At 41.2% G+C, this 45,492-nt stretch carries 43 protein-coding genes (1 of these 43 only partly in view); 17 read left to right on the top strand and 26 right to left on the bottom strand.

Features of this window, described 5'->3' with window-relative positions; all coding sequences use genetic code 11:
• The 6 genes from G457_RS0108050 to G457_RS0108075 all read left to right on the top strand — a co-directional run.
• Nucleotides 1-661, top strand: the 3' portion of a protein-coding gene (locus G457_RS0108050) for an SDR family oxidoreductase (protein ID WP_035483417.1). The gene continues 158 nt to the left of window position 1, outside the view; the window shows 661 of its 819 coding nt (coding positions 159-819); its start codon lies beyond the left edge, outside the window; its stop codon occupies nt 659-661.
• Between the two features lie 30 nt (nt 662-691).
• Nucleotides 692-1,867: a mannonate dehydratase gene (gene uxuA / locus G457_RS0108055; protein WP_026946016.1), complete on the top strand. Its 1,176-nt coding sequence runs from the start codon at nt 692-694 to the stop codon at nt 1,865-1,867.
• Nucleotides 1,864-2,424: a sugar O-acetyltransferase gene (locus G457_RS0108060; protein WP_026946017.1), complete on the top strand. Its 561-nt coding sequence runs from the start codon at nt 1,864-1,866 to the stop codon at nt 2,422-2,424. Before uxuA ends, G457_RS0108060 begins: the two co-directional genes overlap by 4 nt.
• A gap of 3 nt (nt 2,425-2,427) precedes the next feature.
• Nucleotides 2,428-4,203, top strand: coding sequence for an acyl-CoA dehydrogenase (locus tag G457_RS0108065; protein ID WP_035483419.1), 1,776 nt, complete (start codon nt 2,428-2,430; stop codon nt 4,201-4,203).
• A 68-nt stretch (nt 4,204-4,271) separates the two neighbouring features.
• The gene (locus G457_RS0108070; protein WP_026946019.1) at nt 4,272-5,204 is read left to right on the top strand and encodes a UDP-glucuronic acid decarboxylase family protein; all 933 of its coding nucleotides are present in this window, start codon (nt 4,272-4,274) and stop codon (nt 5,202-5,204) included.
• A gap of 101 nt (nt 5,205-5,305) precedes the next feature.
• Nucleotides 5,306-6,826, top strand: a complete 1,521-nt coding sequence (locus G457_RS0108075; RefSeq protein ID WP_026946020.1) for a M20/M25/M40 family metallo-hydrolase — start codon at nt 5,306-5,308, stop codon at nt 6,824-6,826.
• On the opposite strand, the gene G457_RS0108080 is transcribed toward G457_RS0108075, so the two are convergent.
• The gene (locus tag G457_RS0108080; protein ID WP_026946021.1) at nt 6,827-7,528 is read right to left on the bottom strand and encodes an NUDIX hydrolase; all 702 of its coding nucleotides are present in this window, start codon (nt 7,526-7,528) and stop codon (nt 6,827-6,829) included.
• 88 nt (nt 7,529-7,616) lie between these two features.
• Between G457_RS0108080 and G457_RS0108085 the strand changes: the two genes are divergently transcribed.
• Nucleotides 7,617-9,254 carry a carboxylesterase/lipase family protein gene (locus G457_RS0108085; protein WP_026946022.1) on the top strand — a complete coding sequence of 546 codons (1,638 nt, stop codon included), beginning with the start codon at nt 7,617-7,619 and terminating at the stop codon, nt 9,252-9,254.
• A gap of 12 nt (nt 9,255-9,266) precedes the next feature.
• Here the strand turns inward: G457_RS0108085 and G457_RS0108090 are convergent, their stop codons facing one another.
• A complete protein-coding gene (locus G457_RS0108090) occupies nt 9,267-11,525 on the bottom strand; it encodes a helix-turn-helix domain-containing protein (protein ID WP_026946023.1) in 2,259 nt (752 codons plus the stop codon).
• 194 nt (nt 11,526-11,719) lie between these two features.
• Here G457_RS0108090 and G457_RS21220 point away from each other — a divergent pair, with 194 nt between their 5' ends.
• Nucleotides 11,720-12,004 (top strand): sll1863 family stress response protein, encoded by a 285-nt coding sequence (locus G457_RS21220; RefSeq protein WP_035483422.1) that lies wholly within the window; start codon nt 11,720-11,722, stop codon nt 12,002-12,004.
• A gap of 3 nt (nt 12,005-12,007) precedes the next feature.
• On the opposite strand, the gene G457_RS0108100 is transcribed toward G457_RS21220, so the two are convergent.
• Nucleotides 12,008-13,636: a hypothetical protein gene (locus G457_RS0108100; protein WP_035483424.1), complete on the bottom strand. Its 1,629-nt coding sequence runs from the start codon at nt 13,634-13,636 to the stop codon at nt 12,008-12,010.
• A gap of 47 nt (nt 13,637-13,683) precedes the next feature.
• Here G457_RS0108100 and G457_RS0108105 point away from each other — a divergent pair, with 47 nt between their 5' ends.
• Both G457_RS0108105 and G457_RS0108110 read left to right on the top strand, forming a co-directional pair.
• Complete coding sequence (locus tag G457_RS0108105; RefSeq protein WP_026946025.1) at nt 13,684-14,487, top strand: endonuclease/exonuclease/phosphatase family protein; 804 nt, start codon at nt 13,684-13,686, stop codon at nt 14,485-14,487.
• A gap of 2 nt (nt 14,488-14,489) precedes the next feature.
• Nucleotides 14,490-15,344 carry a 3-keto-disaccharide hydrolase gene (locus G457_RS0108110; protein WP_026946026.1) on the top strand — a complete coding sequence of 285 codons (855 nt, stop codon included), beginning with the start codon at nt 14,490-14,492 and terminating at the stop codon, nt 15,342-15,344.
• Here the strand turns inward: G457_RS0108110 and G457_RS0108115 are convergent.
• From G457_RS0108115 to G457_RS0108190, 16 genes are all read right to left on the bottom strand, one after another.
• Nucleotides 15,341-16,747: a Gfo/Idh/MocA family protein gene (locus G457_RS0108115; RefSeq protein WP_026946027.1), complete on the bottom strand. Its 1,407-nt coding sequence runs from the start codon at nt 16,745-16,747 to the stop codon at nt 15,341-15,343. The two genes, G457_RS0108110 and G457_RS0108115, sit on opposite strands and share 4 nt — an antisense overlap.
• Nucleotides 16,748-16,986: 239 nt before the next feature.
• On the bottom strand, nt 16,987-17,196 hold the full coding sequence (locus G457_RS0108120; RefSeq protein ID WP_026946028.1) for a YgaP family membrane protein: 210 nt from the start codon (nt 17,194-17,196) through the stop codon (nt 16,987-16,989).
• 97 nt (nt 17,197-17,293) lie between these two features.
• Nucleotides 17,294-18,334, bottom strand: coding sequence for a glycoside hydrolase family 113 (locus G457_RS0108125; RefSeq protein ID WP_248602834.1), 1,041 nt, complete (start codon nt 18,332-18,334; stop codon nt 17,294-17,296).
• Nucleotides 18,331-19,548, bottom strand: coding sequence for a bifunctional alpha/beta hydrolase/OsmC family protein (locus tag G457_RS0108130; RefSeq protein WP_026946030.1), 1,218 nt, complete (start codon nt 19,546-19,548; stop codon nt 18,331-18,333). Before G457_RS0108130 ends, G457_RS0108125 begins: the two co-directional genes overlap by 4 nt.
• A 6-nt stretch (nt 19,549-19,554) precedes the next feature.
• On the bottom strand, nt 19,555-20,298 hold the full coding sequence (locus tag G457_RS0108135) for a DUF6503 family protein (protein WP_026946031.1): 744 nt from the start codon (nt 20,296-20,298) through the stop codon (nt 19,555-19,557).
• A gap of 2 nt (nt 20,299-20,300) precedes the next feature.
• On the bottom strand, nt 20,301-22,355 hold the full coding sequence (locus G457_RS0108140; RefSeq protein WP_155847107.1) for a glycosyltransferase family 87 protein: 2,055 nt from the start codon (nt 22,353-22,355) through the stop codon (nt 20,301-20,303).
• A 20-nt stretch (nt 22,356-22,375) separates the two neighbouring features.
• Nucleotides 22,376-23,257, bottom strand: coding sequence for a hypothetical protein (locus tag G457_RS0108145; protein ID WP_035483426.1), 882 nt, complete (start codon nt 23,255-23,257; stop codon nt 22,376-22,378).
• A gap of 10 nt (nt 23,258-23,267) precedes the next feature.
• A complete protein-coding gene (locus G457_RS0108150) occupies nt 23,268-23,969 on the bottom strand; it encodes a glycosyltransferase family 2 protein (RefSeq protein WP_035483429.1) in 702 nt (233 codons plus the stop codon).
• Between the two features lie 3 nt (nt 23,970-23,972).
• Entirely contained in the window at nt 23,973-25,442 is a 1,470-nt protein-coding gene (locus G457_RS0108155) for a cellulose synthase family protein (RefSeq protein ID WP_035483431.1), read from the bottom strand.
• Nucleotides 25,435-26,979, bottom strand: a complete 1,545-nt coding sequence (locus G457_RS0108160) for a 4Fe-4S binding protein (protein WP_026946036.1) — start codon at nt 26,977-26,979, stop codon at nt 25,435-25,437. The genes G457_RS0108155 and G457_RS0108160 overlap by 8 nt, the downstream gene beginning before the upstream one ends.
• The gene (locus tag G457_RS0108165) at nt 26,976-28,331 is read right to left on the bottom strand and encodes an NAD(P)/FAD-dependent oxidoreductase (RefSeq protein WP_026946037.1); all 1,356 of its coding nucleotides are present in this window, start codon (nt 28,329-28,331) and stop codon (nt 26,976-26,978) included. The genes G457_RS0108160 and G457_RS0108165 overlap by 4 nt, the downstream gene beginning before the upstream one ends.
• 27 nt (nt 28,332-28,358) lie before the next feature.
• Nucleotides 28,359-29,111: a DUF547 domain-containing protein gene (locus G457_RS0108170; protein WP_026946038.1), complete on the bottom strand. Its 753-nt coding sequence runs from the start codon at nt 29,109-29,111 to the stop codon at nt 28,359-28,361.
• Between the two features lie 78 nt (nt 29,112-29,189).
• Nucleotides 29,190-29,696 (bottom strand): rhodanese-like domain-containing protein, encoded by a 507-nt coding sequence (locus tag G457_RS0108175; RefSeq protein WP_051260756.1) that lies wholly within the window; start codon nt 29,694-29,696, stop codon nt 29,190-29,192.
• A 35-nt stretch (nt 29,697-29,731) separates the two neighbouring features.
• On the bottom strand, nt 29,732-30,445 hold the full coding sequence (locus G457_RS0108180) for a Crp/Fnr family transcriptional regulator (protein WP_026946040.1): 714 nt from the start codon (nt 30,443-30,445) through the stop codon (nt 29,732-29,734).
• Between the two features lie 56 nt (nt 30,446-30,501).
• Entirely contained in the window at nt 30,502-30,981 is a 480-nt protein-coding gene (locus G457_RS0108185) for a type I restriction enzyme HsdR N-terminal domain-containing protein (protein ID WP_026946041.1), read from the bottom strand.
• 28 nt (nt 30,982-31,009) lie between these two features.
• Complete coding sequence (locus G457_RS0108190) at nt 31,010-31,675, bottom strand: ComEA family DNA-binding protein (protein ID WP_026946042.1); 666 nt, start codon at nt 31,673-31,675, stop codon at nt 31,010-31,012.
• A gap of 172 nt (nt 31,676-31,847) precedes the next feature.
• On the opposite strand from G457_RS0108190, the gene hemA reads away from it, so the two are divergent.
• Both hemA and G457_RS0108200 read left to right on the top strand, forming a co-directional pair.
• Nucleotides 31,848-33,116, top strand: a complete 1,269-nt coding sequence (gene hemA / locus G457_RS0108195; RefSeq protein WP_026946043.1) for a glutamyl-tRNA reductase — start codon at nt 31,848-31,850, stop codon at nt 33,114-33,116.
• Between the two features lie 65 nt (nt 33,117-33,181).
• Nucleotides 33,182-34,747 carry a WG repeat-containing protein gene (locus G457_RS0108200; protein ID WP_026946044.1) on the top strand — a complete coding sequence of 522 codons (1,566 nt, stop codon included), beginning with the start codon at nt 33,182-33,184 and terminating at the stop codon, nt 34,745-34,747.
• A 9-nt stretch (nt 34,748-34,756) separates the two neighbouring features.
• Here G457_RS0108200 and floA read toward each other — a convergent pair whose 3' ends face one another.
• From floA to proS, 3 genes are all read right to left on the bottom strand, one after another.
• Nucleotides 34,757-35,749, bottom strand: a complete 993-nt coding sequence (gene floA / locus G457_RS0108205) for a flotillin-like protein FloA (RefSeq protein ID WP_394373325.1) — start codon at nt 35,747-35,749, stop codon at nt 34,757-34,759.
• Nucleotides 35,750-35,769: 20 nt separating this feature from the next.
• Nucleotides 35,770-36,228 (bottom strand): NfeD family protein, encoded by a 459-nt coding sequence (locus tag G457_RS0108210; protein WP_026946046.1) that lies wholly within the window; start codon nt 36,226-36,228, stop codon nt 35,770-35,772.
• A 124-nt stretch (nt 36,229-36,352) separates the two neighbouring features.
• On the bottom strand, nt 36,353-37,834 hold the full coding sequence (gene proS / locus G457_RS0108215; RefSeq protein WP_026946047.1) for a proline--tRNA ligase: 1,482 nt from the start codon (nt 37,832-37,834) through the stop codon (nt 36,353-36,355).
• 120 nt (nt 37,835-37,954) lie between these two features.
• Here proS and G457_RS0108220 point away from each other — a divergent pair, with 120 nt between their 5' ends.
• Nucleotides 37,955-39,286 (top strand): DUF5320 domain-containing protein, encoded by a 1,332-nt coding sequence (locus tag G457_RS0108220; RefSeq protein ID WP_026946048.1) that lies wholly within the window; start codon nt 37,955-37,957, stop codon nt 39,284-39,286.
• Nucleotides 39,287-39,363: 77 nt separating this feature from the next.
• Nucleotides 39,364-40,869, top strand: coding sequence for an OmpP1/FadL family transporter (locus G457_RS0108225; protein WP_026946049.1), 1,506 nt, complete (start codon nt 39,364-39,366; stop codon nt 40,867-40,869).
• On the opposite strand, the gene G457_RS0108230 is transcribed toward G457_RS0108225, so the two are convergent.
• From G457_RS0108230 to G457_RS0108240, 3 genes are read right to left on the bottom strand one after another with little or no spacing between them, the layout of a single operon-like run.
• On the bottom strand, nt 40,846-41,388 hold the full coding sequence (locus G457_RS0108230) for a shikimate kinase (protein WP_035483433.1): 543 nt from the start codon (nt 41,386-41,388) through the stop codon (nt 40,846-40,848). The genes G457_RS0108225 and G457_RS0108230 overlap by 24 nt on opposite strands.
• A complete protein-coding gene (locus G457_RS0108235; RefSeq protein WP_026946051.1) occupies nt 41,385-42,485 on the bottom strand; it encodes a BT_3928 family protein in 1,101 nt (366 codons plus the stop codon). Before G457_RS0108235 ends, G457_RS0108230 begins: the two co-directional genes overlap by 4 nt.
• Entirely contained in the window at nt 42,475-43,026 is a 552-nt protein-coding gene (locus tag G457_RS0108240) for a DUF1599 domain-containing protein (RefSeq protein ID WP_026946052.1), read from the bottom strand. Before G457_RS0108240 ends, G457_RS0108235 begins: the two co-directional genes overlap by 11 nt.
• Before the next feature lie 15 nt (nt 43,027-43,041).
• Between G457_RS0108240 and folP the strand changes: the two genes are divergently transcribed.
• Both folP and cdaA read left to right on the top strand, forming a co-directional pair.
• The gene (folP, locus tag G457_RS0108245; protein ID WP_035483435.1) at nt 43,042-43,923 is read left to right on the top strand and encodes a dihydropteroate synthase; all 882 of its coding nucleotides are present in this window, start codon (nt 43,042-43,044) and stop codon (nt 43,921-43,923) included.
• A complete protein-coding gene (gene cdaA, locus G457_RS0108250) occupies nt 43,920-44,795 on the top strand; it encodes a diadenylate cyclase CdaA (protein WP_026946054.1) in 876 nt (291 codons plus the stop codon). The genes folP and cdaA overlap by 4 nt, the downstream gene beginning before the upstream one ends.
• Here cdaA and G457_RS0108255 read toward each other — a convergent pair whose 3' ends face one another.
• Nucleotides 44,796-45,158 (bottom strand): DUF4870 domain-containing protein, encoded by a 363-nt coding sequence (locus G457_RS0108255; RefSeq protein ID WP_155847108.1) that lies wholly within the window; start codon nt 45,156-45,158, stop codon nt 44,796-44,798.
• A 126-nt stretch (nt 45,159-45,284) separates the two neighbouring features.
• On the opposite strand from G457_RS0108255, the gene G457_RS0108260 reads away from it, so the two are divergent.
• Nucleotides 45,285-45,492, top strand: a 208-nt coding sequence (locus tag G457_RS0108260; protein WP_026946056.1) for a transposase, incomplete at its 3' end; no start/stop codon positions are given.

A 45,492-nucleotide genomic window follows, 5' to 3' on the forward strand; every position in this document is an offset into this window, starting at 1 on the left:
AATCGAAAATAACGGAGGGAAAGCAAAGGCCTACACCTGTAATGTCATGGATTGGGAAAGTGTCGAAAGTGCTGCGAAAGAGATTGAGAATGAGTATGAGTCCTTGGATATTCTCATCAATGCCGCTGGAGGAAATATGCCTGGAGCAGTAGTAACACCAGATCAGAACTTCTTAGACCTAGACCTTCCTTCCCTTCGAAAGGTAATGGATCTCAACTACTTGGGGACAGTACTCCCTATCAAAGCTCTCCTTCCATTAATGCTCAAAAATAACAGAGGCAACATATTGAATATCAGCTCCATGGCAGCTTCTCGCCCGATGACCCGTGTCATGGGCTATGCTTCAGCAAAGGCTGCAATTAACAACTTAACCAAATGGCTATCAGTAGAATTAGCAACTAAGCATGGCCCCCAGTTTCGGGTGAATGCCATTGCACCGGGTTTTTTCCTAACAGAACAAAACAGCACGCTTCTGACTGAAAAGGATGGGTCTTTGACTAGCCGGGGCAATCAAATTATCACTCACACTCCGATGAATCGGTTTGGTGAACCGGATGATTTGTTAGGCACCTTGCAATGGCTTTGTTCGGATGCATCTGCATTTGTGACCGGCACCATTGTACCAGTTGATGGTGGATTTAGTGCTTACTCGGGAGTGTAAACTCAATCTTAAACCCAAAACAATCAAACTATGATTCCTAGAATGGAACAAACCATGCGATGGTATGGTCCGAATGACCCTGTAAGCCTTCGCGATATTAGACAGGCCGGAGCAACTGGCATTGTCACGGCTCTCCATCACATTCCAAACGGAGAAGTTTGGTCGATTGAGGAAATCAAGAAGCGAAAAAGAATCATTGAGGATGCAGGCTTGACTTGGTCAGTAGTCGAATCCGTGCCTGTGCATGAACGGATTAAAACCCGAACTGAAAATTATCTCCAGTTGGTCGAGAATTACCAGCAGACGCTGCGAAATTTGGCATCAGAGGGGATTTACACGGTTTGCTACAACTTCATGCCAATCCTGGATTGGACTCGCACGGAGCTTTACAAAGAGCTACCAAATGGTGCAAAGGCTTTATACTATGAAAAAAAGGCAGTTCAAGCATTTGATCTTTTTATCCTAGAGCGGAAGGAAGCCTTCAATGAATATTCAGCAGCAGAAATTGAAGAGCTGAAGCAATATTATCAATCCCTTTCCCCGGAAAAGCATCAGCTTATCATTGATAATATTCTAAAAGGTCTGCCAGGTTCAGAGATTGGCTATACCTTGGATGAATTTAGAGACATGCTGAAGACCTATGATGGAATTGATGAGAAAAAACTTCAGGAGCATTTACGATTGTTTTTGGACGCAATTGTCCCTGTAGCTGAGGAAGTGGGAATATACCTGACGATTCATCCCGATGACCCTCCATTCAGCCTATATGGACTCCCACGGATAGTTTCCACAGCCGCTGATGCCCGGAGGATTGTCAAAGACAACCCAAGTCCACATAATGGCTTTTGTTTTTGCACGGGTAGCTATGGTGTGCGACCTGACAATGATTTGATTGCGATGATCCGTGAATTTGGCGATCATATCAATTTTATTCATTTGCGAAGTACCAAACGCGATGCAGAGGGAAACTTCATGGAAGACAATCATCTCACCGGGGATGTACCCATGGCCGCAGTCGTAGACGAACTCCTACAAGTACAAGAAAAAAGACAAAAGAGCATCCCCATGCGACCGGATCACGGTCATCAGATGCTCGATGATTTGGAAAAAAAGACTAATCCAGGCTATTCTGCAATTGGAAGATTGAAAGGTTTGGCTGAAATTAGGGGATTAGAGGAAGCTCTGATTTACCAAAAAAGCAAATGACTGAAAAAGAAAAAATGATCGCCGGCCAACTCTACCAAGCCGGCGATCCTGATTTAGAGGCGGAAAGACTACATGCACGAAAACTTTTAAAAGAATTCAACGATTCAGACCCTGAGAATAAGGACAAGCGCCAAAAGCTACTTGAAAATCTGCTTGGTGAGATTGGAGAAGGACTTTGGATTGAGCCTCCATTTTTTTGCGATTATGGGTATAATATCAAAGTTGGAAATCAGGTCTTTTTCAATTTCAATTGTGTGATCCTAGACGTGGTTCCCGTAGTCTTCGGAGATCGTGTCCTCGTAGGTCCCAATGTTCAATTTTACCCGGCTACCCATCCTTTGGATGCCAAAACCAGAGGCGAACTTTGGGAATATGGAACAGAAATCCATGTCGGTTCGGATGTCTGGATTGGAGGAGGGAGTATCATTTGCCCTGGCGTAAAAATTGGTGATCGTGCGGTAGTCGCTGCAGGAGCCGTAGTGACCAAGGATGTAGCCCCCGATACCCTCGTAGGAGGAAATCCAGCAAGAATCATCAAGGAATTAAAACAAGATTAAATCATGGCAGACTTTTACTCAAAAAAAGACCTAAACTTTCAGCTTTTTGATCACTTGCAGGTAGAGAACCTGAGCCAGCTAGCTTACTTCCAAGACCACAGCAAGGAGACCTTTGAAATGATTCTGGATGCCGCTGACCAAATCGCCTCCAAATCACTTCGGCCATTACTGACGGAGATGGATCGTCAAGAGCCACAGCTTGAAAATGGATCCATTAAAATACACCCCGGAATGAGACCGATCCTGAAACAATTTGGTCAAGATGGATGGATCAATGCGACTTTCAGCTATGAAGAAGGTGGACAACAACTTCCTTGGACCCTTCATCTGGCTGCTGGGTATATTTTGCAAGCCGCCAATTATTCCGCTTCTGTTTTCCCATTCTTAACCACAGGAGCGGCCAATTTGATTCGCACTTTTGGATCAAGTGCTTTAGTAGAACGCTTCACCCCAAAGATGTACGCCGGAGAGTGGCAAGGCACAATGGCCTTGACTGAGCCAGACGCGGGTAGTTCACTTTCTGATATTTCCACTACCGCCTACCCTACCGAGAACCCAGGAGAGTATCGGATTAAAGGTCAGAAAATCTACATTTCCTGCGGTGATCATGACGCCTGCGAAAACATCATTCATCTAATGCTAGCGAGAGTAGAAGGTGCTCCTGCCGGCACTAAAGGGATTTCTTTGTTTGTGGTACCCAAGTTCATTCCAGAAACAGGTGAATCAAATGATGTGCTCACCGAAGGTCTTTACCACAAAATGGGCTACAAAGGTGCACCGATTGCCCATCTCATGATCGGGTCCAATGAAAAGACCATCGGTTATTTGGTTGGGGAGGAAAATATGGGACTCAAGTATATGTTCCAAATGATGAATGAGGCAAGAATAGGCGTTGGGATGAACGCAGTGGCAATTGCTCAAGCTGCTTATCAAGCTTCTTTGGCCTATGCAAAGGAGCGTCCACAAGGAAGAAAAATCACAGAAAAAGATCTCTCCAAACCTCAAGTTCCGATCATTGAGCATGCCGACGTGAAGCGGATGCTTTTATTCCAAAAGAGCATTTCGGAAGGTTCTTTGGCACTCTTGCTATATGCATCTAGACTGATGGACGAAACGATCCACGAACCTATTCCAGATCGAAAAAAGGAAAAGCATTTGCTCCTAGAATTGCTAACCCCTATCGCAAAAAGCTACCCTTCCGAAATGGGGGTTTTAAGTACTTCAGCAGCAGTGCAGGTACTGGGAGGGGCAGGGTATACACAAGACTTTCCGGTGGAACAATATTACCGAGAGGCTCGAATCCACCCCATTCATGAGGGTACGACAGGTATTCATGGATTGGATCTTTTGGGAAGAAAAATTTTCCTTGAAGATGGGTTAGGTTGGAAAATGCTATACCAGGCCATCGAAAAAGACATCAAATCCTACCAAGGCCCTGAAGATATCTTGTTACTCTTTGATCAGTCTTGGAAAAAATCACAGGATACTGCCGGGACAATACTGCAAAAAGCCCAGGAAGGACCAGAGATTTTTCTGGCAGATGCAAGTCTCTTTTTGGAGCTTTGTGGAGTATTGTGTGTAGGATGGATGTGGCTGAGACAGACTCATGTCGCAAGTCAAATGATAGATAAAGAAAATGCTGATACTGCATTTCTACATGGTAAAATAGAGACGGCTCGCTATTTCATGGAATATGAACTACCAAAAATCCATTCCATCGCCAAGCGGCTTCATTCCAGTGCATACCCTACCGTAAACATGCGTTCCTATTGGTTTTGATTGAATTTTGGATTTCTCTCATAGACTTTAGAAACAATTCTTTATTTTCACCCAAATTTTGAATATAAATGAAACGAGTTTTAGTAAGTGGTGGTGGAGGATTTCTCGGTAGCCACCTTTGTGAGCGTTTGCTCAAAGAAGGAAATGAGGTGTTGTGCGTTGACAATTTTTTCACCGGAAACAGAAGAAATATCCATCACCTCCTCGATGATAAAAATTTTGAACTTCTTAGACATGATGTCACTCACCCGCTCTATGTAGAGGTTGATGAAATTTACAATTTGGCATGTCCTGCTTCTCCCATTCATTATCAATTTGATCCGGTACAGACTACCAAAACATCTGTGATTGGAGCGATGAATATGCTTGGATTAGCAAAAAGATTGAAAATCAAAATCTTACAAGCTTCAACCTCTGAGGTTTACGGAGATCCAGAAGTTCACCCACAACCAGAGTCTTACAGAGGGAATGTTAACACGCTTGGACCACGAGCTTGCTACGATGAAGGAAAACGATGTGCGGAGACACTATTTTTTGACTATCACCGCCAGCATGGAGTCGATATCAAGGTCATGCGTATTTTCAATACCTACGGACCAAGAATGCATCCGAATGACGGACGAGTAGTCAGTAATTTCATCGTACAGGCATTGAAAGGTCAGGATATAACCATCTACGGAGATGGAAAGCAAACTCGTTCATTTTGCTATGTGGATGATAATATCGAAGGGATGTATCGTCTGATGAATTCGAGAGATGGATTCACAGGTCCTGTGAATATTGGAAACCCTGGAGAATTCACGATGCTAGAGTTGGCAAATTTGGTACTGGAACTTACAGAAAGCAAAAGTAAGCTAGTCTTTATGCCTCTTCCCCAAGACGATCCCATGCAACGAAAGCCGGTCATTGAACTAGCTAAAAAAGAACTGGGATGGGAACCAACCGTACCACTCAGAGAAGGACTCGTAAAAACCATTGATTATTTCAGACAGATCATTTGACACTTTCAAAATCCCGCTTTTAATGGCGGGATTTTTTTTGATTTAGCGGCAAGATTTGATCCTAATCAGACAATCTTTATTTTTCAAAAAAATATCACCCCATGCAAAGACTATTTACGCTAATATTTCTTTTTGTTTGTGCTCAAAGCTTCGGACAATCACCTCAGCAATCTCAACTGGAATCATGGACAGAAGAGTATTGGCAACACGGTTTGAATTTGCTCACTGAAATAGTAAAAATGCCCAATGATGCAGTCTATACGGAGCAAATCGAAACAAATATTCAATGGTGTGAAAAGCAATTTGAAGCAAGAGATTGGTCCTATGAGCGGCTTTCAACGGGAGGAATCCCAATTCTTTTAGCTCAAAAAATAAATCCCAACGCAAATACTACCATCCTTTTTTATTTTCACATTGATGGACAAGCAGTAGACAGAAGCCAATGGGATCAACCGGATCCTTATATCCCGGTCTTAAAGGAAAAAGACGAAAGTGGTTATTGGAAAACGATAGATTTTCAAAGACTGCAATCGGAATACAATCCAGATTGGAGAGTTTTTGCTCGATCCACTTCAGATGACAAGGGACCTTTTGCTATGTTTTTGACAGCATGGGATGTTTTGAGAGAAAAAGAAAACTTACCCGATTATTCTGTCAAAGTGATTTTGGACTTTGAAGAAGAGCAAGGATCGCCAAATCTTCCGGATGCTGTCCTGAAATACAAAGACAAGCTTGCTGCCGATCTAATGTTAATCATGGATGGTCCTAGACATAGCTCAAATCTTCCCACTTTAACTTTTGGGGCGAGAGGAATAGCCCAGATGACCTTGACAACATTCGGCCCGAAATTACCTCAACATAGCGGTCATTATGGAAACTATGCTCCCAACCCTGCCCTTCTACTTTCTCAATTATTGGCAAGTATGAAGGATGAGGATGGATGGGTCAGTATTCCAGGATATTATGATGGCATTGAACTGAGCGAACAAGAAAAAGTAATCCTTGCGGCAGTTCCTGATAATGATGAAGCGATTCAAAAGCGCCTAGGAATTGGAAGAACTGATCAAGTAGGAAATACTTATCAGGAAAGTATTCAGTATCCATCCCTTAATATTAGAGGGATGCGATCTGCTTGGGTAGGCCCTGAAGCTAGAACTATCGTCCCTGCTACTGCATTAGCTGAAGTTGACATACGCTTAGTTCCAGAGTCAGACCCAGAGCGACTTTTTTCACTGATTCGCAAGCATATAGAAGATCAAGGTTTTCACATTGTAGAAAGTGATCCAAGCGATGAAGAAAGACTTAAGTATCCAAAAATTGTGAAGCTTGAAAGTAAGATTTCCTATCAAGCATTTCGAACTCCTCTAGATTCCTATGCCGGCGATTGGCTGCGATCGGCTATGAATAGAGCCTTTGGTCAGGAACCCATTCAGATCCGAATATCGGGAGGAAGTATTCCGATTTCACCATTCGTTGATGCCTTGAAGATTCCTGCTGTTACTATTCCCACCGTCAATGCAGACAATAATCAGCACAGCCCAAACGAGAATATTAGACTGGGGAATTACCGTGAAGGGATTCAGACGATTTTGAGTGTTTTGACTGAGCCCAGCAATAAATAACTACTTGAGAAAGCTATACAAGTATGGAGCTTTATGAGACCCTCCGGAATATAGCTTCTCGTGACGCTCCAGAATCCCTAAACTCAGCATCTTGCGTTGGAAATTAGCTCGATTGAGATTTTCTCCCAGGATAGCTTCATAGACTTGCTGAAGCTCTTTCATAGTGAATCTTTCAGGTAATAGATTGACTGAAAGCAGTTTTTGATCCAAATGTGTGCGGAGGTGCTCCAAAGCTTTCTGGACAATAAAATTATGGTCAAAAAGAAGATCAGGAACTGAATCTACATCATACCAACTGATCGAATCAGAAAGTGCGTCAGGTCTTGGTTCTACTTTCTCATAGTCAATCAAAGCGTAGTAACCCACCGAAACAAAGCGCTCAAAAAGCCAATGATCTTCCGGCACTACTTTTTCCTGCGACGCCATGATTTTCCGCATGACCTCCGGCTTATTTCGCTCCAGAGATCCAAATGTGTAAAACTGCTCTAGGTAAATATCCTGGAGGCTAGTTCTTTCTCGCAAACCGCGCTTGACTGCTTCATCTAGTGGTTCATGAATTTTGACAAAGCCTCCCGGTAGGGCCAACCATCCTGTTTTGTGGTATTCAATCAAAAGTATTTTTAGCTTTTCACCTGAAAACCCAAAAATGACAGAATCATATGCTAAATGAGGAATATATTCCTCTCTTTTCAAAGTTGACATTCTTTGCTGAAAATTTATTCAAATAAATAGGATTTCAGTCAATTTCCAATTACTATTGTTTCAATCAGATACATTAAAACCAGAACTAATGAGGAAAGGCTGGATCACTTCACTCATTTTTATTTCATTGATGATTGGGTCAAAACAGATTTTAGCACAAGATAACTTTTCATTCCCAGTAAGAACTACCATTGCTACTGGAATCATCGAAGGCAAGTACAATACAAAAACCGAAATTGAAAAATATTTAGGGATTCCTTATGGACAGCCTCCTGTGGGCGAACTTCGATGGAAAGCTCCTCTTCCTGCCAAACCTTGGAACGGAGTTAAGGAAACAAAGAAATTTGGTCCTAGAGCAGTCCAAGCTCCTGTTTTTGGAGATATGAACTTCCGCTCGGATGGAATCAGCGAAGATTGCCTGTATCTAAACGTGTGGAGTCCATCTACAGAGACTGAAGAGAATCTTCCCGTATTGGTTTATTTCTACGGAGGAGGATTCGTAGCAGGAGATGGAAGCGAGCCTCGATACGATGGAGAAAGTATGGCACAAAAAGGAATAGTGGTAGTGACAGTAAACTATCGTTTGGAACTTTTTGGTTTTTTTGCCCATCCCGAATTATCAGCGGAAAGTTCTTATAAAGGCTCCGGAAACTACGGGCTTCTAGACCAGAATTTAGCTCTGAAATGGGTAAATGAAAATATTGAAGCTTTTGGTGGTGATCCTTCCCGAGTGACCATAGCTGGCGAATCAGCTGGATCGATCTCCGTAAGTTACCAAATGGCATCTCCCCTATCCAAAGATTTAATTGCTGGAGCTATCGGGGAAAGCGGTGCCGGAATCAAGCCCACACTTCCTCCAGTTTCCTTATCAGAAGCGGAGAAAACCGGGAAAGAGTTTGCTGAAAATGCGGGTGCTTACTCGCTGGCCGAACTCAGAGCAATGTCTACGAAAGAGCTTTACGAAATCTATCAAGAGTCTGAAAGATTTGGGTTTCCGGTTGTCATCGACGGTTACTTTCTACCCAAAACATTACCTGAAATCTTTAAGGCTCAAGAACAAGCACAAGTTCCATTATTGGCTGGGTGGAATTCCGCTGAAATTCCAGGGGTGGCTTTTATGCAAGGAAAGCCTTACACCCAAGAAGCATTCATCGAAAGAGTGAAAGCATCCTTTCCAAATGATTGGGAGGAGGTCCTTCAATTGTATCCTCATCAAACACCAGAGGAGGTCGAACGCTCAGCTACGGATTTAGCCTCTGATCAATTCATCACTTATAGCACTTGGAAATGGCTCGATCTCCACGCCAAAAATTCCAACCAAGCGGTCTATCGATACCTTTATAGCAAACTTAGACCCGAACTTAGAAACCCAGACCTAATACCAGGATTAGCAGGTGGTACCATGGAGCGAGAAGGTCAAGAACCACCCAAGGCAATAGGAGCTCCTCACGCCTGCGAAATAGAATATGCTATGGGCAATCTCCACTTGGTTGAGGACTATGCTTGGGAGGCAGAGGACTATCAGGTTTCAGAACTCTTTCAAAATTACTTTGCAAACTTCATCAAATCCGGAAACCCAAACGGTGATTCATTACCAGAATGGTCAAAAATGACAGCTAATGAGACTGATCCGGCCTTTATAAACATCAACGTGCAAACAAAAATAGAGCGCTCTGAGGTCGAAAAAAGGTATCAATTTCATGACCGCTTCTACGGAAATCAGTAGGTCTCAAATATCCTAACTCCTGTTCGCTCCCGCTAGCACCATTTTCAAAGTAGCGTAATCATACTTCCCATTAAAGTGCTCACGAAGTTCTTTCATCCCCGAAAACTTATCCAAACTTCCCATCACCTCCAAAATTACCTCAGAGGGCAGGCAATCTTCCAGTTCTATTCTACCAGCTGAGATTCCTTCTGCCAAATGTCCCTTGATAGTAGACTCCGCTAGGCCGCGCTCTAGGACTATTTCTGGAATTTTCCTTCCTGACTCGAACAACTGTAATGTCAATTCTACAGAGTCTCCTTTCTGACGTTTAGGCTTGACAGAACTGGATTTTCTTCGACCGGTTTTATTCTTGATTTCATGAATTTTTTCGCCAGCAATTAGCCGGTTCTTTTGGATAAGTTGCTGCCTAAGTTGGAAAAGGTCTTTCTCAAGCGCTGTCATTTTTCCAGAAACTTCACCTGCCAGAATACTAGATGTCAAAGCTCCGACCTTTCTTATTTGAAGCAATTTCCGAAATACTGACTGCTCTATCCCTTCCAATCCCTCCAGATATTTCTTAGTGCGGGAAAAATTGGATACCATCTGAGCCTGAAGGTGAATTTTCTCCAGAATTTTAATTAAAATCTTTTCGTAATAAACTGATCCCTTGGCGATTCGCTCATGAAGAAGTTTTTGGTCTTGGCTTTGAAGCAGGTACAAGAGCTGTTGACGAAAACGCTCCGAATTACCTAATTCAGAGCGGAATTTTTCCTGCACCTCCGGGATCGCGCTTTGCATGGTTTCATCTTCAAATTCAAAAGATGACTCCTGATCCTTGGCAAAGTAGACTAGGTCTTTCAGCAGCGGTTCAAAATCAAAGGTTTCTCGGACAAGTTTTTGAATAAAGTGATTTTGATGAAGATGGAGTAATTCATCCAATCGCTTTTGAGCTTTTGCTGAATGAGAAAAGTCTACAACAGATTTGTCTGAAAAAATAAGATCAGATTGGATACGACTTCTCAAGATCAAACCATCCAAACTCCTCAAGCGGCTCAGAGCAACATACACCTGACCCGGAGCAAAAGCCCTTCCCACATCGATGATTGCTTTATCAAAAGTTAAGCCTTGGCTTTTGTGCACAGTCACTGCCCAAGCCAATTTGACCGGAAAATGACTGAAGGTTCCAATCACTTCCTCATCCAATTCATTGGTCTGCGAGTTGATGACGTATTTCTTGTTTTCCCAGGTCTCTTTTCGAAGTAAAAAATCAGAACCGTCTCCATCCATTTCCACTAGGATTTCATCCTCTGAGAGTTCCTTCACTGTGGCCAGTTTACCATTGAAATAGAGTGAAAGGCCTGAAGAATCATTTTTAATAAACATGATTCTTGCTCCTTCCCGAAGTTCTAGCTGCGCTGGAAGGGGGAAAAGTGATTCAGGGAAATCTCCCTCGACTTCAGCCTCATAGAAATAAGACTGGCCAGAAAGATCCTTCAGTTCTCCTTGATTAATTTGTTCCGCTTTGTAATTGTGAGTAGTAATGGTGATACAGTCCTTGATTTCCTTCGTTTCCGCTTCGCTTTTGAAATGTTGATTGAGAATTCGTACATCCTCAGCAGTCATCTGATTATCCCTCAGATGATTTAATACTTGAATAAATGTTTTGTCTTGCTGTCTGAAGATTTTATCCAGCTCCAAGTAAACCATTCCCGACTGCTGTAAAGCCTTGGCTTCAAAAAAATGCATGGATTTATAAAACCGACTCAAGACCTGCCATTCTTCCTCTCTGACGATAGGCGGCAGCTGATACAAATCACCAATCAACAAGACCTGTACACCTCCAAAAGGGTCCTGAAAATTACCCTTGACACTTTTTAGCCGATAATCGATCGCGTCCAGTATATCTGCCCTCAGCATGGAAACCTCATCAATCACCAGCAAATCTAAAGACCGAAGTACATTCTTTCTCGGCTGATTCAAAGGATGCTTTCTAGCGATAGTATGCTGGGTAAAAAATCCATATTTATCTGTGAAATTCCCCTCTGGTTCGCGAACCGGGAGGAAACTTCCCAATGGAAGCAAAAACTGTGAGTGAATAGTCACTCCTTTCGCATGAAGGGCGGCAATTCCAGTCGGAGCGACCACGATGTAGTTTTTATAAGTTTGATCTGCAAGACTTCGAAGAAAGGTCGTTTTACCAGTACCGGCTTTACCAGTCAAAAAAATAGGCGCCGCTGTGTTATTGACAAATTGGGCGGCCAAGGATAGCTTGTCCGTTAATTCCTCTTTCATTAAACTAATTTATAAATAAAATGTGATTATTTCCTGTACCAATCTCTGTGGGTTTTCTACTCTTAATCCACTCAACCAATTTAATCCAATCTATATTGGTTAACAGAAGTAATTAAAGCAGATTATCCATGAAAGTCATTTTTCTCCTCCTTCATTTTTATTAACTTTAAGTAAATCAAAACTATATTTTTATTATGACTTTAGATGAAATTAAAGCAAAATTTAAAGATCCCGTCGCTGAAGCGAAGGAAAAACTCGATGAACTAGAAGCCAAAAGAGAATCTCTCTCCGATGACCTGAAGAAGGAATTTGATGAAAAAATGGCCCAGCTTAAAACCAAGAAAGATGAATTGGAAGCCAAGTTGGAAGAAATCGAAGATGATTCGGAGGATAAGTGGGATGAGTTTAAAGATAAACTTGGGGATGCATCTCAATCCTTCAAAGAAGGCTTCAAAAAGCTAGGAAGTTTATTTACTTAAATCTCAAGGGGCCTTTTTAGGCCTCTTCTTTTTTGATTGACTGGGAATAAAAATCTTTACGACACCAGCTGGCATAATCTCCATCACACCGCCCTTGGTACTCTCCCAAATAAAATTGAAAGGGCCTCTATACATATTTCTCGTTGATCTGTATGATGCAACCCGATAATTGCTCTTTTCGGGAAGGTTCGTCGATCGCAGAGCCAGATTTCCTGCGAAAGTTTTGAGACCATTATTCCCATCATTTTCACCTTTTGCAGGGACAGCCATTGTGAAATTTTCATAATCGAAAGTCAATTCGTTTTGAGAACCAAATTCATTGGCGTTCATAGCTAGGGCCAAGCGATGCAATTGTCCTGAATTGACTTTAACTCCTGCCAATGGTTCTGTTATTCTATTTAATTTATTCAACTCCATTCCCTCAAGGCTTAACTGCAACTGAAAGGCTTCACTATCATAGGGTACTTGGAAATTTGCATTTAGCTTGGTTTCGCCAAGAAAATCAGCCTGAATCTCCATCGTCATTTTCCGTGATTTTTGAAGAGAATCTACTGTCACAAAACCGAAGATTTGAGCATTCAAATTATGAAAGTCAATCAAGCCAGGATTTGACTCACCTTCAGGCACTTCCAAATATTGGACATGACTATTTTGAATAATCAGTGTATCCATATCCACCGGAAATGGAATGCTTTTTAGAAGTCCCGAAAAGAGCTTTTTCTTCTGTTCAACTGGCCGAGGCTTATTTTTATTTCGCAGGTCAACAAAAACCAAGCTATCTAACACCATCTTTTCGGCAAAAGCTGACCACTTCCCATAGAGATCACTGCTCGCATCTATTCCTATAATCTGAAGTTGCTTCAATTCAACTTCAATCAGATCTTGCTGGTATTCCAATGCATTTGAAGATTCCAAAAGCCCTTCATCATACCTGACAGAAATATTCTCTAACTTCATTTTCTTTCCTAGCAAATCAAAATCTATCGAACCCAATTCAAAGGTTTGCTTTGTAGGAAGTGTCAATTTCAAATTCCTGAAAGAAGTGTTGATTTCATCTAATTCGAAAGGAACAATATGAGTGATAATTCTCCGATCCGTTCTTAAACCCCGAGCTCTAATATTAAAATCCGTAAATCCACCGATCCGTTCTAATTCTTCTTTTTTCAGAAATACCTCCGCAGTTCCATCCATTAATTGAAAATTGCGGATGGTACCTCTTGTGATAATATCTTCAAAAAAGCTCTGAAAGGCTTTGGTTCCCTCTCGTCCCTGAGTTTCTTGATCGGTTAGAGTCAGACGAAAGGAAGGTCTAAACAGAACCAAATCCCCAATGATAAGCTCTCTCGAAATTAAAAAATCCCAAACCTGAAAATCGTCAAGGATAATTTGATTGATTGTTCCTCTAAAAACCACCTGAGCATCAGCTGCCACAGGACTCAAAATAATGGTAGACAAGACTACTCGACCACGAATAATACTGACTTCTACATCCTCTAGATTCAAATCATAAGAGCGCTCAGGATTAGTATTGATGGTACTTTGTAGACGCTCTTTGATTAATCTCACCAAGAAAAAATTCGCTGCAAAAAGCAAGACTGCAAGTGCGAGAATTATCAAGAGTGGTTTTTTCACAGTCAATTATTAATGAGATATTTATATCATCCATTCAATCATGAAAGATGAAAAATTTTCTTCAAGTATTTTCACTAATTACCCTAGTTTCTTTACTTCTTTTCACCCCTTTTTCCCTTTCGGCCCAAGAAAACATCATGAAAATCCTGTCTTATAATATTTATCATGGTGAAGATCCTCTAAATCCAGGAAACTCTAATTTGGATTCCATAGCGGATTTTATCAATCAGCTCGGACCTGATTTGGTTTTGGTTCAAGAAGTCGACAGCATGACCACGCGCTCTGCTTCAATCTATGAAGTAAAAACAGATTTATTGGAGCTTTTGGCCTTAAAAACAGGGATGAAAAGTTACTTCGCAAAGGCTATGGATTATGCTGAGGGAGGCTATGGAGAAGGAATCCTTTACAAAAAGGGTATTTCATCGGAGTCCATAAAACTGCCAACCCCTGCTGGAGGAGAGCCTCGATCTATGGCCTGGGTTGAGATTGAAATTGCAGGTAAGCACATTGGTGTAGGAGGTACTCATCTCTGCCATCAATTTGAAGACAACCGGGCCGCTCAAGTAAATGCAATCTTGGAATTTACTTCCAAAAAAGAGATTCCAGTCATTTGGGGAGGGGACCTCAATTTCAAACCAACCGACCCAGAATATTCCAAAATCCCCTCAAAATGGTCTGATGCTGCCCGTATATCAAACAATCACTCCCCGACTTATTCCTCATCAAATGATTCAGGCCGGATAGATTACATCTGGTTCGAATCTGATCAATTCGAGCTAGTGGAATATCAAGTATTCCAAGTAAATTACTCAGACCATTTTCCGGTATTAGCAACTTTCAAAATCAAATAGTCATGACGAATAGGCTTTGGATCCTTGGACTTTTATTCATCATTTTCTCCTGTCAAAAAGCTGAACAGGAAGTTGAAATCAAATGGCAAGAATTATTTAACGGAAAAGATATTCAGGATTGGCAAATCAAGATTCGTAACCATCCTTTGAATGAGAACTACGCCAATACCTTTCGAGTCGAAGATGGAAATCTGAGTGTGCGCTATGACGGGTATGAAGATTTCGGGAATCAGTACGGCCATATTTTCTACAAGGAGCCATTTTCTTATTACCTCTTACAAGTCGAGTATCGATTTATTGGTGAGCAGGCACCTGGCGGTGAAGGTTGGGCATACAGAAATAGTGGTGCGATGCTTCACTCTCAAAATCCCGAATCCATGCTTCAGGATCAAGACTTCCCTATTTCAATTGAAGGCCAGTTTCTTGGAGGCAATGGGACAGATGAACGAAGTACCTGCAACCTCTGCACACCAGGAACAAATGTGGTCATGGGAGACACCCTATTCACTCCCCACTGTATCAATTCTAATTCAAAGACATTGCACGGAGATCAGTGGGTTCAGGCTAACTTCATAGTATTGGGAGCCGAGGAAGTGCAGCATCTGGTAAGAATGGATACAGTCCTAAGCTATTATCAGCCCCAAATCGGTGGTGGAATGGTCAGTCCAGTTGATTCTTTAGTCAAGATTGATGGTAAGCTATTAGAGTCTGGATATATAGCTTTGCAAAGCGAAAGTCATCCTATTGATTTTCGAAGAGTTGCCTTAATTGACTTAAGCACAATAAAAACGGATAGAATCGCCATGACAAAAATAATCAAAGAGGCACTATCTCTTAGCCAAACTAAAGGCGATTAAACCCGAACATTGGTAGTTCCACCACCAGCCAAGGTAATCGGAACAGGCTGGTTTTCTTTCCAGCTTCCTCCTGTGAAATCAGGAACATCGATGGAATTTGACCGATTGGCTACTGACCACTCACTCAACGGACTGATACAGCTCCAAAGCGCAGCGTCATATACGTCTTGATCAAGAGGAAGGCCATTTCTCAGACAATCTACCAATCTCCAATCCATCATAAAATCCATTCCGCCATGACCTCCGATTTGCTTTGCCAATTCCCCTACTTTTAGTACAATTTCGGGCGTGTACTTTTTTTCCAGCTCTTTCATTTCCTCTTCCTTCATCCAACTGTGACCTTTGGAAACTCTTGGCTGAGGATATTTTTGAGCAAATCCCTCGGTACCACTGACTACATGCAATCGGCTGTAGGGTCTAGGGGAAGTCACATCATGCTGAATCATAATGGATTTGCCCAACTTCGTCTTCACAACCGTAGTATTCATATTTCCTCGATAAGATTTGGAAGCAAATTCTGTCCAAAAAACATCTTCCTGAGCCAATTCTTGGGCTTTCTTTTTCATTTGGAAATCATTCGAACTCAAAGAAGTCAAATAATCCATCTGATCTCCCCGATTGACATTCAAAATCTGACAAATGGGACCAAGACCATGAGTCGGGTACAAATTTCCGTTTCGGTAATTTTCCCTTAATCGCCACATATTTTGATAGCCGGTATCTTTGTCAAAATTCAACCAAAGCAAATCATGAATATAGGCTCCTTCCACGTGCAAAACCTCGCCAAAGAAACCCTCTCGAGCCATTTTCAAGGTCATTAATTCAAAGAAATCATAGCAGCAATTCTCCAGCTGCATACAATGCTTTTTGGTCCTCTCCGATGTTTCCACCAATTGCCAGCATTCATCCAATGTCCGCGCTGCAGGAACCTCTACGGCAGCATGCTTTCCAGCTTCCATGGCATAGACTGCCATAGGAGTATGCCATTCCCATGGAGTGGCGATGTATATCAAATCCAAATCGGGCCGATCGCACATCTTTTTCCAAGAGTAAGCATTACCTGAGTATAATTCTGGCTTATGTCCAGTGCCTTCAAGAGATTTCTTAGCTTTTTCTGCACGTTCAGGAATCAGGTCACAAAGTGCCTTGATCTCAACTCCCTCGATCTTACTGAGCCGGTCTACGGCACCTGGCCCTCGCATCCCCAATCCTACAATTCCAATTCGTACAGTCTCCAACTTAGGGGCAGCATAGCCACACATATTGAATTGTTGATTTCTACTCGTGCCATATTGGGCCTCTAGTGGCAAAATGGATTTGGCAGATGCATGACCTGCCCCAAAAAGGCCCATCCCTAGAGCTCCAGCAGATTTCAAAAAGTCTCTTCTACGATTGGATTTCATTGCTTTGATCGGTTGATTGATTTGTCTAATTAAGGAAAAATCGATCAAAGTCTAAATTCATGAGATTATAATTTGTTTAAACGGTCTGAACCCGTTCAACACCAAAACTCAGAGAGCCTATCCTAGAAACAAGTATTCCCCATGTGTCGTTTTTGCTATGGGTTTTTCTTAGGCCAAATAAAAAAACCGGAAATAATATATTCCCGGCTTTCCCAAACCTATTACGCATTATCTATAGTCTATGCTTTTGCTCGTGGGCAGGTATTCATTCCTACCAACGTGTATAAAGGGCAAAATCCAACGAGTGTGGTCAAGGTGAATACACCACCGACAACCAAGGCAATCACTCCCAAGGTACCAGTCACAGTACCGGAGAAATATAATCCAATCAAAACTGCAGCAATCACTAGGCGAATCGCTCTATCAGTCACTCCCATATTCTTTTTCATAACTTTTCGGGTTTAGGTCAATTGATTAAAATCATTGTCTAAAAATCCTAAAAGCCCACATCAATTACCATGACAAAAGTCACATATGAAGCTGAATTCAATCAACTGACGAGAAATGAACTTCTAGGACTTCCTGTGCTTTCAGACCTTGAGGTGAAAAATCCGGGTCACGCCTTTTTCCTTCAGGATACCACTTCCAAAAATACACTCCTGCCAGCCAAGGCTTCTTCCAAGCGGTTTCAAAAAATGCCTGATAACAACGCGCCTGTACTTCTTCGGACAGCGGAGATTCCTTTCTTTCATTGGGCCAAACCCATGGCTCAGCAGCTGCATCGGCAGTATTGCAATAGCCAATTTCAGTAAAAATAACGGGCAACTGATAGTTCCTAACCAACTTTTCAATTGAAGCGAGTGGGTTTTTCCATCCCTTTTTTAATTGGTTCAAATCCGGCTCTTGACCCTCGCTTATTGGAAAATAGGCTTGAATTCCGATGTAGTCCAACTCATCCCAAAAAGTCACGTGCTCAAACTCTGTGAAGTTGGCAGCATAAATCAACTTACCCTTGTAAACTTCTCTAATTGATGAAATGATCTCTAACCATTCCGTCCTTCTGTGAACAGTCTTTTCCAATTCAGTGCCAATGCATAGAATGGGAAAATCCAATTCAGCCGCCAATTTTGCATAGTCTACAATGAAATTCTTATAATTTTCAAACCACAAAACCCAATCTTCTTCTGAGTACATTTCAATCTCTCCAGGCCAACTTCCTCTTGCCCAGAGATGTGGTTTAAGCATATTGGAAATTCCCAAATTGATCGATGAGTCGGCAGTGGCCCGAATTCCACGAGCTGACTCTCCCCACCATTGACGTTCTGCATCCAGAGACCAACGAATCTCGGGTTTGTTTTTATCTGCTTGCCAACCAAATGGTGTCTGAGAAATTGCATTGGCCCCAATATCCCTTAAGGCTGCTAATTCTCCTCCTTGAAGAGGCTGTCTACTCCCAACCCAACAAACTCCTTTTAATTTTTCATTTACGGAAGGCAAGATTGGTTCAGCTTCCAAAACCCATAAACCCAGTCCCAGCACAAGGACTGTGAAGAAACTGAGATAATATGGTGGTTTGATTTGCCTCACGAAACCAAGAGCGTTTGAATAAGTATTTCTTCTTCCAAGGTACGGTGGACAGGACAGCGATTGGCGATTTCCAAAAGCCGCTGCCGCTGATCGGAATCAAGATCACCTTCCAATTCGATCTTACGGGTAAATTGACTGACTTTAGAACTCTCCTTTTCAGGTTTCTCAGAATCTTTCCGATGGACTTTTTCATGCTCAAGATAAACCCTTACTTCTTCCAATGGCCATTTTTTGCTTTCAGCATACATTCGAAGCGTCATCACCGTACAGCTTCCCAATGAGGCCATTAACAAATCGTAAGGCGTAGGACCCAGATTTTTCCCACCTACTTCTAGGGGCTCATCTGCAGTTAAATGATGAAAAGGAGTTTTGATCTCGGTCGTAAAACCAGCATCCGCACTTAGTCGAACCATCACCGGATGGCCTTTGGTATCATTTTCAATTTTGTCTTGTCGATCTACATAGCGTAAACTCCAAGAAGAAAGGACTTGTCCAATGTATTCTGCATCCGCTTGATTGGACACCAAGTGATTTGCTCCGTCCAGGGAAACAAAGCTTTTGGGATGCCAGGCTGATTTATAGATCTTTTCAGCATTTTCAATTCCCACAATTTCGTCTTGAGGGGAATGCAAAATCAGTAATGCCTTTTTCAGATCCTTAAGGAATGATTCAATTGGCTGCTGATCTAAATTGTCCAAGAACTCTTTACTGATCATGAATGGCCTGCTCCCAATACTTACTTTGGCCTGTCCATTTTCTAGAATGTCTTCAAGCTTATTTTGAAACAAATGACGCACATGAAGCGGATCAGCGGGTGCACCAATTGTCGCGAGCGCATTCATTGAAGGAAGACTTTGAGCCGCATAAAGTACTGCCGCACCACCTAAGGAGTGGCCTATCAGCATGGCTGGAGCAGCATAGTTTTTCTCAAGAAAACTTGATGCATCCAAAAGGTCAGAAATATTGGAGGAAAAATCACTTTCTGCGAATTCTCCTTCACTCCTACCCAATCCGGTAAAATCAAAACTCAAAACAGCAATACCTTCATTGGAAAGCGATTTGCTGATCCGTGTTACTGCTGAAAAATTCTTGGAGCAAGTAAAGCAATGAGCAAAAATGGCGTAAAATTTCGGTTGCCTTTCCAAAGGCAAATAAAGATCCCCTGAAAGCTCTAGTCCTTTTGAATTTTGAAATTTGACGCGCTTGGGGTTCATGTGAATTTAGTTGAGAAATTCTACCTGAATATTCTCTAAGTTGATTTCAGATAATAACTCCAAGTTACCCTTTTCATAGAGTTCTTGCATATTTTCGACCGGAGTATTTTTATCTTCTGGCTTGAAATTCAGGTAGTTTTGAAATCTGATTCCATCCACAGTCACCACAGAGCTCACCTCTCTAAATCGAACTCCACCCCCATCGGTATGATAGCTGTAGGCCATAAAATCCACATAAAAATCTTCCGTTCCAATCCAATATAAAAACTCATCATCAAAGTCTTTTCCACCGCCATCTTGCTGAAAGGTCACTTTTACTAAATGGTAGTTTTCACCATTGAGCGTGGTTTCCCCCAAATAGGATTTAATGGCCGCAGGGTCATTGAGTCCATAAGGTAAAAATGCAAAGTAAGCCACTGAATTGACGGAACGGGAAAAGGCGCCTATGCGCTCTTCACTTAAGGTATCCACCTCCACGCCATCTATCCATCGGGTAAACCCTTCATTATTCAATAAATCCTTGACTTGACCTAAGGAATCAGTAAACTCCCGTGTGTATTCAAAACGATCCGGACTTTTGAAAATCTGATAGTGAATATCCCGAAAATCGAAATCAATTCGAGCTGATTTATAGCGTTCACCACCATGTGCAGCAATAGACTTATCTACGATTTTTTCGGCTTCTGTTTTCACCTCGCAGGCAGCAAGCGTCAGAATTAATATCAGTAGTCCTAATAGCCTATGTTTCATTTTTATTTCATTTTTATTTCAAAATTATGATAAAGGTAATCTGCCCTCAAGTAAAGCTTTTTCCCACTTGAATCTACCCGATAGCTTTTTCGAATTTTATAAAACCTGAATGGCCCGACCTCATTGAAGCCGATATTTTCAACAAGACTTCGGTGATCTTTCAGTTGAATTTCGGTTCCTAGAATCAAATTCGTCTCGATATCCAAATAATACCACCAAATATCTCCATCTGGACCATAATTAACTCGAAGAGTTTTGGCCAGACCCAAAGGTGTCTCTCGAATTCCCTCAGAACTCCATTCAGAACCTTCTTCGTTCATCAAATTCCAGGGCTGGGCAAATGCATAAAAGGCCGCTTCGAAATCACTTCGTTTACTTTCTAGAAAATCCCTGTTTGAGATCTCATTTCCACCAATCGAATAAGAGATTTGATCATCTTTCATTGATAAAATATGCACTACCGAATCCTGAGTCCAGGATATACTTCCAGAAAGGGAAGGATTAAATCGAAAAACAATTTGGTGGTCCGTTTCCTTTTCGACTCCTCCATCTTCGAGGAGCAGCTTGGTCCACTTTCTAAAGGAAACTTGCTCTAAATTATCCCAATTGTCTTGTCCTCCATGCGCTTCGATGCTATCAGAGAGAAATAATTTTGCTTCTCTTTTTTCCTTTGGAACACAGGAAAATGAAAGTATAATAATAGCCAATACAAGACCGGATGTGACTTTTTTTAGGTACATTTTTTTATTCAATTGATCCCGAAACTTAGGAATAAAATCCCAAGCTAAAGCCACAAGAAGCAGTCCGTATTCTAAAAACAGCAGACCGAAGGACTCATTGACCGGCTCTTGATGGTAGGCTGCATAGGAGAAAATAATTGAAAAGCTCCAAACTATCCCAAAAATTCGACCATTGAACAAGGAAAGTCCAACCAAGGGAATAGCGTACCAAGGATGAACTACTGGCTGCAAAACCAAATAGACTAAGTAAATCAGGCTCCAAAAATCCACAAAGTGTAAAAGCCTTTGGGTTTTGATTCTTGAGCTGAGATAAAAGATAGCACCCATCGTAATGACCGAAAGCAATTTGGTCAGGATCGCAATGGTATTGTATCCCTCTATCCAATACCCCACCTCTCTTGCGAGATAGTAAACCGAGGCATTGAATTCAAATTTCCCTTGATAGAGACTCAATGTATCCAAGAAATTGCCCCAGGCATCTTGCCAAACCAAAGGCAAGAAAGCGATAAATAGACCTAAGAGAGCTCCTATCCAAAAAAAGGCATGAATACGTGTTCTCCTAAAAAAAAGAAGGCTAGGCACTAAAATCAAAGGAACCAATTTGACTCCCACTGCTAAAGACCAAAAGAGACCTGAAATAAATTTTCGATGTCTGACAAGCGCCCAAATACTCGCAAGCAATAAGAAAAGCACAATCCCTTCAAAGTGAAGGTTGACAGTAATTTCCTGAATTATAAAAGGATTCAACCAATAGAAAATAATCCGTCGAAAGGGGACAGAAAAAGCCTTAAAAAGCCTGAGAAAAAGCAAAAGAACTCCGACTTCGAAGACGATCAAAATCAACCGGAGAACCTGAATACCTGTGAATAGATTGTTGTCAGCGATTTTGGATGAAATGCCAAATATCAATTGATTCAAGGGTGGATAAACCGAAAAATAATCGGGTGAATTGAGTAGTGGGTACGCGGTTTGAAAAAACTGATAATCTTTTTCTGCTACTTCTACAGAATCCAACAATTGAGTGGGGGTAAATCGGTAAGGGTTCTCTCCTAAAAGCACTATTTCACCATCCCAGAGAAATCGGACATAATCCTCGGACCAGCTAGGTACAGCACCCAACATCCCCAAGCGGAGTACTAGGCCCAGGAAAAATACCCAAATCCAGTTTTTAAGCTGTCTCCATTGCCAAAAAAGACCGAGCATAGCCAAAAAGCTTAATAAAAATGTCAGGAATAAAATCGTGAAACTTTCCCGAGGGATCAGATAACCCATCAGGAGATTACCCAGAACTAGGACAAGCAAAAAGATTGCTGTCAAAAAGTGGTTTCCAGTACCTTTCACAATCCCAATTCTTTTCGAATAGACTCGTGAATCAGACCATTTTTGGTCCAATAGTCAAGCTTTTGATGATTTCTCCGGGTAGCCGTGGTACTCTCAAGCTGCCCATTCTCCTTAACTTGAATTTCTTCCCAGCTGACAATTTCGAATGGAAATGACTCTTTGAACTGGACTTTTAAAGTTCTTCCCAATTCGGGGTATTCAACCACAAACTGATTAGTTTGATTTCCGAGTTCCTCCAACTCAATCTTCGCTCTATAAGCTTTCAATTCGATATGAGAAAATCGCTGATAAGTCAGAGAAGGAATCAGTCTTCGATCACCAGTAATGACTAAATCGGGGTTTAGTCGAATTAAATTAAAAATCTCATCCTCTGTTTGAGCATCAATCTTGAGGGTTTGATCGCCCTCAGATTCAAAGTATGAAAAGAGATTTGCTTGGTAAGCTGCATTTTTCCAATTCATCTGAATAAATGCCTGTCCACACCATTCTATCATGGTCTGTGTGAGTTTGTAGGCCGGAAGATCCTCATTCACAGGGGTAAAGACGCTTAGCATCGTATGATAAGGGTAAACACCCGTGACAAAATCTCGGGTCATATTCAGTTTTAGCACCTTACGAGCATCAGCTCCAGCATTCTGAGGATCATCGAGTTTGACCTGCTTGGATTTTGAAAAATCCTCAGTTACAAAAATCATCACTGCCTTCCCTTCTCGAGGCTCCCCATATCGATACTGCTTTAGATCAAAAACATTCAATTCGGCTTGACCCTGATACCAATATTTTCCAAAGGCGTCCATATCCACATTTTCTCTGGAAGCGGTACCACAAGAGATCAGAAGACAAGAAAAAAACAATAAAGTATAAAGTCGGGTAAGCATAACATCTATTTCATTCAGGAGATCTATACTTAAAAATGGTCAAAATTATCTTATATCCCGCACCAATCACTCCTTTAACCGTCCCGCTTACTTTAGACTGACCTATTCGTTTTCTGTAGCGAACCGGAATTTCAAGATAGCGTAGGCCTTTTTGATGCGCTTTGATTTGCATTTCTATGGTCCATCCAAAGTTTTCATCCCGCATGCCTAGCCTCATCAGCGAATCCCATCGAATTGCCCGAAAAGGTCCCAAATCAGAAAAATAGGCTCCCTGAACAAGCCGCATCAAGCGGGTCGCCAACCAATTTCCAAAAACCTGCGGAAATGTCATTGATCCGGATTCCCGCACTCCATTTGCTCTCGACCCCAAAACAAAATCAGCTTCACCCTTGGCTATGGGTTCTAAGAGTAGGGTCATTTCTTCAGGGTAATCACTGTAATCTCCATCCAGAAATACAACCACATCAGGGGCTTGAGTTTGTTGACTGATCCAATCCATAGCCGTCAAACAAGCTTTTCCATAGCCTTTTTGGGGTTCAAATACGACAACAGCTCCATGACTTTTGGCTACTGCAGCTGTAGAATCTTTTGAATTATTATTGGCCACTACGACATTTCGTACCAGCGAAGGTATTTCCTGAATGACTTTCCCAATAGACTTCTCTTCATTGTAGGCAGGGATGACCACATCCACAATCAAATCCTTCTTCATAAATTATTTCCCCAAACTATAGGACCGAAACGAGGTGAAAAAAACAAGGCCATATCCAAATGCGAGCATGGCATGAAAAGGTAAAAACAGATAGTAGCCAGACTGTATAGCCAAAATGACCATCACCAAAAAGATTAATGCAAGAAATCCCTCTGCCCAGGTAGTCGCAGGCATAGGGAACTTCAAGTAAAGGTTATTTCGAAGGCTGGATTTTCTTGACTCAAGGTTGAACTTTGGAGTCCTGACAAATGGAGATTTCTTGCCTGTCAAGCCTTCCCAAACTGCTTGGGAATTGTGAACTGCCATCCCCATAGACACGGAAAGAAACAGCGGAAGAATAAAAATAGCTTCTAGCAGGGATTTAAAGAATCCCTTTTTGGAATAAAAATAGGAGATCAGGTAAACCAAAGCGATGATCACAAAACCTATCAAGAAAATACCAGCAAATTGGGTCCATCTGGTGCTAATGAAACCCTGGAAACCCATCCACCAAACTGCTATACTCGCCAAGCTTACAGCCAAAATCACCAAGAAAATACTGCTATTAAACAGATGCGCCATGGCGTGCAACTTGGTTTTGACCGGCAAATCAGCTTGGAGTACAGATGATGCATGCTTTTTGGCACACTCAGCCCCACCCTTATTCCAGCGAAACTGCTGAGACTTGATGGCTGACATGATTGGTGGAAGTTCGGCAGGCGATTCGATCTCAGGTCTGTAAATGAACTTCCATCCCTTCTTTTGTGCCCGATAGCTCAAATCCAAATCTTCCGTCAGCGTATCATCTTCCCAATTGCCGGCATCCAGAATACAATCCTTTCTCCAAACGCCGCCTGTCCCATTGAAGTTAATGAAGGCCCCTAAGGTATTTCGACCTACCTGCTCAATCAGGAAATGGGCATCTAAAGCAAAAGCTTGGAGGCGGGTCAAAAGCGAATAAGACTCATTGATATGCGTCCATCGTGTTTGAACCATTCCGACCTTTGGATTTTGAAAATGAGGGATAGTCTTTTGTAAAAAATCAGGATTTGGAAGAAAATCCGCGTCAAAAATAGCAATAAATTCTCCTTTTGCTTTTTCCAATCCTTCTTTCAATGCTCCCGCCTTAAATCCCTTCCGGTTTTCCCTGTGAATGTAAACAAAAGGGAAATCAGGGAAACCTTTGATTTTTTCACGAATTAAATCCTGCGTTTCATCCGTACTATCGTCTAGAACCTGTACTTCAAGCTTGTCAAGTGGGTATTGAATTTTGGTGATCGCTTCAATAAGCCTTTCGGCTACATACTGCTCATTGAAAATGGGTAATTGTATCGTCACCCTAGGCAAGTCAATGATGTCCTCAGGTTTCGGATTTTTCTTTCTGGCTTTCCATAAATTGAATAACAGATGACCCTGCGCCAAAGCATAGCCCAAAATCAACAGCATACCTAGGAGATATACCAATAGAAAGAAGTAAGAAATAAAATCAGGCATTGAGTTTTACAGAATCATTGCCAATCAAAATCGGCATTTCATTGATTCGGCCCTCCTCAGGACCATTTTCGAGTTTCAGTACGCCACGCGGACAGACAGCAGAGCAAACTCCGCAACCCACGCAGGAAGAGCGGACTATATTTTGACCCCTTTGGGCATACCATCGCACATCGATTCCCATCTCACAATAGGTCGAGCAGTTTCCACATGAGATACATTGACCTCCATTAGTAGTAATTCGAAATCTAGACTTGAATCGCTGCACCATACCCAAGTAAGCAGCCAAGGGGCAGCCAAATCGACACCATACCCGATTACCCATAAATGGATAAAATCCTGTCCCAACTACTCCTGCAAACGCAGATCCGATTGCAAAGCCATAAAATGAATGAAGCTGATTGGTCACATTTCCAAGAAAGCTGAATGCTGAAAAGTAATTGGCAATCGTAAGAGCGGTCATCACTACCGCCAAAACCAATACTCCGTGAATCAAATAGCGCTCGATTTTCCAGGATTTTAGGGATTTATCTGAAAGCTGCCGGTAAGGATCTCCCACGGTCTCCGCCAATCCGCCACATCCACAAACCCACGAACAGTACCATCGCTTTCCGTAGAAATAAGTGAATAAAGGCACTCCAACTACAATCAATAGTATTCCCCAAATCAGCATAAACATCCCGATTGCCCCTGAGCTGGTTAAGGTCTCTATTCGATAATCATAGAAAAATGAATAGTCAAGTGGCCAAATATTCTTGAAGTCAAAGTAAGGCTTATTCAACAAGACAAGGATTTCAGGAATCAAAAAAGCGAATGCAGTCTGGAAAAACATAACAGAAGCAGTGCGGATTTGCTGGTATCGATTTCCCCGATATTTCCTAAACATCCGTACTCCCATTACCAAAATGGCAAGTGTATAAATCAATCCATACAAAAACCACTGACTTGCAGAATTGCCTGATAGAATAAGACTCAAAGGCTCCACCATCCAAACCAGATTAACCATGTAAGCTGGAAACCAATACAAAATCACATAAAAGAGGATCAAGTAGCTTCCTGTCAACATGCCAAGCCAACCTCTATTTTTCATTTTGGAATGAAAAATCCCATTGTTCTTAATCCCTTCAGGCTCTCCTTTAAATTTTGGAAAATTATAAAAAAGTCCTCCGAGTACAGTCAGGCCAATACTTACAAAAAGGAAAAGCCAGGGATGGTTTTGAACTGGACTTGAAAGAGAAGCTTTAGCCAAAGGAAAACTGTAATCATCCCAAATGACTTGGTCCCAGTTGGATTCAGCTTTTAGCTCGGAATTGTAGTCATCTACTCGTTGATTAAGCTCCCGAATGAAACTGAATGAACTTGAGTACTCCTTATCATACATGGGCTCCAATAACTCTTTCATCTTTTCTTGATGAATATCCTTAGTATTGTCAAGCACAATCGCCTCAGAAATGGTGTATTCACCCAAAAAGGGAATGACTGTGAATGCCAGTAATCCTGTCAGAAATAAGGTTAGCCCGATTAGTTGAATGTACTTCATAGCTTCGCTCCAATCAATCTTTGAAAGAATGAGGGTTTAGAGATTTTCAAGGTAATGTTATTTTCTTCAGCATACTTTCTCTGGATTGCTGAGATATAAGGTGCGAAAAACTCAGGATCAAAATTAGCCTTATCCAAATTTTGAATCACTTTTTGCCCAGACCACTGTTCGCGGATAGCTTTATCAAAGAACTCATGTCTAAGCCTAAACCCAAAATTATTCACTCCCAAAATTCTTCCGTCTGAATCACAAAGCATGCGGAAACAGACTTTACCAGAACTGTGCTCCCAATAGAAATTTGAGACTTGACTTTCATCCCAATCGGCTGGAACCTGTCCATACGTTTGGTATTCAATATCCAAAAATTTAGCTGAATTGAACCAAACACCAGGCTTATAGGGTGTAGGCTTACCCAGAATGGTTTGGGCCAAAGTCTCACCATGCATCCTCCCGGTATACCAGACTTGTTCGATTATATTTCGGTTTTTATCGGGCTTTTCTCGAAACTGTGCGCAGTCTCCGATAGCAAATACATCCCTGAGATTGGTCTGAAATAAGTGATCAACCAGAATTCCTCTATCCAAGTCCAATTCAGTGCCTTTTAGAAAATCCAGGTTTGGACTTACTCCTGCGGTCAAACCTACAAATTGACAGGGAATCTCCTCTCCAGATTTAGTTTTTACCGCCTTGACTTTCCCACTTCCATCGGATATAATCTCCTCAAGCTCCGTATTGACCCTCAAATCAAAATGATGCTCTCGGATATGCCTTCCTACCATTTCTGATTCCTCCTCGGGGAGAATATTTCTCCAAAAACCAGACTCACGAACCAAAAAAGTAACTTCAATATTTTTGTAGGCTAACATTTCAGCCATTTCAATTCCAATTAGTCCTCCCCCAACGATCACCGCTTTCTTCACTCCTGATTCGGTGTTCTTTTCCATCAATTCCAAATCCTGTTTGGAATATAGGCCCTGCACACCTTTCAAACCCTGACCCGGCCAGCCAAATTTATTAGGCTTAGATCCAGTAGCCAAAACCAATTGGTCGTAATTGATGGTTTTTCCGCTTTGGCATCGCAGTTTTTTTTCCTTGAAATCCACTTTCTCAACCCAATCTTGAACAAGGTCAATCCGGTTTTTCTCCCAAAACCAATTCTCATAAGGTTGCGTATGTTCGAATTTCATGTGCCCCATGTATACATACATCAGGGCTGTTCGGGAAAAGAAATATTTGCTTTCACCGGAGATTACGGTTATTTGAATATTATCATCACCTTTTCGGAGATGTCGCGCACAGGTGATCCCTGCTATTCCATTACCTAAGATGACAATATGTTTGCTTGGACTCATGAAGATTTCTTGATGATCAAAGATAGCCTATTCATTTAGACTCCAGTCATAGTCCAGATGACTGATTTTGGCATTGGAAGAGAGTTTGACTTTGGAATATTGGTTTAAAAAATCAATCAAGCTTCCATTTTTAGTAAAATCACCCTTGAACCACGAAAATATGGATGAGATTTCAGCCTTATCTTTTGAAATCTTATTTCGCTTAGGGTCATTAATAAATGACTTGGCTACTTGATCTAATTGCTGATCTATTCTCTCCGGAACAAAAGCTTCATTTAGCAAAGGTGGACAAGAAAATGATGCGCAATTAATAGCAAAGTGAATCCTAGGTTCTTCAAACTCTTTGCGAAGAATACCATGTTCTATCTCATCTAGACTACTTTCCTGCCCCCCTATTTTGAAAAACTTATAGTGCCAAACATCTTTGATAAGGGGAATTTTCAATTTAGGGCCAAGGTCTCGTATGCTTTCTACTGGATAATTATCTGCAATCAGCTTGACGGTAAAAGCATTGTAAGCATTGATCCAGTAGGCAAGTTGCTCTTCTTCAGACCATTTTTCTCGGTCAGGGGGATTGCTGCTAATGGTTTTGAGGTAGGCTTCCAGCTTTTCCCGATCTCTTATAAAACCTCGGTAGTCGACCATTCCATCCTCTTTCACATGCTTACCGAGGAGTTCATTCCAGACACTGTGATCTGGCGGAGTGGTATTGATGCCTCCAAGGTCAGAAGCTCCACAGGAAAGAAGTGAGAAAACTAAAGCAATCATGAGATTATACATAAATTCATTATTTCTAATTGAAGATTGAATAAAGGTAAAGACTATTAGAAAAGTGAACCGTCGTCCAGAAGACAGGTTTCAATAAACCTTTTCGCCTTTGTTGAGCCATACTCCCCAGGCCCGATTATAAGCATGCACCTTTTCCGTCTTACCCAGTGAGTCATAAACCGGTAATCCATCATTTACCCATTGGAAGATCCCACCGTAAAGATTTACGACATTGAAGCCCTCTTGGACCAACTTTTTACCAATATCCTGAGATCGAGCCCCCACTGAGCAATAAACCAATACAGGTCTTTCAGGATCTAGCTTTTTAAAAACCTCCTCCGAAAAATCATCGTATCCGACGCAAATTGCTCCATCCAAATGGCTGACCTCATACTCCTCTTTTTCTCGGGTATCCAAGATTTGGTACTTAGACAGCCTTTCGATTTCATTGGGATAAATGACGGGAAAATCTGAATCGTAAAGCGTACTCAGCATGGTCCGATAGGCCAAAGACTGTCCATTGGCTGAGAAGGCCAAAAATGAAATAGTACAGTAAATAATGAAAGCTTTAGCAGGCAATAAACATTTTGAAATCATAAAGCCTAAACCCCAATTTGGCTTGGGAGGTTCTATCAGGCGTAAAAATCTGAAAGCCGCGCGAGACCTCTTCGATCCTTGATGATGATTTTCTTTCCTTCAAATTCAATTAGATTATCCTTTTTGAATTCGGAGAGTAGTCGAATCACTGACTCCGTGGCCGTACCAACGATTCCGGCTATTTCTTCCCGGCTGAGAACAAGGTCAATTTTTTGGGCTTCATTTCCTTCCACGCCATAGCTACTTGCTAAAAGAAGAAGCGTGTAGGCAAGTCGCTCCCGAATACTCTTTTGGGTGGCATCTGTCAGTTTATCCTCCATGATATTGAGTTCATGGCTTAGCTGCTTCGTCATCCGCTTAAAGAATTGTGTATTTCCAAAAAGAGTTTCTAAAAATGATTCTTTAGGTATAAAGCATATTTTCGCATCCTCGACAATCATCGCCGAAGTAGTATAATTTTCTTCCCCTAAAAGTGCTGAATAGCCCAAGAAGTCACCAGCTTTAGCTAGATGTATAATCTGATCTTTCCCATTCGAAGCTGTTTTGTAAACTTTGACCACTCCAGAATTGATACAGAATATTCCTAAAGGCTTGGTACCTTCATAGAAGAGAATTTGCCCTTTTCGATGAGAAATCAAGTTTTTACTTTCAGAGATACTGCAGATATGAGATTCTGACAAATCAGAAAGCAAAGAATGTTTTCTGCTGGCGCAAAGTTCGCAAGGAAGTTGTTTTACTGAGTTAGACATAGTGGGGTATTCGTTAATGTTTAAAAGGTAAAAAAAATGACTGAAATCATAAAATTTCAATGAGAAAATGGTGCTTTGGGTAGATTTTTTTCTTGGAGAAATTGATTTTTTGAGAAGTCATATTTTAGAAATATGTGTGAGAAACCATTACTGAGGATCAAAAAGTTCGACTTGAGCTTGAAGTGATAGAGGACAGCCTGATCCACTGTCTTTTGATTGATTGGGACAGTTGGTGCCTTGCACTCCACTAATAAGTAAGGAGCGCCTTCTTGATTACGCACAAGTATATCCGTACGCTTTTGAAGTTTATTATAGGTCAACCCTTTTTCAGTTACAAGAAGACCCTTCGGATATTGATTTTTCTCTACCAAAAAATAAATCCAATGCTGCCGTACCCATTCCTCCGGGGTCAGCACAAGATGTTTCTTTCGGATCGAATCAAATATCAACAACTTCCCTTCTTCTTCAGTGATTCTAGGATTGCATTCGGGAAGGTTGAGTTGAGGAAATTTTTCTTTGAAGAGTACCTCTTTCATGCCCCAAAGATGGAGCTTGCTGGCCAGATTAAAAAGTCAAATAAGGGGCTATTTTTTGGATCCACTCCGGATCAAAAATCCGGATTTTAAGCAAGTCATCTGCCTGCTGAAAATTCCCATGCTGATTGCGGTATGCTATAATTACTTTTGCCTGCCCATAACTGATATAGGGGTGCTTTGCCAGATCCTCCACGGTAGCATCATTGATAGCCAATCGATTTCTGATTTCTCCGTCAAATTCAAAATATTCCCATATTCGATCTGCAACCTCAGGCTGTACCCCGTAAATGTCTTTCAATTGATCTTTTGAGAAAAATCCTCCCATTGAAACTTCATATTTGATAATCCTAGCAGCTAAAGTTGGGCCTACTCCCGGAACAACTTGAAGTGTAATGGAGTCTGCTTCCGAGAATGGAATTTTTCGAAGCCCCTGTATGGACCTATTGACAGTGTCCAATCCTACTCGAACCGGAAAAGGTGAAGAAACTTCCTCAAAACCCAACAATCGAAGCGAATCTGCGACCTCTATCAAGTTCTTCTCCGTGGTAGGATCAATTTGCCTCGAAAACAATGAAAAAAGCTCAGGACTGAAGGCTAAAAAAGTCAGAACAGGAACAACTAATAAAAATCCTCTGGACTCTTTTCGGCTAAATCCAATTTCCCTTTTCAACCAATACAAAAAACGAAGTCTCATACTTCAATAGAATTGATCAATAACGGATAAGTTAAGAATATTGGCATTCAATTCAAATAATTCAGACCTTTGCTAACAATTTATTTAGACGGTTTCTAAATTGATTGATAAATGACATAAATCACATTTCCTCCACCTGTGTCTATTAAATTTGCGAGGCAAGAAGAATACTATGCAATTTAAGTTCAGTGCAATAAGTTTATCCCACAAGACAGCTCCTGTTCAGATCCGTGAATTGATTGCTTTAGATGATCAATCTATTCATTCAATTTTGATCAAATTGAAGGAGTTTTTCAGTCTTCAAGATGCCCTCATACTCTCAACTTGCAATCGGACAGAAGTTTACTACTCACATGAACTGGATCTCAGTTCTGAAATAATCAAACTGATCGGACTGGAAAAAGGAATTCCTGAGGTCACTGATTATTTGGAATATTTTGAGCTCTACAAAAACGATCAGGATTCTGTATCTCACCTTTTTCGAGTGGCAGTCGGTCTGGAAGCTCAGGTAGTGGGAGACATTCAAATTGCTAATCAGGTCAAAAGAGCCTATCAAACCTCTGTTGATCTGGACATGGCTGGGCCATTTTTGCATCGTTTGATGCACACCGTTTTCTTCACCAACAAGCGTGTGGTGCAAGAGACTGCTTTCAGAGACGGTGCAGCCTCGCTTTCCTATGCCACCATCGAATTGATGGAAAGTTTGACTTCCAATACCTATCAACCTCGAATTTTATTGATTGGTCTAGGGGAAATAGGTGAAGATGTAGCAAAAAACATGGTCTACCTTCCTGACGCGAAGGTCAAGATTTCCAATCGTACACAAGAGAAGGCAGAAATTATAGCTGCTGAGTTAGGTTTTGAGGTGGTTCCATTTGATCAATTAGATCAAGCAATGGATGAGGCAGATGTGATTGTTTCTTCCATTCATAGAAATGACCCTTTTATCACCAAGGAACTCATCAGTCGTTTCAAAATCCAATCATACAAACTTCTGATTGACCTCTCAGTCCCTAGGTCTATTGAAACTACTGTAGAAGAAGTACCTGGGGTAATTCTTTACAACGTAGATAATATTCGAAGTAAAGCTTCTGAGGCTCTTGATAAAAGACTTGCTTCGATTCCTGATGTGGAAAAACTGATTTCAGAATCAATTGACGAATTCTACAATTGGAAAAAGGAAATGATGGTCTCTCCTACCATCAATAAATTAAAGCAGTCACTGGAGCAAATTCGACTAGAGGAAATGTCTCGGTTCCTCAAAAATGCATCTGAGGATGAAGTGGCCATCATCGATAAGATTACCAAAAGCATGATGCAAAAAATCCTCAAGGTTCCGGTAATTCAATTAAAGAATGCTTGTAAGCGGGACGAGGCAGAGGAAATGATCGAGATTATTTCAGACCTATTCGATCTTGACAAGATTAAATCAGATAAATAATTCGGTTCAATAACATAGATGAAGACCAAAGAAGTAGCTTTCTTTGGTCTTTATTATTCTAGGACATGGAAAACCTCAAAAAACTTTACATTCTAATCTTTTTCGCTCTTTTCCTGGTCGGTAAATCAAATGCACAAACCTGGGAGGTTTATAACTCGGAAATGAGCCTTGTTTCAAGGTTGATGTATAATGAAATCCTCGTACTCGGGGCAGCTGTGAGAATTGCAGAAACCGATGAGGGTCTTTTTCTCCTTTCCAATGACTATCAACCTGCTGTCCAAATCGAAGGCCAAGAAGTCTATCAGTATCTATCGCCCTGGATTTTGGTAAAGGGCGAATCTGGACTGGGAGCCTATCACGAATATGGTCAAAAAGTTCTGGACCTAAAATATGATCAAATTGAGGTTTTTTTCAATCTTCTTCTTGCTAAAAAAGGTCAGGAATACTTTGTCTATGAAAGAGGAAAAGGGACAACCCGGGCTTTGGGAGTGCTGGATTATGCTTGGATCAGCAGTAGAGGACAGGTAATTGCAAAAGATAACGGAAAGTACTATTTGCCCTTGTCCATCAATCCAACAAAGGATTATGAATTATTAGAGGATAATAACAGTGACTACCTTTTGATCAAAGATGAAGAAGGGTATGGCTTGCTCAATATGGAAGGTCGAGTGGTCTTGGATGCTGTTTTGGATTCGCTTGAGCATACCCGAGGAAACTTTTACTTTGGATTCAATGAAAACCAATATCTCTTGGTGGAGGGAGATCCTATTCAGGCAAATGTCCGATATAATAGTTTCCACAGAATCTCTTTCGAAAATGATCTTATGCTAGAATACATTCATGGCAAGCTTCGTCGAGTAATGAAAGAGGATGGCATACTACTGGATGCCGTAGGAATGACCGAGGTAAACCGAATCGGCCCGGATTTGTACAATGTGAAATTTAGAGACAATAAACTGGGGCTATTGGGAAGAGATGGATGGCTGGTAGGCCCTAGCGATAGCCTTTATATTATCCGTGGAAGTGATGAAAAACTTTTCCCTGCTAGTAATGAATTAGGTAAATGGGGAGCCGTAGACTCCAATGGTCAGTGGATAATTAGTCCAAGCCTCGATGAAATGGGAAGCTTCAAAAATGGAATTGCTGCCTTCAGAAAAGGGGTTTTTTGGGGCATTATTGACCGAAACGGAAAAATCCTTTCCGATGCAAACTGGGATAGAGTCAGTATTCAACCGAACGGAAGAGCAATCGGTGAAAATTCATCAGGGAAATTCATTCTAAGTGCTGAGAATGAGTACAAAGGAGTTGATAGCTTTGAAAACATCATTCCCTTAGATGAAGGAGAATTTATCGCCATCCGTGATGGGAAAGCAGGCTTTTACTCTTCTAATCAAGATCCGAAATTAGAAAACCTTTTTGATAGTATTCTAGTGCAAGATGGTCGCTGGCTGACAGCTGAGTCTGATGGGAAAATCGGGCTTTTCGATAGAACAGGAAAAAATGTCCTTCCGGTAGATTATGAGAACATAATTTTTGATCAGTTTAAAAATACTATCCTCGTCAAATGCACCTACAAGCCGATCATTGTAGTGGAACCAGAAGATTCTAAAAAAAGAAAAAAAGGGCGTTAAGCCCTTTTCTTATTTTTTCTCGTTTTTGCCCTTGCTCGAATCCGAACTATCCGAATCAGAATTGGCTATGGAATCTCTCATGGAAGTATCTGATTTGATATTCTCCATTCGGTAGTAATCCATCACTCCAAGTTGACCAGATCGGAAAGCCTCTGCAAGAGCCAAAGGAACTTCCGCTTCTGCTTCAATTACTTTTGCTCTCATTTCAACAGACTTGGCACGCATTTCTTGTTCTAAGGCAACTGCCATCGCTCTTCGTTCTTCCGCCTTGGCCTCTGCTACTTTAAGGTCAGCAGAAGCCTGATCGATTTGAAGTTTTGCTCCGATATTGGTTCCCACATCAATATCTGCAATATCGATTGAAAGGATCTCAAAAGCAGTTCCTGCATCCAGGCCACGTTGTAACACGAGTTTCGAAATTTTGTCTGGGTTTTCGAGTACGCTCTTGTGCGTATCAGCAGAACCAATGGATGTAACAATCCCTTCTCCTACCCTTGCTAAAATGGTGTCCTCGCCAGCACCACCGACTAGTTGGGCGATATTGGCTCTCACAGTCACACGAGCTTTTGCGACTAGCTGAATTCCATCTGCAGCCACTGCAGCGACACTCGGTGTATTGATCACTTTTGGATTCACACTGATTTGAACTGCTTCAAATACGTCCCTTCCTGCCAAATCAATTGCTGTAGCCTGCTTGAAGGAAAGATTAATATTGGCCTTGTCTGCGGAGATTAGAGCTCGAATTACATTTGGCACGTTTCCTCCTGCCAAGTAGTGCGTTTCTAGATCATTTGTCGTGAGTTGCAAACCTGCCTTGGTCGCAGTAATCATCGAGTTAACAATAATACTCGGTGGTACTTTTCGGATTCTCATTCCGATGAGTTCGCCGATTCCCACGCGTACATTCGCAAATTGAGCCGTAATCCAAAGATTTACGGGTACGAAATAAAGGAAAATGAATAAAAGAATAATCCCTGCCACTGCAGCGATTAAAATGAACATTGAACTGTTTGGATCCATAATTATTTAACTAAAATCAGATTATTTTCTATTCGAATAACAGTAATCTCCGTACCTACTGGAATGAATCCAGATTCGGATTTGACTTCATAGATTTGATCTTGGAAATCTGCCTTTCCATAAGGTTTGATGTCAGAGGCAGCTTTTCCCATCATCCCTACTTGAAGCCCTACCAAGCGGTCGTCGAAAGCCCCACCCTGCATGGAAGACTTCAATGAAAACTTATCCCAAACTCCTGATCGAAAACCATAGACTACAGCGGCTAAATTGATTATGACTGCTCCCGTTGTGATCCACCAAGCTATTTCAGGATTAAACGTAAGAAAGGCATAGGCCACTCCTGCAAGACTGATCACTAGGCCAAATATACCAACTACGGTAGTACCTGGAACGAACAGGATCTCAGCCAATAATAAAATCAGCCCAATACCTAGAAGACTTACTAAAATCAAAATCGACATTTGAAACCTTGCTTACTTCAAAACCAAGATACGACAAAGAATTATAATGGAAATAGAAACTTCGAAAACAATTTAGTTTTGGAATTAAAGGCAATAAAAAAACCCGGTTTGACCGGGTTTGAATTTAGTAAGCTTTCGCAAAAAGGACTCTGCCTTTGGAAGGCTTTCCTGTTAATACGCATTTTCCACTTTCTTCTTTTTGATCAAGTGGAATACAACGGATAGTGGCTTTAGTCAATTCTTTGATTTTATCTTCAGTCTCACTAGTTCCATCCCAATGAGCAGAAAGAAAACCTCCTTTGGATTCTAGGAGTTCTTGAAACTCTTCCCAAGAGTTTACCTCGGTCGTATGCGACTCTTTGAAATCATTCGCTTTCTGGTAGATGGAAGTTTGAATTTCATCCAAAAGCGTTTTAACCTTCTCTTCGATTGGCAAAGAATCTAAAGCAAATGATTCTTTTGTTAAGGTATCCCTTCTAGCGATTTCGACAGTCCCATTTTCCAAATCTCTTGGACCAAGCGCAATACGAAGCGGCACACCCTTCAATTCATATTCTGCAAACTTCCAACCTGGCTTGTGCGTATCACGATCATCAAATTTAACAGAGACACCAGCTTTTCTCAATGCTGAAACCAACTCATTGGCTTTGACACTAACGGCCTTAAATTCATCATCTCCACGATAAATTGGAACAATTACTACCTGCATCGGAGCAAGTTTCGGAGGTAAAACTAACCCATTGTCATCAGAGTGAGCCATGATCAAAGCTCCCATCAGACGGGTACTCACGCCCCAAGATGTTCCCCATACAAAATCAAGTCCACCTTCTTTAGTCGCAAATTTCACATCAAAGGCTTTAGCAAAATTCTGCCCTAAAAAATGAGAAGTTCCTGCTTGAAGAGCTTTACCGTCCTGCATCATTGCTTCAATACATAAGGTATCTTCAGCACCTGCAAAACGCTCATTTTCGGTCTTTCTTCCTCTCACCACCGGTAAAGCCATGAATTCTTCTGCAAACTGAGCATACACCTGCATCATTTGAAGTGTCTCAGCCTCAGCTTCCTCTTTGGTGGCATGGGCTGTGTGGCCTTCTTGCCAAAGAAACTCTGCTGTGCGAAGGAATAGTCGAGTTCGCATTTCCCATCGAACTACATTGGCCCACTGATTGACAAGCAATGGAAGATCTCGATAGGATTGAATCCAGTTTTTATAAGTACTCCAAATGACCGTCTCGGAGGTAGGACGTACAATTAGCTCTTCCTCAAGCTTTGCCTCAGGATCTACGACAACTCCCTTTCCATTCTCATCATTCTTTAATCGATAATGAGTGACAACGGCACACTCTTTCGCAAAGCCCTCCACATGAGAAGCTTCTTTGCTCAAATATGACTTGGGTATAAAGAGTGGGAAATAAGCATTAGTATGACCTGTTTCTTTAAACATCCGATCTAACTCGGCTTGCATTTTTTCCCAGATTGAATACCCATAAGGTTTAATGACCATACAGCCTCGAACAGCCGAATTCTCAGCTAAATCAGCTCTTTTCACTAATTCATTATACCAAAGGGAATAATCCTCACTTCGTTTTGGAAGTCCTTTACTCATTATAGTTGATTTGGAAGTTATTTGTAGATAATTTTGCTAAATTAAGCGTCGCAAATATAGCCAAAAAGAATAACCCTACACCCTTAAGGCCGTATACTGTACTAACAACTAAATAAAGCTATGAGGCAATTTAAAGGCATCTTATCATTAGTAATCATCGGAGCAGTGACTTTGAGTTCCTGCTCTACATCTCAAATAGCGAGTACCAGCCCATCGGATAATCTCTATTTCATGGCTTCTGATGCTCAAATTTCGAGTACTTATGCCGTAGCAAATAATACTCCGGAGACTTTTGAGCAATTTGAACAAGCTCAAACAGTTCCGAATGAAAGTTTCAGTAGTAGAAATGTAAATCCGGAATATTTGGCAAAATACTCTGCCACTCCCGAGGAGACAGGAGATGAAGTAGTGTACTTCGATGATAACACTGAAACTCAATCAACTCAAGGAGACATTGACGCTTACAATAATTTTTCTGTAAACAACAATAATAATTCTTTCAATTCAGGCTTCAACTCCGGACTTGCATTCAGTATGGGATTCATGACAGGCTTCAATCCTTGGGGATTCGGCATGTGGGATCCATTCTGGGGTCCTAGCTTCGGCTGGGGAGCCGGTTGGGGCTTCAGACCTGGATTTTCTATCAACATAGGATTTGGTTTTGGCAGTCCATTCTGGGGCTCACCTTGGGGTAATCCATTTTACCGACCTGGATGGGGAGGATTTTACGATCCTTTCTGGGGACCAAGCTACGCCTGGGGAGGCGGATGGGGTCCCGGATGGGGAATGCCAATCTATGGTAACCGTCCGATTTATGTATTGCCAGGTGGAGAATTTGGAGATAGAAGAATTGTAAGAGGAGCAAGACCTACCCGCGGTGCATCCTTAGCTGGAGTTTCAGGAGACCGAAGCAGTGCAGTATTGCCAAACACATCAAGAGCTCAAGCCCGTAGAAGTGCAATGTCCAATAGAAGTTTGGTTTCTTCTGATCGCTCTAGGGTCCCTGCTAGAGACTTCTCAAATAGTCAATCAGATTATTATAACTCTAACAGATCAAGAATAGCGAACTCTTCTCCTAGAAATACAGGATCTGCAGCCATGAATCGATCATCTGCGACTCGCTCTAGAAGTGCTATGCCAACTGCAAGACCTTCTACCAGAACTATGGATAGAAGCGGATACGCTCCATCAAGATCTATGAACAATTACAATTCAAGAAGAAGCACTAGCCCTTCTTATAATAGAAGCGCTACTCCTAGTAGAAGTTCTAGTCCTTCTTACAATCGTGGTACAACAAACAGAACATATACACCAAGCCGCAGCTCTAGCACTCCAAGTAGAATGAGTACTCCATCGAGAAGCTCATCTAGTGGAGGCATGAGATCTTCTGGAGGTGGCGGTGTCTCGAGAAGTAGTTCCTCATCAGGATCGAGAGGAGGAAGGGGAAATTAATTCCCCTTTTTTTTTGAATTAAATTTATCCGTTTCAATCATTTTTTCGTTTTTAAATTCAAACTATCATTAAAATTTATGAGGTATATAATCGCTATTGTCTTTTCGATATTCTCTTTGGGTGCAGCTGCACAAAGTGGATATTTTGAAGATGCCTTACGATTCAGTCAAAGCTTCCCAGCAGGTTCAGCACGAATAATGGCTATTGGGGGAACACAGTGGTCCCTAGGTGGTGATGTGTCAAATATCGCCGGCAATCCTGCAGGCTTAGGTTTTTTCAGAAAATCAGAAGCTTCAATTAGCTTGGGATATAGTGATTGGGGAGTACAGACAAATTATCTTGGACAAAATAGATCCTACAACACTTCTAATTTTTCTGCACCTAACCTATCCATCGTATTTGCCAACCCAAAAGGAGTAATGGAGAGGGGTTCATTTAAGGGTGGATCTTGGGGAATCAGCATTCAGCGTATTGCAAATTTCAATTCTGAGTTTGGATATTTTTCAGATGCTTTAGGCGAAACCTCAATTATTGATTTTTACCTCCAAGATGCTTTCGGTATACCTGAAAGCCAAATTGAAACATTTGGTATCACCGGAATGGCATATCAAACTTATCAGATAAATCCAGTAGCATTTGATCAGGATGGTAACCCCATTGCCAATCCAGACACTTATGATTCCTTTGTTTTAGGGCTTCCCTTTCAGGATGAAAACGTTTTGCAGGAAGGCTCATCCAACCAGATTACCTTTGGATATGGAGCCAACTTCGACCATAAGCTTTTCATAGGAGGTTCTTTGGGGATAAGATCGCTCAGTTATTTCTCACAGAAAGTTTATAACGAAGAGTTTATTGACGAACCTCTTTTTGCAAGCTCTCTTCGTGAGGATTTGTTTATCAATGGGGCAGGATTCAACCTAAATGTAGGAGTAATCTATAAGCCGATCGACTTCTTGAATTTAGGATTCAACTTCCAGAGTCCTACTTGGTATGGATTGAATGAAGAATATCAAGCTTCCATGGTCGCTGAGTACAACAACTTCTATTATGAACCTGAGGATATTACTTTGGGTAGACAGGAGGCTGTAACGGACCTTTTCATTAACAACTTTAGATTAAACACACCATTGAGACTGGGTGGTGGAGCTACCTTCTTTTTGGGAAAAAATGGTTTCATCTCAGCAGATGTGGACTGGGTTGATTATTCTGCGGCAAGAATCAACTCTAATAGTTTCAATGAAGGGCCGGATAATCAGGCTATTCAAAGCCTATATACCAGCACAATAAATTATCGAATCGGTGCTGAGGGAAGAATCAATAAGTTCTACATCAGAGGAGGTTATGCTCACTTTGGGGACCCTTTTGCAGATAATTTTATTGACAGAAGTACCACTCAGATCAGTGGTGGTCTTGGAGTAAGGCTCAATAGTTTCAATATTGATTTCGCATTGGTGAGCCAGCAATCTAGTGCATTGTACCAGTCTTACCAGGTCCTAGACAGTCAAAATAATAATATCGGGCCAATTACCGATGTAGAAAATTCAATCATCAATGGCGTATTAACTATCGGATTGACTTTTTAAAATACTTATCAATTCCATAATTAGAAACTCAGCGGAGAAATCATTTCCGCTGAGTTTTATTTTTGCCTGATCATAAAACCTTCCACGCTGAGCGAGTAGATTTTTTAACTTCAAAGTGATTTCTCCGGCATCCAAACCTTCAAACATTGGTCTATTAGATACCCTAGAGTGTTGAAGTCTAGAGGAAATTTCATTCAAGGGCACATCCAGATATACTGAGATTCCCTTTTGATTGATGAGGTCCATATTATCGTTGAAACATGGACATCCACCGCCTGAGGCCAAAACAAAAGACTCTTTATTGCTTAGCACCCTTTCAAGTTCTTTTGATTCTAATTCGCGGAAAGCCCCCTCTCCCTTTTCTGAAAAAATCATGGGAATGGTTTTTCCAGACTGCTGCTCAATCAGCCTATCCAGATCTAAAAAATCAACTCGAAGTTCTTTTGCCAAGACCTTACCAAAGGTACTTTTCCCTGATCCAGGAAGTCCGACAAGAACAACTTTGAGCGCCTCCATCATTGAATAAATAAATCTAGAGCTTCAGAAGCAGTAGGCGTATTGTTGTGGTGATATTTAGCTAAAACGGTACCATCCTTCATGATTACAACACCAGGGTTGGATCTAATAATCGTTTTTACAACAGTTGCATCCGACTGCATCCCAATAATACTCCAGCCATTCTTTGAAATAAAAGCATCGATCTCTTCCTGAGGTGCAGCTGCCATCAATACCACATCGACCGGAGCTCCTTCCATGTTTTTAACCAAATCGTGAATAACTGGCAAATTATCCTGATCAAATTTCCCCATGTTAGGGCTCAAAATCAGAACTTTATTGCCTGCAAAAATGAAATCAGACTGATCTCCTGACTCATTCCAAACTGAGAAATCCGAAATCTTTGGTAAAGCCTCAGGGTTTTTCAAATTCATCTCTACAAATTCATAACTCTTGTCTGTAGGGTATTGATCCAAGGTGAGCAATTTTCCATCTTTTTTCATGACATATGAATATTGCAAGGGTTCGGACGGCTGCATATTGGTGGGAATATTTACCCCTATTTTGTACGCACGAAAATCAATGAAAGGAAGATTTCTAATAGCTGTAATTGAAAGAACGAAGCAGGCGATCCCAACAAACCCAACAAGTCCTTTTTGCCAACTACTTGATGACGTTGGTAAGTACCTTCGTAAAGCCAGGATTCCCAAAATCATCACCAGCAATATAATATCCTTATAAAAAGACTCCCATGGTGTCAACTTGATAGCATCTCCAAAACATCCACAGTCAGTTACCTTATTGAAGTATGCAGAAAAGAAGGTGAGAAAGGTGAAGAAAAGAATCATTCCGGTCAAAGACCAAACAGTCAACTTACTACGAACTCCAAGTATGAGCATTACCCCGAGGACTACCTCAAGTACTACTAGAAAAACTGCTAAATAAAGAGCAAATGGCTTCAAATAAATAAAAAAGCCCGCAATATCATTGGAAAAAACATCGAAATACTCCTCCAATTTGATGGCTGTTCCGACCGGATCATTGACTTTGATCAGCCCTGAAAAAATAAATAAGCCTCCTACAAAAATTCTTAAAACCCAGAGTATTCCTTTAGCTAGCATGATGGTATCCCATTTTGATTAAACAAAAAACTGCATAATTAATCATGTCCTGATAATTAGCCTCAATTCCTTCAGAGACCAGTGTTTTGCCCTGATTATCTTCGATTTGCTTCAGACGAAGCAATTTCATCAGGATAATATCAGTCATAGAACTGACTCTCATATCACGCCAAGCCTCTCCATAATCATGATTTTTATTTTCCAATAAGCCTCGTGTCAAATCCACCCACTGATCGTAATGCTTTTCCAACTCTTCAAAAGGGAGTTCCATTCGCTCATCATCTTTGAAAGAAATCTGGATTAGAGCTATAAGGGAATAATTGATTATTCCGACAAAATCATCCTCCAAGGGATCATTTATTTTCTGACTCCCCTTTTCCTGTACAGAACGAATCCGTTGAGCTTTGATGAAAATCTGATCGGTAATAGATGCAAGACGCATAATCCGCCAAGAAGTCCCATAATCGAGCGTTTTCTTGCGAAAGAGTTCTTTACATCGACTGATTACTTGTGTATATTCGCTATTGGTTTTAGTTTCCAATTTCTTGCTGTTTTAATGAGCCTTATATCTTTTCCTTCGACGATCGAAGATAAATTATTTCCTCAAAAGATTACACTACAAATCAAAGGAAGACTGATTCTATGGGACGAACCTCAAATAATGGGAGTCATGAATCTCACTCCAGACTCTTTTTATGAGGGAAGTAGGCTTAAACTAAATAAAGACGACGTATTGGGAAGAGCCCAACAAATGATAAATGATGGCGCTGACATACTTGACATAGGGGGCTACAGTAGTAGACCAGGTGCCGCAAATATTAGTATTGAGGAAGAAATCCAACGAATCGAAGATCCTATACAATGGATCAGCGAAGAATTTCCCGAGATAATAATCTCTGTGGATACGTTTAGGTCAGAGGTCGCAAGACGTGGAATAGAAGCAGGAGCTCATATGGTCAATGACATTTCAGGAGGCTCACTCGATCCAAATATGTATAAAACCATTTCGGAATTATCAGTTCCCTATATCATTATGCATATGCAGGGAACTCCTCAAAACATGCAGGGAAAAACCCATTATGAAAATATTTTACGGGAAATCTTGAACTATTTCTCAGAAAAGCTACATATTATAAGAGAGTTTGGCATCAAAGATGTAATTATTGATCCAGGGTTTGGATTTGCAAAGACACTGGAGCAAAATTACTTTCTGCTTAAAAATTTGGAGCTTTTTGATATGATCAACCTTCCGATTTTGGTAGGATTATCTCGAAAATCCATGATTTATAAACTGCTGGAAGTGGAACCTTCTGAAGCCCTAAACGGTACCACTGCATTGAATATGGTGGCTTTAATGAAAGGAGCTAACATACTAAGAGTACATGACGTAAAAGAAGCAAACGAAACCCGAAAACTATTTAAACAACTCTACGCTTGACCTTTCTTTTTAAAATAGGATTCCTAGATGTATCCATCGTCAATATGATTGATATTGCGTTGGTATCTATGCTATTGTATCAGGTCTACAAGCTTTTGAAAGGTAGCGTAGCGATTAAGATTTTTCTTGGTTTTCTGTCTATTTACCTGATTTACTTATTGGTATTGGCCCTGCGGATGGAATTGTTATCCTCGATTTTGGGTCAATTCATGGGAGTCGGTGTTTTAGCTGCTATTATCATCTTCGCTCCTGAAATCCGTAAATTCCTCCTTCTCATAGGACGATCCTCCCTCCTTTCCAGCGATAATATGTGGAGAGACATTCTCTTTTTCTGGAAAAAGAAAGACGATACCTCATTCAACATTAATCCAATCATTGAGGCTTCCAAAACCCTTGCCGGTAGTAATACAGGCGCATTGATGGTCATTTCAAAAAGTACCGAATTGAAGTTTTATGCAGAAAGTGGAGATATTTTGGATGCTGAGCTTTCAAAAAGACTATTGATTTCGATTTTTAACAAGTACAGTCCTCTTCACGATGGGGCTGTGATCATTCACAACGGTAAAATCAAAGCCGCACGCTGTATTCTTCCTGTGACCGAACGAGAAGTCCCTGCTCAGTTTGGATTGAGGCATAGGGCAGGAATAGGGATGTCAGAGACTACCGATTCGCTGGTATTGATTGTTTCGGAAGAGACTGGTCAAATTTCTATGGCCAAAAATGGAAAGATTTTGCACAACATGTCTTTTCAGGAAGTGAGAGAGACACTCAATGATTACCTAGCCAACCATGATGTCAATGAGCGCTTCGAAGACCTCGAAGAATATGAAATGAAGAAACGGAGAAAAATGGCTATGACGAGTAAATCTTAATCATCTTATTATCGGAATAGAAATAGGCCAAAATGTTCTTTTTCCTCTAAACAAAGCGATCGCATTCCAAATACAGAAAGTAACGGCTAGGGAGATAGTAATCGCATTGACCCAAATAATAATTTCAAAAAAATCATGAAATCCATTTAAGGAAATGTCACCATTGGCACTTGGCTGAAGCTTAATCCAAGAAATGGCACGAAGTAGATAGATTGGAATAGCCATTAATATTAAGAAATTGATCATTTTCTTACCTAAATCATCAACGCCTGTAACCTTTCCTCGTCGGTTTAGCCATAAAATCAAAGGGATAAAAATCCCTAATAATGGAGAAAATATAAACGTAAGCCCTGATAAAGCCATCGTAGGTAGTGTCCCGATAAGTGTGTAAATGGTAGGAAAAGTTATTCTGGAATTTTTGGGCCCTTTGAAAGGCCAGGAAAAATTACGGAAATAACTTTTTCGGGGTACCTTCACACACTTAAAGCTATGAAAAAAGAAGATGCATTCAGCGAGGAATTCCTCAAGCAGTTCAAAAACGGAGAAGAGCTCTATGCTTTTCTCGGCCAACTTCAAAAACGGGGCGTAGAAGCCATCCTCGAAGGAGAGATGGATAATCACCTGGGCTATGAAAAACACGGGGAGTCCACCGGGGATAATACCCGGAACGGCCACAGCAGGAAGAAACTTCGAAACC

The organism is Algoriphagus marincola DSM 16067, from assembly GCF_000429405.1.
GTDB classification, from domain to species: Bacteria; Bacteroidota; Bacteroidia; order Cytophagales; family Cyclobacteriaceae; genus Algoriphagus; species Algoriphagus marincola.

Excerpts from the sequence above, each read along its gene's own strand:
- uxuA (WP_026946016.1), top strand. The coding sequence starts at position 692 with ATGATTCCTAGAATGGAACAAACCATGCGATGGTATGGTCCGAATGAC.
- G457_RS0108060 (WP_026946017.1), top strand. The coding sequence starts at position 1,864 with ATGACTGAAAAAGAAAAAATGATCGCCGGCCAACTCTACCAAGCCGGC.
- G457_RS0108065 (WP_035483419.1), top strand. The coding sequence starts at position 2,428 with ATGGCAGACTTTTACTCAAAAAAAGACCTAAACTTTCAGCTTTTTGAT.
- G457_RS0108070 (WP_026946019.1), top strand. The coding sequence starts at position 4,272 with ATGAAACGAGTTTTAGTAAGTGGTGGTGGAGGATTTCTCGGTAGCCAC.
- G457_RS0108075 (WP_026946020.1), top strand. The coding sequence starts at position 5,306 with ATGCAAAGACTATTTACGCTAATATTTCTTTTTGTTTGTGCTCAAAGC.
- G457_RS0108080 (WP_026946021.1), bottom strand. The coding sequence starts at position 7,528 with ATGTCAACTTTGAAAAGAGAGGAATATATTCCTCATTTAGCATATGAT.
- G457_RS0108085 (WP_026946022.1), top strand. The coding sequence starts at position 7,617 with ATGAGGAAAGGCTGGATCACTTCACTCATTTTTATTTCATTGATGATT.
- G457_RS0108090 (WP_026946023.1), bottom strand. The coding sequence starts at position 11,525 with ATGAAAGAGGAATTAACGGACAAGCTATCCTTGGCCGCCCAATTTGTC.
- G457_RS21220 (WP_035483422.1), top strand. The coding sequence starts at position 11,720 with ATGACTTTAGATGAAATTAAAGCAAAATTTAAAGATCCCGTCGCTGAA.
- G457_RS0108105 (WP_026946025.1), top strand. The coding sequence starts at position 13,684 with ATGAAAAATTTTCTTCAAGTATTTTCACTAATTACCCTAGTTTCTTTA.
- G457_RS0108110 (WP_026946026.1), top strand. The coding sequence starts at position 14,490 with ATGACGAATAGGCTTTGGATCCTTGGACTTTTATTCATCATTTTCTCC.
- G457_RS0108115 (WP_026946027.1), bottom strand. The coding sequence starts at position 16,747 with ATGAAATCCAATCGTAGAAGAGACTTTTTGAAATCTGCTGGAGCTCTA.
- G457_RS0108120 (WP_026946028.1), bottom strand. The coding sequence starts at position 17,196 with ATGAAAAAGAATATGGGAGTGACTGATAGAGCGATTCGCCTAGTGATT.
- G457_RS0108130 (WP_026946030.1), bottom strand. The coding sequence starts at position 19,548 with ATGAACCCCAAGCGCGTCAAATTTCAAAATTCAAAAGGACTAGAGCTT.
- G457_RS0108135 (WP_026946031.1), bottom strand. The coding sequence starts at position 20,298 with ATGAAACATAGGCTATTAGGACTACTGATATTAATTCTGACGCTTGCT.
- G457_RS0108145 (WP_035483426.1), bottom strand. The coding sequence starts at position 23,257 with ATGCTTACCCGACTTTATACTTTATTGTTTTTTTCTTGTCTTCTGATC.
- G457_RS0108150 (WP_035483429.1), bottom strand. The coding sequence starts at position 23,969 with ATGAAGAAGGATTTGATTGTGGATGTGGTCATCCCTGCCTACAATGAA.
- G457_RS0108155 (WP_035483431.1), bottom strand. The coding sequence starts at position 25,442 with ATGCCTGATTTTATTTCTTACTTCTTTCTATTGGTATATCTCCTAGGT.
- G457_RS0108160 (WP_026946036.1), bottom strand. The coding sequence starts at position 26,979 with ATGAAGTACATTCAACTAATCGGGCTAACCTTATTTCTGACAGGATTA.
- G457_RS0108165 (WP_026946037.1), bottom strand. The coding sequence starts at position 28,331 with ATGAGTCCAAGCAAACATATTGTCATCTTAGGTAATGGAATAGCAGGG.
- G457_RS0108170 (WP_026946038.1), bottom strand. The coding sequence starts at position 29,111 with ATGTATAATCTCATGATTGCTTTAGTTTTCTCACTTCTTTCCTGTGGA.
- G457_RS0108175 (WP_051260756.1), bottom strand. The coding sequence starts at position 29,696 with ATGATTTCAAAATGTTTATTGCCTGCTAAAGCTTTCATTATTTACTGT.
- G457_RS0108180 (WP_026946040.1), bottom strand. The coding sequence starts at position 30,445 with ATGTCTAACTCAGTAAAACAACTTCCTTGCGAACTTTGCGCCAGCAGA.
- G457_RS0108185 (WP_026946041.1), bottom strand. The coding sequence starts at position 30,981 with ATGAAAGAGGTACTCTTCAAAGAAAAATTTCCTCAACTCAACCTTCCC.
- G457_RS0108190 (WP_026946042.1), bottom strand. The coding sequence starts at position 31,675 with ATGAGACTTCGTTTTTTGTATTGGTTGAAAAGGGAAATTGGATTTAGC.
- hemA (WP_026946043.1), top strand. The coding sequence starts at position 31,848 with ATGCAATTTAAGTTCAGTGCAATAAGTTTATCCCACAAGACAGCTCCT.
- G457_RS0108200 (WP_026946044.1), top strand. The coding sequence starts at position 33,182 with ATGGAAAACCTCAAAAAACTTTACATTCTAATCTTTTTCGCTCTTTTC.
- floA (WP_394373325.1), bottom strand. The coding sequence starts at position 35,749 with ATGTTCATTTTAATCGCTGCAGTGGCAGGGATTATTCTTTTATTCATT.
- G457_RS0108210 (WP_026946046.1), bottom strand. The coding sequence starts at position 36,228 with ATGTCGATTTTGATTTTAGTAAGTCTTCTAGGTATTGGGCTGATTTTA.
- proS (WP_026946047.1), bottom strand. The coding sequence starts at position 37,834 with ATGAGTAAAGGACTTCCAAAACGAAGTGAGGATTATTCCCTTTGGTAT.
- G457_RS0108220 (WP_026946048.1), top strand. The coding sequence starts at position 37,955 with ATGAGGCAATTTAAAGGCATCTTATCATTAGTAATCATCGGAGCAGTG.
- G457_RS0108225 (WP_026946049.1), top strand. The coding sequence starts at position 39,364 with ATGAGGTATATAATCGCTATTGTCTTTTCGATATTCTCTTTGGGTGCA.
- G457_RS0108230 (WP_035483433.1), bottom strand. The coding sequence starts at position 41,388 with ATGATGGAGGCGCTCAAAGTTGTTCTTGTCGGACTTCCTGGATCAGGG.
- G457_RS0108235 (WP_026946051.1), bottom strand. The coding sequence starts at position 42,485 with ATGCTAGCTAAAGGAATACTCTGGGTTTTAAGAATTTTTGTAGGAGGC.
- folP (WP_035483435.1), top strand. The coding sequence starts at position 43,042 with ATGAGCCTTATATCTTTTCCTTCGACGATCGAAGATAAATTATTTCCT.
- G457_RS0108255 (WP_155847108.1), bottom strand. The coding sequence starts at position 45,158 with ATGGCTTTATCAGGGCTTACGTTTATATTTTCTCCATTATTAGGGATT.